61 protein-coding genes and 1 riboswitch (2 of these 62 only partly in view) are annotated in these 56,662 nt (G+C 47.6%); of the genes, 24 read left to right on the top strand and 37 right to left on the bottom strand.

What is annotated here, in order from left to right; all coding sequences use genetic code 11:
• Window positions 1-199, bottom strand: partial view of an MBL fold metallo-hydrolase gene (locus tag AMJAP_RS04260; protein WP_019622542.1) — the beginning only. Its footprint begins 443 nt before the window's first position; the window shows 199 of its 642 coding nt (coding positions 1-199); the start codon lies at window positions 197-199; the stop codon falls past the left edge of the window.
• A gap of 131 nt (window positions 200-330) precedes the next feature.
• Between AMJAP_RS04260 and AMJAP_RS04255 the strand changes: the two genes are divergently transcribed.
• The 3 genes from AMJAP_RS04255 (at window position 331) to AMJAP_RS04245 (ending at window position 1,741) form a co-directional block, all read left to right on the top strand.
• The gene (locus AMJAP_RS04255) at window positions 331-795 is read left to right on the top strand and encodes an aminoacyl-tRNA deacylase (RefSeq protein ID WP_019622541.1); all 465 of its coding nucleotides are present in this window, start codon (window positions 331-333) and stop codon (window positions 793-795) included.
• 150 nt (window positions 796-945) lie between these two features.
• Window positions 946-1,209 (top strand): DUF5062 family protein, encoded by a 264-nt coding sequence (locus AMJAP_RS04250; RefSeq protein ID WP_019622540.1) that lies wholly within the window; start codon window positions 946-948, stop codon window positions 1,207-1,209.
• A gap of 1 nt (window position 1,210) precedes the next feature.
• The gene (locus tag AMJAP_RS04245) at window positions 1,211-1,741 is read left to right on the top strand and encodes a nucleoside 2-deoxyribosyltransferase (protein WP_019622539.1); all 531 of its coding nucleotides are present in this window, start codon (window positions 1,211-1,213) and stop codon (window positions 1,739-1,741) included.
• Window positions 1,742-1,810: 69 nt separating this feature from the next.
• On the opposite strand, the gene thiC is transcribed toward AMJAP_RS04245, so the two are convergent.
• The 10 genes from thiC to radC all read right to left on the bottom strand — a co-directional run bounded on the left by thiC (window position 1,811) and on the right by radC (window position 12,455).
• The gene (thiC, locus tag AMJAP_RS04240; protein WP_019622538.1) at window positions 1,811-3,691 is read right to left on the bottom strand and encodes a phosphomethylpyrimidine synthase ThiC; all 1,881 of its coding nucleotides are present in this window, start codon (window positions 3,689-3,691) and stop codon (window positions 1,811-1,813) included.
• 54 nt (window positions 3,692-3,745) lie between these two features.
• Complete coding sequence (gene thiD, locus AMJAP_RS04235; protein WP_019622537.1) at window positions 3,746-4,558, bottom strand: bifunctional hydroxymethylpyrimidine kinase/phosphomethylpyrimidine kinase; 813 nt, start codon at window positions 4,556-4,558, stop codon at window positions 3,746-3,748.
• A 49-nt stretch (window positions 4,559-4,607) separates the two neighbouring features.
• Window positions 4,608-4,714, bottom strand: a riboswitch (TPP riboswitch).
• A 603-nt stretch (window positions 4,715-5,317) separates the two neighbouring features.
• The gene (locus tag AMJAP_RS04230) at window positions 5,318-6,361 is read right to left on the bottom strand and encodes an MJ1255/VC2487 family glycosyltransferase (protein ID WP_019622536.1); all 1,044 of its coding nucleotides are present in this window, start codon (window positions 6,359-6,361) and stop codon (window positions 5,318-5,320) included.
• A 36-nt stretch (window positions 6,362-6,397) separates the two neighbouring features.
• On the bottom strand, window positions 6,398-6,931 hold the full coding sequence (locus AMJAP_RS04225) for a phosphatase PAP2 family protein (RefSeq protein ID WP_019622535.1): 534 nt from the start codon (window positions 6,929-6,931) through the stop codon (window positions 6,398-6,400).
• 72 nt (window positions 6,932-7,003) lie between these two features.
• Window positions 7,004-9,217, bottom strand: a complete 2,214-nt coding sequence (locus tag AMJAP_RS04220) for an EAL domain-containing protein (RefSeq protein ID WP_201356408.1) — start codon at window positions 9,215-9,217, stop codon at window positions 7,004-7,006.
• A gap of 94 nt (window positions 9,218-9,311) precedes the next feature.
• Window positions 9,312-10,220: an alpha/beta hydrolase gene (locus AMJAP_RS04215; RefSeq protein WP_019622533.1), complete on the bottom strand. Its 909-nt coding sequence runs from the start codon at window positions 10,218-10,220 to the stop codon at window positions 9,312-9,314.
• A complete protein-coding gene (gene mutM / locus AMJAP_RS04210; RefSeq protein ID WP_019622532.1) occupies window positions 10,220-11,032 on the bottom strand; it encodes a bifunctional DNA-formamidopyrimidine glycosylase/DNA-(apurinic or apyrimidinic site) lyase in 813 nt (270 codons plus the stop codon). The genes AMJAP_RS04215 and mutM overlap by 1 nt, the downstream gene beginning before the upstream one ends.
• An 89-nt stretch (window positions 11,033-11,121) precedes the next feature.
• On the bottom strand, window positions 11,122-11,277 hold the full coding sequence (rpmG, locus tag AMJAP_RS04205; protein ID WP_019622531.1) for a 50S ribosomal protein L33: 156 nt from the start codon (window positions 11,275-11,277) through the stop codon (window positions 11,122-11,124).
• A gap of 11 nt (window positions 11,278-11,288) precedes the next feature.
• Window positions 11,289-11,525 (bottom strand): 50S ribosomal protein L28, encoded by a 237-nt coding sequence (rpmB, locus tag AMJAP_RS04200; protein ID WP_019622530.1) that lies wholly within the window; start codon window positions 11,523-11,525, stop codon window positions 11,289-11,291.
• 255 nt (window positions 11,526-11,780) lie between these two features.
• Window positions 11,781-12,455: a RadC family protein gene (gene radC / locus AMJAP_RS04195; protein ID WP_019622529.1), complete on the bottom strand. Its 675-nt coding sequence runs from the start codon at window positions 12,453-12,455 to the stop codon at window positions 11,781-11,783.
• 153 nt (window positions 12,456-12,608) lie between these two features.
• Here radC and coaBC point away from each other — a divergent pair, with 153 nt between their 5' ends.
• From coaBC to AMJAP_RS04165, 6 genes are read left to right on the top strand one after another with little or no spacing between them, the layout of a single operon-like run.
• Complete coding sequence (coaBC, locus tag AMJAP_RS04190; RefSeq protein WP_019622528.1) at window positions 12,609-13,817, top strand: bifunctional phosphopantothenoylcysteine decarboxylase/phosphopantothenate--cysteine ligase CoaBC; 1,209 nt, start codon at window positions 12,609-12,611, stop codon at window positions 13,815-13,817.
• 1 nt (window position 13,818) lies between these two features.
• Entirely contained in the window at window positions 13,819-14,274 is a 456-nt protein-coding gene (gene dut / locus AMJAP_RS04185) for a dUTP diphosphatase (RefSeq protein ID WP_019622527.1), read from the top strand.
• 54 nt (window positions 14,275-14,328) lie between these two features.
• Entirely contained in the window at window positions 14,329-15,759 is a 1,431-nt protein-coding gene (locus tag AMJAP_RS04180; protein ID WP_019622526.1) for a phosphomannomutase/phosphoglucomutase, read from the top strand.
• On the top strand, window positions 15,743-16,657 hold the full coding sequence (argB, locus tag AMJAP_RS04175; RefSeq protein ID WP_019622525.1) for an acetylglutamate kinase: 915 nt from the start codon (window positions 15,743-15,745) through the stop codon (window positions 16,655-16,657). Before AMJAP_RS04180 ends, argB begins: the two co-directional genes overlap by 17 nt.
• Entirely contained in the window at window positions 16,657-17,247 is a 591-nt protein-coding gene (slmA, locus tag AMJAP_RS04170; protein WP_019622524.1) for a nucleoid occlusion factor SlmA, read from the top strand. Before argB ends, slmA begins: the two co-directional genes overlap by 1 nt.
• Window positions 17,248-18,015, top strand: coding sequence for a sulfite exporter TauE/SafE family protein (locus AMJAP_RS04165; protein WP_019622523.1), 768 nt, complete (start codon window positions 17,248-17,250; stop codon window positions 18,013-18,015). It abuts the gene before it with no gap.
• Window positions 18,016-18,049: 34 nt separating this feature from the next.
• On the opposite strand, the gene AMJAP_RS04160 is transcribed toward AMJAP_RS04165, so the two are convergent.
• From AMJAP_RS04160 to gpmI, 4 genes are read right to left on the bottom strand one after another with little or no spacing between them, the layout of a single operon-like run.
• Window positions 18,050-18,901: a divergent polysaccharide deacetylase family protein gene (locus AMJAP_RS04160; RefSeq protein WP_040404772.1), complete on the bottom strand. Its 852-nt coding sequence runs from the start codon at window positions 18,899-18,901 to the stop codon at window positions 18,050-18,052.
• A gap of 29 nt (window positions 18,902-18,930) precedes the next feature.
• Window positions 18,931-20,268, bottom strand: coding sequence for a S41 family peptidase (locus tag AMJAP_RS04155; RefSeq protein ID WP_019622521.1), 1,338 nt, complete (start codon window positions 20,266-20,268; stop codon window positions 18,931-18,933).
• 53 nt (window positions 20,269-20,321) lie between these two features.
• Window positions 20,322-21,464 carry a murein hydrolase activator EnvC family protein gene (locus AMJAP_RS04150; RefSeq protein WP_019622520.1) on the bottom strand — a complete coding sequence of 381 codons (1,143 nt, stop codon included), beginning with the start codon at window positions 21,462-21,464 and terminating at the stop codon, window positions 20,322-20,324.
• 35 nt (window positions 21,465-21,499) lie between these two features.
• The gene (gene gpmI, locus AMJAP_RS04145) at window positions 21,500-23,050 is read right to left on the bottom strand and encodes a 2,3-bisphosphoglycerate-independent phosphoglycerate mutase (RefSeq protein ID WP_019622519.1); all 1,551 of its coding nucleotides are present in this window, start codon (window positions 23,048-23,050) and stop codon (window positions 21,500-21,502) included.
• A gap of 265 nt (window positions 23,051-23,315) precedes the next feature.
• On the opposite strand from gpmI, the gene AMJAP_RS04140 reads away from it, so the two are divergent.
• The 3 genes from AMJAP_RS04140 to secB are packed head-to-tail and all read left to right on the top strand — an operon-like array spanning window position 23,316 to window position 24,497.
• A complete protein-coding gene (locus AMJAP_RS04140) occupies window positions 23,316-23,729 on the top strand; it encodes a rhodanese-like domain-containing protein (protein ID WP_019622518.1) in 414 nt (137 codons plus the stop codon).
• Between the two features lies 1 nt (window position 23,730).
• On the top strand, window positions 23,731-23,985 hold the full coding sequence (gene grxC / locus AMJAP_RS04135) for a glutaredoxin 3 (protein ID WP_026340201.1): 255 nt from the start codon (window positions 23,731-23,733) through the stop codon (window positions 23,983-23,985).
• A gap of 26 nt (window positions 23,986-24,011) precedes the next feature.
• The gene (gene secB / locus AMJAP_RS04130) at window positions 24,012-24,497 is read left to right on the top strand and encodes a protein-export chaperone SecB (protein WP_019622516.1); all 486 of its coding nucleotides are present in this window, start codon (window positions 24,012-24,014) and stop codon (window positions 24,495-24,497) included.
• A gap of 122 nt (window positions 24,498-24,619) precedes the next feature.
• Here secB and trmL read toward each other — a convergent pair whose 3' ends face one another.
• From trmL to glnA, 5 genes are all read right to left on the bottom strand, one after another.
• Window positions 24,620-25,084, bottom strand: coding sequence for a tRNA (uridine(34)/cytosine(34)/5-carboxymethylaminomethyluridine(34)-2'-O)-methyltransferase TrmL (gene trmL / locus AMJAP_RS04125; protein ID WP_019622515.1), 465 nt, complete (start codon window positions 25,082-25,084; stop codon window positions 24,620-24,622).
• Between the two features lie 62 nt (window positions 25,085-25,146).
• Complete coding sequence (glnG, locus tag AMJAP_RS04120; protein WP_026340200.1) at window positions 25,147-26,571, bottom strand: nitrogen regulation protein NR(I); 1,425 nt, start codon at window positions 26,569-26,571, stop codon at window positions 25,147-25,149.
• Window positions 26,572-26,573: 2 nt separating this feature from the next.
• The gene (glnL, locus tag AMJAP_RS04115; protein WP_019622513.1) at window positions 26,574-27,635 is read right to left on the bottom strand and encodes a nitrogen regulation protein NR(II); all 1,062 of its coding nucleotides are present in this window, start codon (window positions 27,633-27,635) and stop codon (window positions 26,574-26,576) included.
• Complete coding sequence (locus AMJAP_RS04110; protein WP_019622512.1) at window positions 27,632-27,814, bottom strand: hypothetical protein; 183 nt, start codon at window positions 27,812-27,814, stop codon at window positions 27,632-27,634. Before AMJAP_RS04110 ends, glnL begins: the two co-directional genes overlap by 4 nt.
• 85 nt (window positions 27,815-27,899) lie before the next feature.
• Complete coding sequence (gene glnA, locus AMJAP_RS04105) at window positions 27,900-29,303, bottom strand: glutamate--ammonia ligase (protein ID WP_019622511.1); 1,404 nt, start codon at window positions 29,301-29,303, stop codon at window positions 27,900-27,902.
• Between the two features lie 434 nt (window positions 29,304-29,737).
• On the opposite strand from glnA, the gene typA reads away from it, so the two are divergent.
• The 4 genes from typA to AMJAP_RS04085 all read left to right on the top strand — a co-directional run bounded on the left by typA (window position 29,738) and on the right by AMJAP_RS04085 (window position 33,963).
• Window positions 29,738-31,558, top strand: coding sequence for a translational GTPase TypA (typA, locus tag AMJAP_RS04100; protein WP_019622510.1), 1,821 nt, complete (start codon window positions 29,738-29,740; stop codon window positions 31,556-31,558).
• Window positions 31,559-31,644: 86 nt separating this feature from the next.
• Window positions 31,645-32,595, top strand: coding sequence for a prolyl aminopeptidase (gene pip / locus AMJAP_RS04095; protein ID WP_019622509.1), 951 nt, complete (start codon window positions 31,645-31,647; stop codon window positions 32,593-32,595).
• Between the two features lie 21 nt (window positions 32,596-32,616).
• Window positions 32,617-33,054, top strand: coding sequence for a D-aminoacyl-tRNA deacylase (gene dtd / locus AMJAP_RS04090; protein ID WP_019622508.1), 438 nt, complete (start codon window positions 32,617-32,619; stop codon window positions 33,052-33,054).
• Between the two features lie 15 nt (window positions 33,055-33,069).
• Window positions 33,070-33,963, top strand: a complete 894-nt coding sequence (locus AMJAP_RS04085; protein WP_019622507.1) for an AEC family transporter — start codon at window positions 33,070-33,072, stop codon at window positions 33,961-33,963.
• Between the two features lie 77 nt (window positions 33,964-34,040).
• Here AMJAP_RS04085 and AMJAP_RS04080 read toward each other — a convergent pair whose 3' ends face one another.
• The 12 genes from AMJAP_RS04080 to gyrA all read right to left on the bottom strand — a co-directional run bounded on the left by AMJAP_RS04080 (window position 34,041) and on the right by gyrA (window position 47,691).
• The gene (locus AMJAP_RS04080; protein WP_019622506.1) at window positions 34,041-34,322 is read right to left on the bottom strand and encodes a ComEA family DNA-binding protein; all 282 of its coding nucleotides are present in this window, start codon (window positions 34,320-34,322) and stop codon (window positions 34,041-34,043) included.
• An 83-nt stretch (window positions 34,323-34,405) separates the two neighbouring features.
• Window positions 34,406-35,113 (bottom strand): orotidine-5'-phosphate decarboxylase, encoded by a 708-nt coding sequence (pyrF, locus tag AMJAP_RS04075; RefSeq protein ID WP_019622505.1) that lies wholly within the window; start codon window positions 35,111-35,113, stop codon window positions 34,406-34,408.
• Window positions 35,114-35,145: 32 nt separating this feature from the next.
• A complete protein-coding gene (lapB, locus tag AMJAP_RS04070) occupies window positions 35,146-36,321 on the bottom strand; it encodes a lipopolysaccharide assembly protein LapB (RefSeq protein ID WP_019622504.1) in 1,176 nt (391 codons plus the stop codon).
• A gap of 1 nt (window position 36,322) precedes the next feature.
• Window positions 36,323-36,631 (bottom strand): lipopolysaccharide assembly protein LapA domain-containing protein, encoded by a 309-nt coding sequence (locus AMJAP_RS04065; RefSeq protein WP_236588743.1) that lies wholly within the window; start codon window positions 36,629-36,631, stop codon window positions 36,323-36,325.
• Between the two features lie 26 nt (window positions 36,632-36,657).
• Complete coding sequence (gene ihfB, locus AMJAP_RS04060; RefSeq protein WP_019622502.1) at window positions 36,658-36,957, bottom strand: integration host factor subunit beta; 300 nt, start codon at window positions 36,955-36,957, stop codon at window positions 36,658-36,660.
• Window positions 36,958-37,025: 68 nt separating this feature from the next.
• Complete coding sequence (gene rpsA / locus AMJAP_RS04055) at window positions 37,026-38,699, bottom strand: 30S ribosomal protein S1 (RefSeq protein WP_026340199.1); 1,674 nt, start codon at window positions 38,697-38,699, stop codon at window positions 37,026-37,028.
• Between the two features lie 26 nt (window positions 38,700-38,725).
• Window positions 38,726-39,409: a (d)CMP kinase gene (gene cmk, locus AMJAP_RS04050; RefSeq protein ID WP_019622500.1), complete on the bottom strand. Its 684-nt coding sequence runs from the start codon at window positions 39,407-39,409 to the stop codon at window positions 38,726-38,728.
• A 1-nt stretch (window position 39,410) separates the two neighbouring features.
• The gene (locus AMJAP_RS04045; protein WP_019622499.1) at window positions 39,411-41,624 is read right to left on the bottom strand and encodes a bifunctional prephenate dehydrogenase/3-phosphoshikimate 1-carboxyvinyltransferase; all 2,214 of its coding nucleotides are present in this window, start codon (window positions 41,622-41,624) and stop codon (window positions 39,411-39,413) included.
• Entirely contained in the window at window positions 41,621-42,724 is a 1,104-nt protein-coding gene (hisC, locus tag AMJAP_RS04040; protein WP_019622498.1) for a histidinol-phosphate transaminase, read from the bottom strand. The genes AMJAP_RS04045 and hisC overlap by 4 nt, the downstream gene beginning before the upstream one ends.
• Window positions 42,725-42,740: 16 nt before the next feature.
• The gene (gene pheA / locus AMJAP_RS04035) at window positions 42,741-43,841 is read right to left on the bottom strand and encodes a prephenate dehydratase (protein WP_019622497.1); all 1,101 of its coding nucleotides are present in this window, start codon (window positions 43,839-43,841) and stop codon (window positions 42,741-42,743) included.
• 24 nt (window positions 43,842-43,865) lie between these two features.
• The gene (gene serC, locus AMJAP_RS04030) at window positions 43,866-44,948 is read right to left on the bottom strand and encodes a 3-phosphoserine/phosphohydroxythreonine transaminase (protein WP_019622496.1); all 1,083 of its coding nucleotides are present in this window, start codon (window positions 44,946-44,948) and stop codon (window positions 43,866-43,868) included.
• A 94-nt stretch (window positions 44,949-45,042) separates the two neighbouring features.
• Window positions 45,043-47,691, bottom strand: a complete 2,649-nt coding sequence (gene gyrA / locus AMJAP_RS04025) for a DNA gyrase subunit A (RefSeq protein WP_019622495.1) — start codon at window positions 47,689-47,691, stop codon at window positions 45,043-45,045.
• A 244-nt stretch (window positions 47,692-47,935) separates the two neighbouring features.
• Here gyrA and ubiG point away from each other — a divergent pair, with 244 nt between their 5' ends.
• From ubiG to AMJAP_RS04010, 3 genes are read left to right on the top strand one after another with little or no spacing between them, the layout of a single operon-like run.
• Window positions 47,936-48,661, top strand: a complete 726-nt coding sequence (gene ubiG / locus AMJAP_RS04020) for a bifunctional 2-polyprenyl-6-hydroxyphenol methylase/3-demethylubiquinol 3-O-methyltransferase UbiG (protein ID WP_019622494.1) — start codon at window positions 47,936-47,938, stop codon at window positions 48,659-48,661.
• A gap of 3 nt (window positions 48,662-48,664) precedes the next feature.
• Window positions 48,665-49,345: an HAD-IA family hydrolase gene (locus AMJAP_RS04015; protein ID WP_019622493.1), complete on the top strand. Its 681-nt coding sequence runs from the start codon at window positions 48,665-48,667 to the stop codon at window positions 49,343-49,345.
• Window positions 49,346-49,381: 36 nt separating this feature from the next.
• Entirely contained in the window at window positions 49,382-50,122 is a 741-nt protein-coding gene (locus AMJAP_RS04010) for a YciK family oxidoreductase (protein WP_019622492.1), read from the top strand.
• 67 nt (window positions 50,123-50,189) lie between these two features.
• On the opposite strand, the gene rluB is transcribed toward AMJAP_RS04010, so the two are convergent.
• The 4 genes from rluB to AMJAP_RS03990 form a co-directional block, all read right to left on the bottom strand.
• A complete protein-coding gene (rluB, locus tag AMJAP_RS04005; protein WP_019622491.1) occupies window positions 50,190-51,035 on the bottom strand; it encodes a 23S rRNA pseudouridine(2605) synthase RluB in 846 nt (281 codons plus the stop codon).
• A 110-nt stretch (window positions 51,036-51,145) separates the two neighbouring features.
• Window positions 51,146-51,532 (bottom strand): H-NS histone family protein, encoded by a 387-nt coding sequence (locus AMJAP_RS04000; protein ID WP_019622490.1) that lies wholly within the window; start codon window positions 51,530-51,532, stop codon window positions 51,146-51,148.
• 90 nt (window positions 51,533-51,622) lie between these two features.
• Window positions 51,623-52,240, bottom strand: a complete 618-nt coding sequence (locus AMJAP_RS03995) for an L-threonylcarbamoyladenylate synthase (protein WP_019622489.1) — start codon at window positions 52,238-52,240, stop codon at window positions 51,623-51,625.
• Between the two features lie 50 nt (window positions 52,241-52,290).
• Window positions 52,291-53,166, bottom strand: coding sequence for a PHP domain-containing protein (locus AMJAP_RS03990; RefSeq protein ID WP_019622488.1), 876 nt, complete (start codon window positions 53,164-53,166; stop codon window positions 52,291-52,293).
• 38 nt (window positions 53,167-53,204) lie between these two features.
• Here AMJAP_RS03990 and AMJAP_RS03985 point away from each other — a divergent pair, with 38 nt between their 5' ends.
• The 5 genes from AMJAP_RS03985 to AMJAP_RS03965 all read left to right on the top strand — a co-directional run bounded on the left by AMJAP_RS03985 (window position 53,205) and on the right by AMJAP_RS03965 (window position 55,718).
• The gene (locus tag AMJAP_RS03985; protein ID WP_019622487.1) at window positions 53,205-53,768 is read left to right on the top strand and encodes a septation protein A; all 564 of its coding nucleotides are present in this window, start codon (window positions 53,205-53,207) and stop codon (window positions 53,766-53,768) included.
• 10 nt (window positions 53,769-53,778) lie between these two features.
• Window positions 53,779-54,078 (top strand): YciI family protein, encoded by a 300-nt coding sequence (locus AMJAP_RS03980; RefSeq protein ID WP_019622486.1) that lies wholly within the window; start codon window positions 53,779-53,781, stop codon window positions 54,076-54,078.
• A 127-nt stretch (window positions 54,079-54,205) separates the two neighbouring features.
• Window positions 54,206-54,817: an OmpA family protein gene (locus AMJAP_RS03975; RefSeq protein ID WP_019622485.1), complete on the top strand. Its 612-nt coding sequence runs from the start codon at window positions 54,206-54,208 to the stop codon at window positions 54,815-54,817.
• Window positions 54,818-54,927: 110 nt separating this feature from the next.
• Window positions 54,928-55,359, top strand: a complete 432-nt coding sequence (locus AMJAP_RS03970) for a DsrE family protein (RefSeq protein ID WP_019622484.1) — start codon at window positions 54,928-54,930, stop codon at window positions 55,357-55,359.
• Window positions 55,356-55,718, top strand: coding sequence for a rhodanese-like domain-containing protein (locus tag AMJAP_RS03965; RefSeq protein ID WP_019622483.1), 363 nt, complete (start codon window positions 55,356-55,358; stop codon window positions 55,716-55,718). The genes AMJAP_RS03970 and AMJAP_RS03965 overlap by 4 nt, the downstream gene beginning before the upstream one ends.
• Before the next feature lie 240 nt (window positions 55,719-55,958).
• Here AMJAP_RS03965 and purL read toward each other — a convergent pair whose 3' ends face one another.
• Window positions 55,959-56,662, bottom strand: partial view of a phosphoribosylformylglycinamidine synthase gene (gene purL, locus AMJAP_RS03960; RefSeq protein WP_019622482.1) — the 3' portion only. The gene runs 3,199 nt beyond the window's last position; 704 of the gene's 3,903 nt are visible here — the last part of the coding sequence; its start codon lies beyond the right edge, outside the window; the stop codon is at window positions 55,959-55,961.

Raw genomic sequence — 56,662 nt, 5'->3', positions numbered from 1 at the left:
CTGCAGTCCCTCCCGCGTGGTCAATATGCGCATGAGTCAGAAGAATTTTTTCTAACGTCAGCCCCAGGTCTGCGATCTTCTCCAGGACTTTCTCAATATCACCGCCGGGATCAACCACCGCCACTTTTTTGCTCTGTTCACACCACAATAAAGTGCAGTTTTGCTGAAAAGGGGTAACCGGAATAATACTGTATTTCATAGTGACGCCGTGGTAGTTGAAAACTGATCCCGCAGTATACCTATTTCTGAACTATCCTTCGATATGCCAGCGTGCATCAATTAGCAACAGACTTCAGGACAGGCAGTACCTACTGTCAGGAGGTTATATAAATGTCTGTATCTCCTACTCTACAAAGCTATCTCAATCGGGGTGATATACCTTATCGCCTGATTCGACACCCCTATACAGAGACCTCTCTCAGCACAGCGATTTCTGCTCATGTACCCGCCCGAAGAATGGCCAAAGGAGTGGTTCTAAGGGACGATGAAGGTTTCATGATGGCTGTTGTTCCCTCGGATCGGAGGGTTGATCTGCAAGCGATCAATCGCCAAATGGGCCGGGTGTTTTCCCCTGCCGCTCAGAAAGATGTAAGAATTCTATTTCGCGACTGTAACAAAGGGGCAGTCCCCGCACTGGGACAGGCCTATAACCTAAAAGTTATCTGGGACGATCACTTGGCCAGTGAGCCTGACTGTTACATGGAAGCGGGTGATCACCAGGACCTCCTGTGCATCTCTCAATCTACCTTCAAAAAAGTAATGTCTGAAAATCCCCACGGCATGATCAGCCACTAAGCAAAGCTGTAGCATTAAGACTAAAAAATCGCTTCATTTTCCGGGACGGTCTATCCATCCCGGAAAAATCTCTCATATTGTATTTACCCCGGTCTGACAGCTATGCGATAGTGACAGCCAATACCCCTATTAATGCTGTTGGAGAGTGTAATGAAGAAGCTGAAGCATGAAGCTGAACTGGTGAAAGAAGCGATCCGTATTGGCGGTGTGTATATGACAACCCGAGGGGCAGGTAAATTTGAAGCCACCGACAGTGCCGGTGATAAAGTCAAAGCAATCTACCGCCTTCTTGTTCTGGATAAGCTGATTCAACCGTTGGCTAAGGGCGAAGATAACGAGCCCAATATGAAACATAAGCTAGCACTATGGATAAGTCGTCAGCTTCCCAAAGATCATCCACTACTGGAAGAATAAGATGGCGCAACAATCCATCTACCTTGCGGGTCCCGACGTATTCTGGCCTAACGCCACAGAACTAGGAAACGCCAAGAAAAAACTCTGTCAAAAATATGGATTTTCTGGCCACTTTCCACTGGACACCGAACTGGACTTGTCTGGATTATCACCCGTTGATGCTGGCCTTACTATCTATCGAGCCAACATTGCCCTGATGGACAACAGTGATCTAATCATTGCCAATATGACCCCCTTTCGGGGCCCTAGTATGGATGTAGGTACAGCCTTTGAGATGGGCTACATCACCGCCCAGAAAAAACCTGTCTGGGGTTACAGCCTGGATGGCCGGTTATACAACAATAGAGTCGAAGGCAGTGAAGTGGATAGCAACGGCTTTACCATTGAATCATTTGCTATGGCAGACAACCTGATGATGGTCGGTGCAACAGACCACCAGGGAGGCCTGCTAACGAAGACATTAACGGAGAATATGGAAAATCATTTGCACGTTTTTGAGCAGGTTCTGAAACAGATTAATCACAACATTTGAACGACAAGCACTCTACAAAAAAGCCGCTAATTAAAGCGGCTTTTTATTAACAAGAAATCCCCACCAGTTTTATACCTTATGGTAAATCTCTGCACCGGTTTCTTTGAATTCTTCCGACTTTTCCTGCATCCCTTTATCTGCTGCAGCTTGCATTGCAGCTACTTCCGTATCATCCAGGTTACGTACTTCCTGAGAGATCTTCATAGAGCAGAACTTCGGTCCACACATTGAACAGAAATGGGCCACTTTAGCGGATTCTTTCGGCAGGGTTTCATCGTGGTAAGCACGGGCCGTATCCGGGTCCAGACCAATATTGAACTGGTCTTCCCAACGGAACTCGAAACGTGCTTTTGACATCGCATTGTCACGAATCTGCGCGCCCGGATGACCTTTCGCAAGATCCGCAGCATGCGCAGCAATCTTGTAGGTAATGATACCGGTCTTCACGTCATCTTTGTTCGGCAAACCCAGATGCTCTTTTGGAGTCACGTAGCACAGCATGGCACAGCCGTACCAGCCGATCATTGCCGCACCGATTCCAGATGTGATGTGATCGTAGCCCGGTGCAATATCGGTCGTCAGAGGTCCAAGGGTATAGAACGGTGCTTCATGACACTCGGTCAGCTGCTTGTCCATGTTCTCTTTGATCATGTGCATTGGTACATGACCCGGACCTTCGATCATCACCTGAACATCGTGTTTCCAGGCGATCTTAGTCAGTTCTCCCAGGGTTTCCAGCTCAGCAAACTGTGCTTCATCGTTAGCATCATAAACAGAGCCTGGACGCAGACCATCACCCAGCGAAAAGGATACATCGTACGCCTTACAAATCTCACAGATCTCTTCAAAGTGGGTGTAGAGGAAGTTCTCTTCGTGGTGTGCCAGACACCATTTCGCCATGATCGAGCCACCACGTGAGACGATACCGGTCATCCGCTTAGCGGTCATCGGCACATAACGCAGCAATACACCGGCATGAATGGTGAAGTAATCCACCCCTTGTTCAGCCTGCTCGATCAGTGTGTCGCGGAACACTTCCCAGGTTAGATCTTCAGCAACACCGCTAACCTTTTCCAAAGCCTGATAGATCGGAACCGTACCGATCGGTACCGGCGAGTTACGCATGATCCATTCACGGGTTTCATGGATGTTCTTACCGGTAGACAGATCCATAATAGTGTCTGAACCCCAGCGGATACCCCAGGTCATCTTCTCAACTTCCTCTTCAATCGAGGAGCTCAGGGCAGAGTTACCGATGTTGCCGTTGATCTTCACCAGGAAATTACGGCCGATGATCATCGGCTCAACTTCCGGGTGATTAATGTTCGCAGGGATAATCGCACGACCTTCAGCGATTTCCTGACGAACGAATTCAGGGGTGATCTCATCCGGCAGTTTAGCGCCGAAGCTATGCCCCGGATGCTGTTCTGCGACAACATTACCTTCCGCTTTAGCTTTTGCCAGCTTCATGTTCTCGCGGATAGCGATATATTCCATCTCCGGCGTGATGATGCCTTTGCGGGCATAATGTAACTGGGTCACATTGGCGCCATCTTTCGCTTTCAACGGCTTACGGGTCAGTTCAAATCGCAGATGATCCAACCGCAGGTCCTGCTCGCGGCCACGGCCGTATTCTGAACTCAATCCATCCAGTTGCTGGGTATCCCCCCGCTCCTGAATCCAGCCAGCACGCAAAGGCGCCAGACCTTTACGAACATCAATTTTTACTTCTGGGTCGGTATACGGCCCGGACGTATCATAAACATAGAGAGGATCATTCTTCTCTCCGCCCATATCTGTCGGCGTATCATCAAGAGAGATTTCACGCATCGTCACCCGAACATCAGGGCGAGACCCCTCAACATAAACCTTACGAGAATTTGGAAATGGCTGCACGGAAGCTTCATCCACCTGTGCACTGCGACTTAGAACTGTAGGACTATCTGCCATTTTATTACCTGTTTCTTTAGTTTTTCTTATAGGGCACCCGCTACGTAAAGCCGGTTACCAATATTTATAAAAGTGATGGACAGGACCATGACCCTGCCCTACTTGTAAATCATCTGCAGCAGCAATAGCCGCATCAATATAGTCTTTCGCCTGTTTAATTGCCGCCAGTGTATTCAGGCCATCAGCAAGCCCCGCAGCAATCGCAGATGCCAAAGTACAACCGGTACCATGGGTGTTTTGCGTGGCGATACGTGGAGAGCTCAAAGAGACCATCTGTTGACCATCATAAAACAGGTCTGTTGCATTATCACTGCTCTCAAGGTGTCCCCCTTTTAGCAGAACAGCCCCGGCACCCAGCCCCATTAACTGCTGCGCCATCGTTTCCATCTGTTCAAGACTGGTAGGCTCACCACAACCCAGTAAAACAGAGGCTTCAGGCAGATTAGGGGTAATCAGTGACGCTAGCGGTATCAGGCGCGTTTTTAACATATCCACAGCACTTTGCAGCAGTAATGCATCACCACTTTTCGCCACCATGACCGGATCCAGTACGAACGGCACTGATTTATATCGACTCAGGCAATCAGCCACACAAGCCACCGTTTGCGCATCACCAAGCATACCGGTTTTAACAACATCAACCTTGAGATCATCAAACACTGCATTGATCTGTTGGTTGATAATTTCAACCGGTATAGGATGGATCGCCCGAACTTCAGAGGTATTTTGTGCAGTAACGGCAGTAATAACAGAGGCACCATACGCACCCAAGGCCGAAAACGTTTTCAAATCAGCTTGTATGCCCGCGCCACCACCGCTATCAGATCCAGCAATAGTCAGTGCAATAGGTATTTTTTTTTCAGACATCTGTTCAGGTCCAGCCGTATGAGCTAAACCGAATACAAAAAGGAGAGGTATTACGGCTTATCTCGATTTCCTACGCCGGCACTAACCGGATCAGGTTCGCGGGTTATTAGCTTTCACCAACTCTCAGCCCAATAGAGGGCACCCCGACAAGATCTGTGTATTTTATGTCCAAGTGCCGGACTTGTCTATCATCTGAACCGAATATAACCCCCATTACTAAAGCAGCTAAAGTTGCTGCACAGCAAAAAATAGGAATTTTTCCTATATAAATCCAAGTGTAATTCAAACATTATGTGCTTCAGGAAGAGTAATGTTCGGGACTGAACACAGGATGGCCATGACAAGCGGGATAGGAAGCAAGGATTGCTGGCAGGATGCCTTGGATTAACCGCAAGGAAAAGGGATGCCATATATAGAGAGTGCTAAAGGGGAACTTAGTACTCTCTTTTTTTTGCCTGCGAAAAACATTTCGCTCAGTTAACCCATGCTGCAACGCAAAATACGAATTTTTCCTATAGTCTAAGTCCACTTGAAATAGGATACTGTTTCTGACGGATCGAATGCCTTCACGGACGAGGGACAGCGACTTAAAGCATTACCCATCTAGATGAAAAAGGATACATGGACGTCGGCAGGATGCCAGATAGATTTCATCAAGGAAATGGATACAGGGAAAGTCAGAAGAGAGTACTCAAGGGGAACTGAGTACTCTCTTTTTTTTGCTCGCATTCTAACCAGCCATACTTTGTCGTTAACTTCCTATTCAACCCTTAATGACTCAGCTAGTGCTTCTGCCCAAAGCTCATGGGCAAGTTCAGCTACACTCTGTTTACAGCCTGCATGAACCCAACGGGCCAACGCTTCAGCAACACCCGGGTACGCTATCGGCTCAGGTGAAACTTGCTTCACCCAACGATAAAACTGCTTCGCTTGCAGCTGCTGAAACACTTCCGCTAAGCCCAAATACTCCAATACAGCAGCATTAGAAACCTGCTCTGGCTGGCCTGCCAACGGTTTTGTTAAAAGCTTCTTTCCAGATTGTAAAACTTCACTTGCCAAACCAAAACCACAATTAGCAATAACACCTTCACAACGGGCCTGAGCTTGTCTAAAACCCACACGAGACAATGGACGCCACAGGATATGCTCCTCATCCTCCTCAGCAGGAATATCACAGTAGACATGGAACTCGTAGTCACTCAGGGGGAGTAGCCATTGACGAATTTGCTCACGACTTTCAAAAGGCAGGTATACCAAAATCATACCCGCCTGTTCAGAAACAGGGTAAGGCTGAGCCTCTATCAAAGGAGGCAATATCGGCCCATCAAAATGATGCCAATGCAAACCAACTCCTTGCTGTACCGGAGCAAAAAAACGGATCATCGGTATCATCATCCGTCCTATACTGGGGCCAGGAAGTGGGTAGTTGAACGCATACTGATGTGCAATTCCGATACTGGGCTTTTTCTGCAGTTTTGCAGCCCAGGCCGTAACAGGTTCAAAATCACTGATCACCAGATCATATTCATCAAGGCTCAAGTCACGAACATCGCGAACTAGCTGAAACAAGTTATTCTGGGTAAGGCTACGCCAGCGATCGATTTTTCCATCGGTAACGCTGAATGTAAGCCCCCTGCGTATTTGATAATCCCCGAAAGGCTCCATATTGAAAAGCTTATCCGGATCACGTCCACTAAAAAGGAAATCAACCTCTATCCCCTCATTAGCTAAAGCCGGAGCCATCACCCGCGCGCGGGTAATATGGCCATTGCCTGTCGCCTGAACACCATAAAGAATTTTCATTACATCCTCGGAAAATAAAACAACTTATTTCAAAAACTAAACAAGTCCGAGCAAACTCAACCCAATGACAGAAGAGCTGAGACCCAGCGCAGCACCCGCGATAATATCGGTTGGATAGTGCACCCCGAGAAACACCCTGGACAGCGCAATCAAAGACGCCAGTGTATAAGCTGGCAACATCAGTGATGGGTAGTAGTAAGTCAGCGCGGTTGCAAATACGAATGCAGCAGCCGCATGCCCTGAGGGCAAACTGAATTTATCAGCAGGGGTAATTTGTGGCGTGACATCATCGAAACGATCGCAGGGCCGGTCCCGCTTAATTGCCTTTTTCAAAAAGATATAAACAGGCAATTCAATGGCAAACAGAACCAGCCCTGTCATTAAGAAATCAGCGCCATCTTCCAACTCAAACCAGGCAAGTAATAAGCCCGTCGCCAGATAAACCCCACCATTTCCAAGCTTAGAGATTAAGCGGCTGGCTATAGACATTACCGATAGTCGACAGGTACCAAAACAGAGGTAATAAAGCGATACATCAAATGCGACGAGTCGTTGCTGAAAGGCGTTCATTGTTCTGAGCCCAATGTTTGCTGTTTGGCAACATTGTCTTTCAGAAACGATGACAGATCAGTTAAAAGAAGTTTAAGCTTCTGTGACAAGCCTTACGTTTCGCTCGATCTGAGCTATTTTATCCGCTGTGATCAGCTGTGATTTCAGAGGACGGCTGAATAGATACCCCTGCGCCTGCTGGCAATGCAGATCGGTTAAAAGACCCTGTTCTTCTATAGTCTCTACACCTTCAGCGATAACATCCATACTCAGGGCATGGCCCATCTGTAGTGAAGCCTTAACGATCTGCAGACTGGAGTGATCTTTCGTGATCCCACGAATAAAACCCTGATCAAGTTTTAGCTTAGATACCGGCAGTTCTTTAAGATAAAGTAACGATGAAAAACCAGTACCAAAGTCATCGATAGCAAAGCAGATCCCCTGGCGGGTCAGCTTATCCATCGTTTCTTTCGCCAGATCCCGATCGCCCATAAAAACAGACTCGGTCAACTCTAGCTCAAGCTTAGAAGGCGGAAACCCGGTTTGCTCGAGGGTATTCAGCACTTTGCTGACGTAATCAGTTTCTATAAACTGCTTTACCGAAACATTGACCGCGATACGTTGAAATTCCAACCCCTGATCCAGCCATTCACGCCCCTGCTCGCAGGCTAAACGCAACACCCGATCACCCAGCGTAACAATCAACCCTTCCTGCTCAGCAAGTGCGATAAACTTATCCGGTCGGATATTGCCCTGATCAGGGTGCTGCCAACGCGCAAGGGCTTCAAAACCAACGACCTCACCAGTATCAAGTGCAACCTGAGGCTGAAAATCCAGATAGAACTGTTCCGTGCGCAGCGCTCTCGACAGTGCGTTTGCCAGCTGCTCCCTTTCCTGCAACTTATCGCTCATCTCGAGCGCATAAAACAGATAACCTCCTCTGTTTTTACGCTTTGCTTCGTGAAGCGCGAGATCAGCCTGTTCCAATAAGCGCAGAGGCTCACTCAACTCCTCAGTCTGTATGGATATTCCTGCTGTAGCTGTCAGGCTAAAACTCTGATCACCATAGGCAATCGGTGAGCTAATTTCAGCAATAAGAAGATCCGCCAGGTGACTTAGCACAACTTGATTATTAGCTTGTCTGAGTAACACAGTGAATTCATCACCACCGGTGCGAGACAAAACAGCATCACCACTTAATCGGGAGTTAAGTCGCTTACTCATCCGTCTCAGCACATAATCGCCAATTTTCTGACCATGAAACTCATTAATCAGGCTAAAGTTGTCCAACCCCAACAAAATCACGCAGGTGGACCGGTCATTGGAAAATGCCAGCCGGGTATATTCCGACAGCGTTTCAATTAAAAATTGACGATTGTAAGCCCCGGTCAACTCATCATGATAAGCGAGAAAACTAACTTCTTTTTGAATTTCCTGCCGGTACAACACTTCGCGTTTAAGGCTTCTATTCCAAAAAACCACGATAAGCAGGCCGGCGATAGCCAGAACAAAACCTAACAATATAATCGCGCTGACATAGGTTTCTTTGTCAATTCGTTGAGTATCTTCGGGTTGGACCCAACGCCTTTCTATCTCAGCTTTTTGTTCGATGCTCACCGCTGATAGCGCTTTCTCCAGCAGCACTCCTAACAAAGGCTGATCATTTCGAGAGGCAAAAGAGATGTGGTAGTCGTAACCAACACTTCCCACGATACTGATATTATCAATGCCTTCCAGAACAGAATAAAGATAACCAGCTGAGGCATAAGAGCCTACTCCCTCAATCTGCCCAGCGGATAAAAGATTAAAGGCTTCACCTAGATCATCAACCTGAACCAGCTCAATACCCGGATAGTTAGTTCTGATATAACCTACCAGCGCAGTTCCTCTTGGAACAGCAAACTGTTTGCCAGTAAAGTCGCTCATCTCAGCCTGTTGATACCGACCTTTCTGAGTAAATATCTTATTCGCCAAATGGGAATATACCTGCGTAAAATCCAGGTAATCTCGACGCTCTTCAGTATTACTTGCCGCAAAGACCACATCGATTGAGTGCTGTTTAGCTGCCTCCATCATGGCGCCATAGCTCTTGAACACCTGATACTGAAATTCAACCCCTAAGGAAACTTCAATCAACTTCAGGTAATCAAGTGACATTCCCTCAACAGTATCACCCCCACCCTTATTCGAAAGGTAAGGAGGGATAATAGCCACACCTACCTTTATAGGGTCGCCTTTAGCCAGCCAACGTTGTTCTTCAGTCGTCAGAGGGATCGCCGCATTGACAGAAACTGAGAGTATTAACACACTCAATATCTGCAACAGCGGAGTCAATTTAGCGAATATCTTAGTGGGCATAGACTCGGTTTAGTCTTATATCTATTTACACTAATACTAACGGTTATGTATTTAACCAGTCAGCTATAATGCCTGCCAGTTTGAGAGGTGCTGTAAGGGGCATCATGTGGCCTTCACCAGCCACGGAAATTAACTCAATCGGCTGCTCCGCCTCAAAAACAACACGACGACCATAACCAATCGATAAAACCTCATCCTGATCACCCTGAACTATCGCTATTTGGAAGGGATAACGTTGTTGCATGATGCCAGCCTTGTGACTAAACAGGCTAGATAGGCTTTTAAAAGGATAATCCAACACCAACATAGGGTCCTGGTTTATCAATCGGCCTGCCGGATGACCGGCGAGTAGCTGATCATAGTCCACCAGCCACGACAGCGGTAAGCGCACCCAGGGAAACAACATAGCGCTACCCCAGGTCCACTGCCAGCCCAGAAAATGAAACAAGTCCGGCGGCACTTCAGTTGTCAGAAGAGTGCCACAAACTACTTTACTGATACGCTCATCCTGCTCTGCAGCAGCCACCGCCAACAATGCACCAATGGAGTAACCAAAAATAAAGTAAGGCCCTTCATAACGCTGCTCCAGGGCATCAATTACCTCAGATACAGCTTCCTGAACCAACTCAACCGAAAAGACTCCGCGCTCACCGCCTGAGTAACCATGTCCGGGAGGATCGATAGCCACCACATTAAAACCTTTCTGAGACAAGTTCCACAGCATCTCAGCATAGAGTTCTCCGTAGGTACCTATGCCCGGCAGATAGAGTAATACCGGCGAATCCACATGATGCTCGTAAATCTCGCAGTGAATAGGAAGCTCACCCACATGAAACGTCTCCCGCTTAGCCAGGTACACTTCACTCCCAAGCGCTTTCTGCAGATCCTCCCGTGTTGGACAGGTTTCTCCGCCTGTAGGGGTAGGCTTCAATAGGGGCTCAAGAATTCCCATCAGTGTTGGCACTCCGGACAGTAAACAGTAGATCGCTGACCAAGACGAATCTCTTTCAGCGTTGATTTGCAGACATGGCATGACTCTCCGCCACGACCATATACGTTTAGTTGTTGCTTAAAATATCCTGGTTGTCCATCACCACCGACAAAATCTTTAAGGGTAGTCCCACCCTGCTCAATCGCTTTAGCTAATACAGTACGAATCTCATCGACCAACCGGCTCAGGCGTAATAGCGAAATATTTCCAGCGGCCCGTTTCGGGTGAATCCCCGCTTTGAACAACGCTTCATTGGCGTAAATATTCCCCACACCAACGACAACCTGACTATTCATAATAAATTGCTTTATTGCCTGTTTTCGCCCAGAGCAACACTGCCTCAGATAATCAACAGTAAAATCATCACTCAATGGCTCAGGCCCAAGCCTGCTCAATAGCTCATGAGCTTCACCCAAGGGCTGCCATAATACCGAGCCAAAGCGTCGCGGGTCGGTCAAGCGCAACGCCATACCTGAATTTAAAATCAGGTCAATATGGTCATGATAACCAGCAGGCTGGTCCGCAGGAACCAGATAGAGACTGCCAGACATACCCAGATGAACCATTACCGCACCATTTGGCAGGTTGAGCAAGAGATACTTTCCCCGCCGAGAGACTGATGAAATCCGATTACCCAAAACCAGCCCTTTTAATGCCTCTGGCACAGGCCAACGCAACTTGGGCTGACGAACAATCAAGTCCTTAATGAGCCGACCTTCCAGGTGAGGCTCAATACCGCGACGGGTTGTTTCAACTTCGGGTAATTCAGGCATAGTAGATGAGCTTCAAAGCTGTTGAGTGGGGCTATTCAGGCACAAAAAAGCCCGGACCAGCCGGGCTTTTCATAAGAAAGCGAAGACTATTACTTAATCTTAGCTTCTTTATACATTACGTGCTGACGTACAACTGGATCGAATTTCTTCATTTCCAGCTTGTCAGGAGTAGTACGTTTGTTCTTAGTAGTGGTATAGAAGTGACCAGTACCTGCAGAAGAAACCATCTTAATCTTATCGCGCATAATCCTGCTCCTTAAACCTTAGTGCCGTTCTTGCGAACGTCAGCCAGCACAACATCGATACCTTTCTTATCGATGATACGCATACCTTTTGAAGAAACACGCAGACGTACATACTTCTGCTCGCTTTCAACCCAGAAACGATGCCAATGCAGGTTTGGCAAAAAGCGACGACGTGTGCGGTTCAATGCGTGGGAAACGTTGTTCCCTGTTACAGGACGCTTACCTGTAACCATGCAAACTTTAGACATGTTAAATACCTTTTAACTTAGTTCATTTACCTTCTATCAGATACTTATTGGATACGAAGCGTGATTCCCAAAGATAAATAGGGCCACTTCAATATCCTCAGGCGGAGCGTCCAAACCAAAGACGAAATCCCGTACCGGTGGATAGAAGAGCGCGCATTGTACAGAAAACAAACGCCATTAGCTATAAAGTCTTTCTATTTTATTGCAATAGATGCGTACAACTATTAAGCAGCTCTGTAAGAACCTTAGATAACATCAAACCAGCCCTCTTTCCGCCAGAGAAACTGTCGCTCCCGCACCCACCACCATATGATCCAGCAAACGAATATCCACTAACTGCAACGCTTCTTTAATTCGCAGCGTTATCGACTTATCCGCCTCGCTTGGCTCAGCAACACCGGAAGGGTGATTATGCGCCAGAATCATTGCAGCAGCATTATGCATCAGCGCCAGCTTAACCACCTCGCGAGGGTGTACCGCAGCACTGTCTATAGTGCCTTTAAATAATTCTTCAAAACAGATCACCCGGTGCTGACTGTCCAGTAATAAGCAGGCAAAGACTTCCCGGCTATGATCACTGAGCTGGTGTTGAAGATATTCCCTGACTAAACCAGGGGAAGTCAACGCTGAGTCCCGCTGCAGCTTCTCAGCCTGACATCGTCGACTGATCTCCATCACCGCTTGCAACTGAACATATTTTGCCGGCCCTAACCCCCACTCCTGACAGAAACTCTGTTGATCAGCCCGAATAAGCGGCCGTAATCCGCCAAATTTCACGAGTAATTGGCGAGCCAGATCCACCGCACTATAACCCTTCACGCCTGTGCGTAAGAAAATAGCCAGCAATTCACCATCAGAGAGGCTTGCAGCACCCTGCAGTAAAAGCTTTTCACGGGGGCGTTCGGCCTCCGGCCAGTCAGTAATAGCCATATCCACATCCTTGTGTTGTTCAATATCTATTAACGATTACCTTAGCAATCGATCTTACGAAGTTAGTGTAGACCAACTTCAGGAATGTAACTCAACCATAGATAGTGGTATCTTATGCCTCCCGAATTACTGCAGATATAATAGTTACCTTGTATGCAGAGACTTACTAACAGACAGATCCTTTTAGGAATCACAGGCGGTATCGCTGCCTATAAAAGTGCAGAACTAACCCGACTCCTAAAAGGCGCAGGGGCTGATGTCCAGATCGTTATGACACCTGCCGCAACAGAATTTATAACACCGCTGACAATGCAAGCTTTGTCCGGAAATCCAGTCCATCTACATTTACTGGACCCGGAAGCAGAAGCAGGCATGGGCCATATTGAACTGGCAAAATGGGCCGACATGGTGCTAATCGCCCCGGCCAGTGCCGACTTCATGGCACGCATGGATAGCGGACAAGGCAATGATTTATTGACTACTCTGTGCCTGGCAACCGAAGCCCCAATCGTTCTGGCTCCGGCAATGAACCAGGCAATGTGGCGTGATCCGCAAACCCAAAACAATGCAAACAGCTTGCAGGGCAAAGGCGTTCGCCTTCTGGGCCCCGGTGTTGGCGAGCAGGCCTGTGGAGATACGGGCCCTGGACGAATGCTGGAACCTCTTGAGATAGCCGAGCAGACCGCTGCTCTGTTTGACCGGGGATTACTTAGCGGCAAGCAGGTATTTATCACCGCGGGCCCCACTCGCGAAGCGTTAGATCCGGTCCGATATATCAGTAACCACAGTTCAGGAAAAATGGGCTATGCCCTGGCTGAAGCTGCGGTCGATGCCGGGGCACTAGTGACCCTGATAAGTGGCCCGGTCAACTTACCCGCACCGCCACGCTGTAAACGCATCATGATACAGAGCGCCGAAGATATGCTTGAGGCCTCTCTGCAGAATATCGACCAGTGCGATATATTCATCGCTTCAGCCGCTGTGGCAGATTACCGACCAGTATCGGTAGCCGAGCACAAGATGAAGAAAGGCAATGAAGAGATCATGGAGCTGCACCTGATCAAAAATCCAGATATTGTAGCCAGCGTCGCAGCTCAACAAAACAAGCCCTATACCATCGGTTTTGCCGCAGAGACCCGTGATGTCATCAGCTATGCTCAGGGAAAACTTGAACGTAAAAATCTTGACCTGATTATTGCCAATGATGTCTCACGCAGCGATATCGGTTTTAATAGCGATGATAATGCCGTTACCGTTGTTAGCCATGAAGGGGCAACACAGCTGCCATTGAGCAGCAAACGCCAGTTAGCACACAAACTGATTGAAATCATCGCGGCCGCTGAGCAGAAAAAGGACCACTAGCATGCAGAAACTTCAGGTCAAGTTACTGGATCAGCGTATCGGCACTGAATACCCTCTTCCCCATTATGCAACGGTTGGCTCAGCCGGACTGGACCTCAGAGCCTGTCTTGATCAGCCAGTGACACTTGAACCAGGGCAGACAGAATTACTCCCCACCGGGATCGCTATTCACATTGAAGACCCGGGACTCTGCGCTATGATCCTGCCCCGTTCAGGGCTGGGTCATAAGCACGGTATCGTTCTGGGCAACCTTGTCGGCCTGATCGACTCCGACTATCAGGGCCAGTTAATGGTCTCTTGTTGGAACCGTGGCCATACTCCCTTTACAGTCACCCCCGGCGAACGTATTGCTCAGCTGGTTCTGGTACCGGTCATTCAGGCTGAGTTTGAAGTTGTGCAAGAGTTTCGTGATAGCGACCGGGGCGAAGGCGGTTTTGGCTCTTCAGGTCGCCACTGAAAAACAATCCTGGGTCATAAATCATTCGCATCAATTATAGGAAGAGCTTAACCGGTGAGTATCAATCCCGCTATTTTCCGCGCTTATGATATTCGGGGAACCTACCCTCTGAATCTCAATAACGAAACAGCTAAACTGATTGGACAGGCGATCGGCAGTGAAGCTCTTAACCGTCAACAGTCGACAATCTGTGTTGGCTATGACGGCAGGCTGTCGAGCCCTGTTCTAAGTGATGCACTAATTGCGGGGTTATTACAAAGTGGCGTGTCCGTCATCGATCTGGGCATGGTGCCGACACCGGTCCTCTATTTTGCAACACATGCCTTAGACACAGGGTCAGGTGTAATGATCACCGGCAGCCACAACCCCGCCGATTACAACGGTTGTAAAATCATGCTGGGAGGACATACATTATCCGGCGATGAGATCACCGGACTATATCATCGCATCACCTCCGGAGACCTCGCAGAAGGCACCGGAACCCTGACCCAGCAGGATATTAAAGTTCTATATCATGACAGAGTTCTTAAAAACCATATTTTACAGCGAAGCCTTAAAGTCGTTGTAGATTGCGGCAACGGCATTCCCGGCCCCTGGATTACCCCTCTTTTAAAAGCCTTTGGTTGTCAGGTAATCCCCCTTTATTGCGATGTAGATGGTCATTTCCCTAACCACCATCCTGACCCGGAAAAAGCAGAAAACCTGGTCGATCTGATCACCGAAGTACAACAATCAGGCGCTGATATCGGCCTGGCGCTGGACGGCGATGGTGACCGACTGGTCGTAGTCGACAACCAGGGCAAGGTTATCACCCCGGATCAGTTGATCTGCCTCTTTGCACAAGACCTGCTTCAACGCCATCCAGGATCTAAGATCGTCTACGATGTTAAGTGCTCTATCACGCTTCCCCGGTTAATTGATCAACTGGGCGGACAATCAGATATGTGGTGCTGCGGTCATTCAATGATCAAAAATCGAATGCAGCAAACCAAGGCTATGTTTGGGGGTGAATTCAGCGGCCATCTGTTTTTTGCTGAACAATGGTATGGCTTTGATGATGGCTTGTACGCCGCCGTACGATTACTTGAACTGTTAGGCCGTACCGATCTGACAGTCGCCGAGCTTTTTCATCCCTTTGCGCCACTGCCCTCGACACCTATGATCCATATTCCGGTCACTGATGAGAGTAAGTTTGAAATAATTGAGCAGTTTCGAGAGTTCGATTTTGCACCAGCAAACGTCTATTCTATCGACGGACTGAGAGTTGAATACCCCGACGGCTGGTTTGGCCTGAGGCCCTCAAATACGACGCCAATGCTGACACTGCGCGTCGAAGCACTGACCTCCTCAGCACTGGTTCGCATCAGCGCACTACTGGAAGAAAAACTAAAATCTATCATTCCTGACTTGCAAATTCCTGAGTTAGCGTTTACAAACTACACAACCTCCATATACAGAGAAGATACTAATGCCACTGACACGTAAAGCTGCGATCAATACCGCAAACGTGCTAAGCGAAGCACTGCCTTACATCCAACGTTTTTCCGGTAAAACCGTCGTTATCAAATACGGCGGTAACGCGATGATCGATGAAAAACTAAAAGACAGCTTCGCCCGCGATATTGTGATGATGAAATTGATCGGTATTAACCCGATTGTCGTCCACGGCGGTGGCCCTCAAATCGGTGACCTATTGGATAAGCTCGCGATAGAATCCCATTTTGTCAACGGCATGCGCGTCACGGATTCTAAAACCATGGACGTTGTCGAGATGGTACTTGGCGGCATGGTCAACAAGGATATTGTGGGTCTGATTAACCGTAACGGCGGTAAAGCGATCGGCCTGACAGGCAAAGACGGCATGCTATTAGGGGCCCGTAAGTTAAAGGTAAAGCATAAATCTCCAGAGATGGAAGCGCCTGAAATTATCGATATAGGCCATGTAGGTGAAGTTGATCACGTCAACACCAGCGTACTGGATATGCTAAGTAACTCAGACTTTATCCCGGTTATCGCTCCGATTGGCGTCGGCGCTGATGGTGCATCCTATAACATTAATGCCGATCTTGTAGCCGGCAAGGTTTCAGAGGTTCTGCAGGCTGAAAAGTTAATCCTGCTCACCAATATCAGCGGCCTGATGGATAAAGAGGGGCAAGTTCTCACCGGCTTATCTACAACACAGGTTGATGACCTGATTGAAGATGGCACAATCTATGGCGGCATGCTGCCAAAAATTGACTGCGCATTAAGTGCCGTAAAAAGCGGCGTTACCAGCGCCCATATTATCGATGGCCGGGTAGAGCATTCCTGCCTGCTGGAGCTATTCACTGATGAAGGTGTCGGTACTCTGATCTCCAACCACCCCCCTAAGGTGTCAAATTAATGAATGCTCAGGAAAAGCCCTCCCGCAGAGAGCAAATACTTCAATCCTTAGCTATGATGCTGGAAAGTGATCCGGGTGCCCGGATCACAACAGCCGCCCTTGCCAAGCATGTCGGCGTATCAGAAGCGGCGTTATATCGTCACTTCCCGAGCAAGGCGCGTATGTTTGAAGGCCTGATCGCTTTTATCGAAGATACTATGTTCAGCCGAATTACGATCATTACCGGCTCAGATGCCAATGCCATTAAACAGTGCGAACAGATCCTCACGCTGCTGCTGGCATTTGTTGAGAAGAATCCAGGGATGGGGCGGATTCTTACCGGTGACGCCCTATCCGGGGAAACCGATCGGTTACGACAACGGATCAATCAGTTTTTTGAGCGAATGGAAACTCAGCTGAAACAGATTCTGCGGACCGCCGAACAGACTGAAGGCTTCCGTACTGAACTCACCGGTGGAACCACTGCTAACCTGATGCTGGCGTGTGCTGAGGGACGGATACGGCAGTTTGTACGGAGCGAGTTCAAAGCCCGGCCAACCACTAACTGGGCCGACCAGTGGAGCGTGATTGCCACGGCTGCCAGCCGTTAAGTGATTATTGAACAACTCAGCCTGCTGCTGATTTCACTTCTGGCTAATGGCTTATCCGCCATGGCCGGTGGCGGCGCAGGCTTGCTCCAGCTTCCGGTCTTGCTGTTTCTTGGGCTCAGCTTCAGTAGTGCACTGGCTACCCATAAGATCGCCAGTGTAGCGCTGGGAATTGGCGCGACACTACGTCATCTCCGAGAGAAATCTCTGGATCTTCGCTTCTGTCTCTTTATCCTCGCCAGCGGTCTTCCCGGCGTAGTATTAGGCGGTATACTCATTCTGCGCCTGCCGGAAAGCCTGACTATTTTCTGCCTCGGCCTTCTCACTACTGGTTTGGGCGTTTATTCCATCTTCAAACCCCAACTGGGCTTGACCCATCAACCCCGTAACCGCGATCGCAGGGGCTTATATCTGGGAGGAGTAGTGCTTTGCCTGATTGGAATTTTAAACGGCTCACTCACCTCAGGCACCGGTCTTTTTGTTACCATCTGGCTAGTACGCTGGTTTGGCCTGGATTATAAAACCGCCGTTGCATACGTATTAATTTTAGTCGGACTTTTCTGGAACGGCTTTGGTGCTCTGACCGTTGCGCTACAACAGCCCCCTCATTGGGAGTGGCTACCGGCCCTGATTGCAGGCGCAATCATTGGTGCCTATACCGGCACTCACATTGCCTTAAAAAAGGGAAACTCGGTGATAAAAAGAGCCTTTGAAACACTGACAATACTCGTTGGTATCAAACTGATAGCAGACGGACTGTTGCTATTCTGAGAGTTCAAAACCAGTTTTATGTACTTACGAAGACCTACTCTGATTTAGAACGACGGCTACCATCTTGGTGCGCCAAAGTAGCCTCGCACAAGCCTTCACCCTGATTGCAAATATCTCGCTCCGCTTGCTGAGCTTCAACCAGCCTTCTGGCCTCGGCTTGTTGAAGCAGGAATCCGCCCGGTGACACTAACTGAATGCCCTGCTCTCCTATCCTAGGTAACGCATGCTTAAGATACTCAATAGTCACTGGGTATGGATGACAAATCAGCACGGCAAAGCCCTGCTCACGGGCCAGACGAAGACCATAGCGAAACTGCTTATCCACAAACTCGGTAGTCTGTTCATGGTCCAGAAAAACATCACGCACCAGCCAGGGGATTCCCTGAGAGTATGCCGATTTCCAGGCCATGCTCTTAGTGGTCGTTTTGCTATCCAGAAAATACAGGCCCTGCTCTGCCAAGACATCCATTACCCAGTCCATCTTCTGACGTTTCTGAGTCAGCAGACTTCCCATATGGTTATTAACACCCGAGACATAAGGAACAGCAGCGATACTGCTACGTAAGACACTTTGTAATTGCTGCCGGGTCATATCCTCTGTCAAACCTCCCGGTCCAAGCTTCAGACGTGCCGTATTCGCCATAGGGGCATGAAGCATAACTTCCTTGCCCTGACCATAAGCCATCTCAGCCAACGCGACACTGTGAGGCGTATGCGGCAATACGGAATAAGCCACAGGGCCTGGTAAATTAATCGCAGCGACTCCCTGTTTTAGGTTATTACCCATATCATCAACAATAACGACCAATCGGGGTAGCACCGTTTCAGCAGCCACTGGCCGAACAATCATAGCCAGCAGAGCCAAGCCCACAAGAATATACGACATAATTTCTCGAAGCTCCCGGATAAATCTGATCACTGAGCCTCGGCTTCCTGCTCAGATGGGTCCACTACTGCGACCGGAGTAATAATCGCCAGGGCTTTAAGCAGATTGAAGGCTTCGTAAAGCTGGAAATCATTTTCTACTAGTGACGAGCTAAGCCCGGCAGCTTTGTCAGCCGCTTCGGGACCGTTCTCAAGGTGTCCGCTCAGATCGCGTTCTTTAATAAAGTTACCTGAATCTTTCAGGCTGACACTCGCTTCAGCAACATAGATATCCGGAACAATGCCCTGCGCCTGTATAGAGCGACCATTCGGGGTGTAATAACGGGCGGTGGTTAACTTTAATGCCCGCTGCTTAGTCAGGGGTAAAATCGTCTGCACCGACCCTTTACCGAAACTATCAACACCCATAATAACAGCCCGTGCATGGTCCTGAAGCGCCCCTGCGACAATTTCAGAAGCAGACGCTGAACCCTGATTAATCAGGACAACAAGCGGTAAACGGTTATCCACCAATGTTTTGGGGGTAGCATTGTAGCGCAGCTCTGAATTCGCAACCCGGCCCTGCGTATAAACAAGCAGTCCCTGATCAATAAAGCTATCACTTACCTCAACTGCTGCCCGCAATACACCGCCCGGATTGTTTCTCAGGTCAAGCACTAACCCTCTGAGCTCCGTTTCTTCCTGAAGGCGTTCGATAGCTTTTAACAGATCTTTGCCCGTATTCACCTGAAACTGAGTAATACGCAGATAACCAATGCTGTCTTCCAGCATCCGCTGTTTAACGGATGTCACACGAATAACATCGCGCTTCACGATAATTTCCAGAGGTTTATCTTCACCTTCACGGACAATAGTTAACAACAACTCTGAACCCGGCTTACCTCTCATAAGCTTCACCGCGTCACTAAGATCCATGCCCTGAACGGACTGATCACCTAACTTTATAATCAGGTCTCCCGCCTTGACTCCCGCCCGATATGCCGGGGTATCATCAATAGGGGCAATAACACGTACAAAACCATCTTCCATGCCGACTTCAATACCCAGTCCACCAAACTCACCACTGGTATGACTTTGCAAATCCGAAAAGGCATCCGCCTCAAGATAAGCAGAATGCGGATCAAGCCCTGCTAACATTCCCCGCACAGCATTTTCCAATAACTCGGCATCATCAACCGGCTCAACATACGAGTGCTTAATGCGTTCAAAAACTTCAGTAAACAGACGGATCTCTTCCAGCGGAATGCTTTTAACCGGCGCAGCCTCAGGTACCGCATCTGCTGCAGATAGCGTACTCACTGATCCGTTTAGCAGACAGGCTAGCAACAGAGGTTTGGTAAAGCTGGAAAGCTGTTGCTTCAGCGTCATGATTCATCCTTTAATTGCATCTGTTAAATATTAAAACAGCATAACCGCTCGAGCTACCTTCTCGCCAGCCATTTAAGCGGATCTGTTGAATTTCCTTTATACCTCAAAGCAAAATATAAACCCGGTTTAGTACTGCCACCGCTGCTACCTACAGTTGCTAGCTGATCACCACTGGAAACCCACTCTCCAACTTCCCGGAGTAATGATTCATTATGACCATACAAGCTCATATAACCTCCGCCATGATCCACAATGGTTAACAATCCGTAGCCCCGCAACCAGTCAGAGAAAACGATTCTGCCATGATGAATCGCTTTAACTGGGTACCCCGACCGCTGTGAAAACAGCACACCTTCATAACGAACACCACTGTTTCGACTACCAAAGCGACGGCTGACACTGCCCTTTGCAGGCCAGGGCAGACGCCCTTTTAACTCCCGAAATGAACGTTCATTCCCACCCAGGGAAATTTTTTCAATTGATGAGCGAATTTTACTCAGAAGCTGTTCTAATCGTTCCTGATCGACCTGCATCGCCTGCAATTGCTGACTACCACTACTGAGCTTATTTTCGAGCTTACTCAGTACAACCCGTCGCTCCTTACGCACTGACTCCAGATCGCCTGACCGTGCCTTCAAAAGATCTCGACGATCAAAAATATCCTGCTGTGCTGAGCGAATATCACTTTCCGCTTGATCTAATTTAACCAACCCTGCACGGAAATTCTGCAGTCGTTGACTCAGGGTCTGATTGATACGATCGTAATAGTGAAGCATCCGGGAAACCTGTTCCGGATCACGCTGTGTCAGTAGGAGCTGTAGCCGAGGTTGCGTGCCAGCTTTGTGCTGCTGTCGTAACTGCTGTTCCAGATTCACAGCTTCCTGCTTCAACGACTTAAATAAAGGGGCTTTCTTTCGCTCTAGTTTTCTTAAACGATCTTCCGCCCCCTTCAATTGGTTATTCAGCCGTAAAATTTCCCGGGCAAGCTCACCAATTGATTTATCACTACGACGCAACGCCTGCTGGACCGATTTACGCTCACCTTTTAACGTTCCCAACGTCTCAACCAGTTCAGCAATACTCTTTTTGAGCGAGTTTATCTGTGTCTCAGTTGCCTTTTCCTGAGCGGCTGAAATGGGCAAACATAAGCTCAACAGTAACGTTGCCACACAAAGGGTAAACAGTTTTTTCTGCATATATAAAAAGGCCGTTCAATGAACGGCCTAAATCCTTATCCTAATTGTGCCAATGACTGACCTGTCATTTCCGCTGGTTGATCCAACGACATTAGATCAAGCAAGGTCGGCGCCAAATCGCAAAGTGAACCATCTTTAAGCGTTAACTCCGCGTTACGCGGCCCGTCATACACCAGCGCTACCGGCCAGATAGTGTGCGCCGTATGCGCCTGACCTGTTTTAGGATTAATCATCAATTCAACATTACCATGATCCGCTGTAATCAGAGTTTCTCCGGCCACGGTTTGCATCGCGGCCAAAACCTCAGACAAGCAGTTATCAATCACTTCAACAGCTTTTACTGCCGCTTCAAAATTACCGGTATGACCCACCATATCCGGGTTCGCAAAGTTACAAACTATGAGGTCGTACTTACCACTTTTAATAGCTTCAACCAGTTTTTGCGTTACTTCGGGAGCACTCATTTCTGGCTTCAGATCATAGGTTGCCACATCCGGTGAAGGCACCAAAATCCGATCCTCCCCGCTATACGGCTGCTCTTCACCTCCATTAAAAAAGAAGGTCACATGAGCATATTTCTCAGTCTCAGCAATCCGTAGCTGTGTCTTACCCTGCTGCGCAAGAAAATCCCCGAGGCTATTGAACAACTTCACGGGCGGATAAGCACAACTAGCCTCTATATTTGAGGCATACTCTGTCAGCATGACAAAATCAGACAATTGAGGCACGGTGCTGCGTGTAAAGCCATCAAAACCGGTCTCAACAAAAGCACGGGTAATCTCCCGGGCACGATCCGGACGGAAATTGGCACAGATCACTGTATCACCATCGCGGACCAGACCAATCGGTTGACCATCTTCACCTATAATACTGGTCGCCTGAACAAACTCATCATTCTCACCACGCTCATAAGCGTTACCTAAAGCATCCTGTGCAGATGTTTCGTAGCAAGGCGCCAATCCTTTTGTCATCGCATCGTATGCCAGTTGAACCCGATCCCACCGATTATCACGATCCATCGCGAAATACCGTCCGACAACGGTTGCGATAGCTCCCTTACCTAACTCAGAGAATTTTGCTTCTGCCGCTTTAATAGAAGGCTCAGCACTACGCGGTGGCATATCCCGACCATCAAGAATAGCGTGAAGATACAGTTTCTGAGCCCCTCGCTTTACAGCCATTTCCAATAATGCAAATATCTGTTCTTCATGGCTGTGCACACCACCCGGTGATAACAAGCCCGTCACATGTACAGCCCCACCAGCTGCAACAGCTTTATCTATCGCATCAATGAGCACTTTATTCTCGAACAAAGCACCTTCTTCTACAGCTTTATTGATACGCGTGAAATTCTGGTAGACCACCCGACCTGCACCAATATTCATATGCCCAACTTCGGAATTACCCATCTGCCCTTCAGGCAGACCGACAGCAAGGCCTGAAGTAGCTATTCGACTATGTGGGGATTCAGCCATTAACCGGTCCCAGGTGGGAGTATTTGCAGTCGCTAGGGCACTGGATTCAGTCGATTCTACACCGAGTCCATCAAGAATAATTAACGCTTTTGGGGCACGCTGGTTAGTCATAGAGGTCTTTTCATTTTCAGTTATTGCAGAGACTGAACATTTTACTGAGAAACAACACCAATGGCGAATTCTGACCGGCAAATCCCGGCGCCAACTAAAGAATTTTCAGTTTGCTCCTCAGATCGTTATGAATCACACATTTTCATCAGGAATTCACCTCTGAGCTGTTACCAGTTTCGTTCCGGCAAGGTATACTTACCGGCTTTAAAAACTCTCACCGCGAACCACTTAATATTAAGGGTCCGCAACTGGCCGGATATTGATAATGGAACAAGTGCTCGAATTCATCGACAACAATTTTATGATTGTGGCAGCCTGGGCTCTGACTTTGGCAATGTTGCTATGGACAGAACAGAGAAAGGCCGGCAAATCTGTAGGCACTCACGAAGCCACCCGACTGATCAATAAAGAGAACGCTGTTGTTCTCGACATCCGCCCTAAGAAAGAATTTTCGACAGGCTATATCACCAACGCGATCCACATCCCTGCAAGCGATCTGGACAACCACCTGACGGAGTTGGAAAAGTATAAGGCGAAGCCCATTATTGTCGTCTGTAATATTGGTCAGACTGCGGGCGCTACAAGTAAGAAACTAAAAGAACTGGGCTTTGAAAACGTTGTTCGCCTGTCCGGCGGAATGACTGAGTGGAAAGCCCAGAGTCTGCCGGTTATTAAATAGCATGTCGACAATAACACTCTACAGTAATAGCTGGTGCCCTTTCTGCCGGCGCGCAAAGATGTTACTTGATCATAAAAGCGCAGAATACAATGAGATCAACATTGATGCGGTACCCAGTGCACGTCAAGAGATGATCGACCGAAGCGGGCGCACTTCAGTACCGCAAATCTTCATCGACGAACTTCATGTTGGCGGATGCGATGATCTGTTTGCTCTTGAACAACAAGACAAACTAGATTCGCTATTAGCCAACTAGTCAATACTTATAAGGACAATACAACCATGGCTGAGAACGAACAGAACACCCAGGAACAGCAAGCTCCACAGTTTGCAATTCAACGCGTTTACTTGAAAGATGCTTCTTTTGAAGCCCCAAACTCACCACAGGTTTTCACTAAGCAATGGCAGCCAGAGATTAATCTGGATATGAATACCGCCACTTCCAGCTTAGACGAGAATGTGTTTGAAGTTGTACTAACTCTGACCGTTACTGCTAAAAACGATGGCGACACAGCATTCCTGGCAGAATTACAGCAAGCGGGTATCTTCACCGTTTCCGGGCTGGCTGAAGCCGAGCTTCATCACACCCTGGGCGCATTCTGCCCAAGCATCCTGTTCCCATATGCACGTGAAGCGATCGACAACCTGGTCAACAAAGGTAGCTTCCCTGCCCTGATGTTATCGCCAGTTAACTTCGACGCACTCTATGCTCAACAGATGCAAAAGCAAGCTGAGCAAGCACCTGCAGCAGATGCTCCACAGCATTAAATTAATGCTCGTAAAAAATCCGATGACAGCAATGTCATCGGATTTTTTATTTTTTGTAGATCAGAATCATTACTAAAACAGCTAGTGCATATCGATACGCACTCTAAATAACAGACAACCCTTTATACATTCCCACCAAAATCCAACTGACGCCAGGCTTCATAAACCATTACTGCCACGGTATTGGAAAGATTCAAACTTCGACTATCCGCATTCATCGGCAACCTTAGTCGCTGATCTACAGGTAAGCTATCGAGCACTTCGACCGGCAACCCCCGGGTTTCAGGGCCAAACAACAACACATCTCCCGCAGTAAACGCCACACTTGAATAGTTCTGGCTACCTTTGGTCGTCAACGCCCAAACCTTCCCCTGCCCTAGCGCTGACAAACAGCTACTCAGGTCAGCATAGCGTTTCACCTGGGCAAACTCATGGTAATCTAACCCGGCACGACGCAGTTTTTTATCATCGAAATCAAAACCTAACGGCTCAACCAGATGTAACTGGAAACCTGTGTTAGCACAAAGGCGAATAATATTGCCTGTATTCGGTGGTATTTCGGGCTGGTAAAGCACTACATGCAGCATAAAAAAAATCCCTGGCTCGTACATCTCACAAGAGAGGGATTATAGCGGAAACCGGATGAAGATTACGCCTCTGTCGTTTCAGAAACCTCATCCATTCCTAATTCTTTAATCTTACGGGTCAAGGTGTTCCGCCCCCACCCTAGCAACAGAGAGGCATCTCTACGACGACCCGCGGTATGCTTCAAAGCAGCTTCGATCATAATTTTCTCAAAAGCCGGTACCGCAGTATCCAGTATTCCGGAGCCCCCTCGCTGAAGCTGTTGCTCTGCCCAGTTACGCAACGCTTTTTCCCAATTAGATGTAACAACCTGCTCAATCCCCGTTTGCTCCAGCAGCTCCGGCGGCAAATCGCTCACCAGAACTTCTCGACCCGACGCCATTACCGTCAACCAGCGGCAGGTATTCTCTAACTGCCGCACATTACCCTGCCAGGGTAAACCACAGATAAACTCTTCAGTATCCGGGTGCAGCAGTTTCGATTCTACGCTCAACTCTTCTGCTGAAGTTTGCAGAAAATGGCGTGTTAAACGGGGAATATCTTCCCGCCGCTCCGCCAGCTTAGGGATATGTATTCTGATAACATTGAGACGATGAAAAAGGTCTTCACGGAAGCGCCCGTCCTGCACTAGCTTTTCCAGATCCTGGTGAGTTGCCGCAATAATCCTTACATCCACTTTAACCGATGTATGTCCACCTACCCGATAGAACTCGCCCTCAGCCAACACACGTAACAAACGCGTCTGAGTATCCGCCGGCATATCACCAATCTCATCGAGAAAGAGCGTACCACCATCTGCCTGCTCAAAACGTCCCGGACGAGCCGCAGCAGCCCCGGTAAAAGCCCCTTTTTCATGCCCAAACAACTCAGACTCGATTAGGTCTTTCGGGATAGCCGCCATATTCAGGGGTATAAAAGGCGCTGTTGAGCGAGGGCTATGCTGGTGCAATGCATTCGCAACCAACTCTTTACCGGTACCCGAATCACCATTAATCAGCACCGTGATATTTGATTGAGATAAGCGCCCAATAGCCCGAAACACCTCTTGCATCGCCGGTGCCTCACCAATAATTTCAGTTTGAGCGTCAGGCTCTTCACCTCGCTGTTGCTGCTGTTCACGGGAGTGCTCAACCGCCCGGAGCACCAGCGCTGAGGCTTCATCAATATCAAAAGGCTTTGGCAGATATTCAAATGCCCCCCCTTTATACGAAGCCACCGCACTATCCAAATCGGAGTGGGCCGTCATAATAATAATTGGCAGCTCCGGATGCTGATCAGTTACCCGCTCTAGTAATTCGAGCCCATCAATGCCCGGCATACGAATATCACTAACCACCACATCAGGTACTTCACGCTGAAGCTGTTGCAGCATACTATCGCCACTTTCAAACAACGTTACATTGACATCCTCGCCGGAGAGGGCTTTATCCATCACCCAGCGAATAGAACGATCATCATCTACAATCCAGACAGATGCAGCCTTAGTCATCATTAATTCTCCAGGGGTATTAGTAATTGAAAACAGGTTTTTCCGGGGACGCTATCGCATTCAATCAACCCCCGGTGTTGCGCCAGAACAGATTGAGCAATCGATAAACCGAGACCCGTTCCCGTCGCACGGCCACTGACCATGGGATAGAAAATTTTCTGTAGAATATCTTCCGGTATACCCGGACCATTATCCGAAACCTCTACACAACAGACCAAACGATGCATCTCAGAACCCAGTGTCAAATTACGCACTACCCGGGTTCGTAACTGTATCTGAGGCTGAGCAGTCCCGGCCTCCTGCATCGCTTGCATACTGTTACGGATAATATTCAGCACCGCCTGAATTAACTGCTCCCGATCCCCCATAAACTCAGGTAAGCTCGGGTCATAATCTCGTTGCATGTTAATTTGACCACCGGCTTCTGCACTCACCAGACTACTGACATGTTCCAGAATTGAGTGGATATTTACCTCTTCAAGGCGTGGCATCTTATGCGGTCCAAGCAACCTGTCGACCAGATTTCGCAGCCGATCAGCCTCTTCAATAATGACCCGGGTATAATCATGCAAGGCAATATCGGGCAGCTCTCTCTCGAGTAACTGAGCCGCTCCCCGCAAACCTCCCAACGGATTCTTAATCTCGTGAGCAAGGCCTCGCACCAAAGAAGTCACCGTTTGATGATTACTCATTAACTCCTCTTCGCGAGATATACGAATAAGTCGATCCCGGGGAGTCAATTCGATTAACACTAACCGGCCATATTTCTGGGGCATCGGGTTAACACTGTAATCTATCGTTATCTCCCTTCCTGCCAGCGTCACCAACTTAGCTTCTCGTTTGGTAAAAGGATGACCATTTTCCAATGCACCCGTTAAAGCATTCTGATCATCATCCACCATGAACCAGTCATGAAATGGCAATTGCTGCAACCGTCGGGCACTGGCTTCAAGCAACATTTCTGCAGATGGGTTCATATACACCAACTCCAGCTGACCATTGACTAAAACAGTTGCTGTGGTCAAATTATCCAGTATGTGTTTATGCAGTTCAGGTGTAATCATTTATAACCCTGGGTTACGAGAAAGCTGGCATAGCATTTTTTCTGTCGGGAAAATGCCAATGAGTAAGTACAAAGCAAGAAATAAACCAATTCAGCATAACCATGGGAAAAAGCGGGAATACGGGGCTCTGCACCCATAAAACCCACACTCTGATCACTGCCTGCTCCACTTTTAATCATAGCATGCGCACCAAAATAGTGCACAAATCCTGGGACAAAAAAAACCTCCAATAAGGAGGCTTTTTTAACGGTTAACCCTTAAGGATTAAACAGAGTAATACAGATCAAATTCAACTGGGTGAGTCGTCTGACTTACCTTTTCACACTCTTCTGTTTTCAGAGTAATGTAAGCATCGATCATGTCGTTGGTGAATACACCACCAGCTGTCAGGAACTCACGATCATTATCCAAAGCAGCCAGAGCTTCTTCGAAAGAAGCCGCTACTGTTGGAATCGCCAGCGCTTCTTCAGCAGGCAGATCATATAGATCCTTATCCGCTGCATCGCCAGGGTGAATTTTGTTCTGAATACCATCAAGACCAGCCATCATCAGAGCAGCAAAGCACAAATAAGGGTTAGCAGATGGATCAGGGAAACGTGTTTCAATACGGAACGCTTTAGGGTTTGTCACGTATGGAATACGGATAGAAGCAGAACGATTACGGGCAGAGTATGCCAACATAACGGGGGCTTCAAAGCCTGGAACCAGACGCTTGTATGCGTTGGTAGATGCGTTCGTCAGAGCATTTAGCGCTTTAGCGTGCTTGATGATACCACCAATATAGAACAGCGCTGTTTCACTCAGACCAGCATAAGCATCACCATGGAAGATATTCACACCATCTTTAGAAAGAGACTGGTGGACGTGCATACCAGAACCGTTATCACCTACCAGCGGCTTAGGCATGAAAGTAGCAGTCTTACCGTATGCATGAGCAACATTGTGTACGCAATACTTCAGAACTTGTACTTCATCAGCTTTAGCAGTCAGTGTGTTAGGACCGACACCGATCTCACACTGGCCAGCCGTCGCTACTTCGTGGTGATGAACTTCGATAGTCAGGCCCATAGCCGACATAGCATCACACATCGCAGCCCGCAGATCGTGTAGAGAATCTACTGGCGGTACAGGGAAGTAACCACCCTTAACACGTGGACGGTGACCCGTGTTACCACCTTCGAAGTTATGATTAGTAGACCACGACGCTTCTTCAGAACCGATAGTGTAGCCACAACCACTAATATCAGCATGCCATTTAACTTCGTCAAATACGAAGAACTCTGGCTCAGGACCAAACATAGCGCTATCCGCGATCCCGGTAGACTTCAGATATGCCTCAGCACGCTTAGCAACAGAACGTGGATCACGCTCATAACCCTGACCAGTGGTAGGTTCTACAATGTCACAACGAACAATAACTGTAGAATCTTCAGCAAATGGATCCATTACAGAAGCAGAATCGTCTGGCAGCAGAATCATGTCTGATTCGTTAATACCCTTCCAGCCGCCGATGGATGAACCATCGAACATCTTGCCTTCTTCGAAAAAATCTTCGTTAATTTCAGTTACGGGGATAGTAACGTGCTGCTCTTTACCGTGGGTATCGGTGAAACGCATATCAACCCACTTAACATCATGCTCTTTAATCAGATTAAGAGTCTCTGACATTTGACTTTCTCCACTAGGTTATATTGCCAGACACCTGTCTGTTGCGTTTGAAAGCTTTCACAAGCCTGACAACAAACAAGCATTATTCCGTTTTAAAAGGCAAAGGGCATGCCAGCTTATCTCTACCCACTACCCTGCGCTCTATAGCAACCAGGCTAGGGCTTATCGCTTAAACAACGCAACCAAATTAGCGCACCAATGAGAGGCAATGCCCCAAAATAGCGCAGCGTATCTCTTGTTGCTAAATTTCAATGCATGCCGCCTTAAAAAGGTGCCAACATAATACTCCATCAAAATGGACTTATCCTCTAAAACAGATCAACAAACCAGAAAAAAAACTATTTTCATCTTTCTCTACACAAGAAAGCCACCGCTGGGACTGAACTCATGTATAATGCCCGCCTTATTAAATTTGTCTGCACAGGTTCCCAGACGTGATTGAAAAACTCAGAAACATTGCCATCATTGCCCACGTTGACCACGGTAAAACTACTCTGGTTGATAAACTTCTTGCACAGTCCGGAACCCTGGGCCGTCGTGACGAAGGCACCGAACGAATCATGGATTCGAACGACCAGGAAAAAGAGCGTGGTATCACCATTCTGGCAAAGAACACTGCCATTGAATGGAATGACTACCACATCAACATCGTAGATACTCCCGGACACGCCGACTTTGGTGGCGAAGTTGAACGAGTTCTATCTATGGTTGACTGTGTATGCCTTCTGGTTGATGCCGTTGACGGCCCAATGCCTCAAACGCGCTTCGTAACTCAGAAAGCCTTCGATCAGGGTCTTCGCCCAATCGTAGTCGTTAACAAAGTCGACCGCCCTGGCGCTCGTCCTGATTATGTTATCGACCAGGTATTCGAACTGTTTGATAGCCTGGGAGCAACCGACGAGCAACTGGACTTCCCAGTGATCTACGCGTCAGCATTGAACGGTATTGCGGGCCCTGAAGCAGACGAGTTGGCTGACGATATGACGCCACTTTTCGAGGCGATTGTTAAACACGTTGAGCCACCTAAAGTTGATACCGAAGGTCCTTTCCAGATGCAGATCTCCGCACTGGATTACAACAGCTACGTTGGTGTAATCGGTGTAGGCCGTATTACCCGGGGTACCGCTAAGGTAAACCAACAGGTTAAAGTTATCGATGCCGAAGGCAAGATACGTAGTGGTAAGCTGCAGAAAGTAATGGGATACCTTGGCCTTGAACGTGTTGAAGTTGAATCAGCCCGCGCCGGTGATATCGTGTGCGTAACAGGTATCGATGTCCTTAACATCTCCGATACTCTTTGTGATCCAGCTCAGGTTGAAGCACTGCCACCACTGTCTGTTGACGAACCTACAGTATCCATGACCTTCCAGGTTAACGACTCTCCTTTTGCTGGTAAAGAAGGTAAGTTTGTAACCAGTCGTAACATTAAGGATCGCCTAGAACGTGAACTTATCCACAACGTAGCACTGCGCGTTGAACAGGGTGACTCTCCTGAGAAATTCCAGGTTTCCGGTCGTGGCGAATTACACTTGTCGGTTCTGATCGAATCTATGCGTCGTGAAGGTTACGAGCTGGGTGTATCTCGTCCTGAAGTAATTCAGAAAGAGGTTGACGGTGAAGTTCATGAGCCTTATGAAGTGGTACTGATCGACGTTGAAGATCAGCATCAGGGCAGCATTATTGAAGAACTTGGTAACCGTAAAGCCGACATGACTAACATGGAAGTAGACGGAAAAGGACGTGTTCGTCTGACCTTCCTGATGCCTTCACGTGGCCTTATCGGCTTCCGCTCTATGTTCATGACCATGACTTCCGGTAGCGGCATCATGACTTCTGTATTCGACCACTACGGTCCTGTAAAGCAGGGTGAAGTTGTCAGCCGTACTAATGGTGTTCTGGTTTCCATGGTATCCGGTAAAGCACTGGCCTACTCTTTGTGGAACCTGCAAAGCCGCGGTCGTTTGTGTGTTGTACCAAACATCGATGTTTATGAAGGTATGCTACTGGGTATTCACAGCCGTAATAACGACCTGGCCGTTAACCCAATCAAGGGTAAGCAGCTGACCAACGTTCGAGCTTCCGGTACTGATGAAAACATTCAGCTGACTCCGCCAATCAATTTCACACTTGAGCAGGCACTGGACTTTATCGAAGATGACGAACTGGTAGAAGTAACGCCTGAGAGCATCCGTCTGCGTAAAAAACTCCTGACTGAAAACGAACGTAAGCGTCAGTCACGCGCAGCTAAAGCTTAATAAGTTAGCTCGCAAATAGCCCGGACAGCGACCACTGTTCCGGGCTATACTCCCGGTGTCTGGATCGACTCTTTAGGACACCACAGATGAATACTCTTTATCCTGATATCAATCCCTATAAACAGCATCAGCTTGCTGTTGATGGACTCCATACTCTCTATATAGAAGAGAGCGGTAACGCTCAGGGCATTCCTGTTCTGTTTATCCACGGCGGTCCTGGTGGCGGCACCAATAGTTTTAATCGTTGCTTCTTTGATCCTGAAAAATACCGCATCATTCTCTTCGACCAACGCGGTTGCGGCCAGTCAACACCCCATGCCAACCTGGCTGGTAATACTACTAAAAACCTGATTGCTGATATTGAAAAGATCCGCGAACACCTCGACATTGACCAATGGTTATTGTTCGGCGGCTCCTGGGGTTCAACACTGAGCCTGCTTTATGCAGAGTCCTATCCGGAACGGGTTCTGGGCATGATTCTAAGAGGCATATTCCTTTGCCGCGAACAGGATATACGCTGGTTTTATCAACAGGGCGCCAGTGCTATTTTCCCCGACTACTGGCAAGACTATCTTAATGAGATCCCAGTAGAAGAGCAGGATAATATGCTCAGCGCATACTACCAGCGCCTCACATCAGATAACGAAATTGCCCGCATGTCGGCAGCGAAAGCCTGGTCAGTATGGGAAGGACGCTGCTCTACTCTCGACCCTAATCACGACGTGGTCGAGCATTTTGGCGATCCACATGTCGCCTTGGCTATGGCTCGCATTGAAGCGCATTATTTTATCAATCACGCATTTATCGAGCCGAATCAGATCATTCGCGACGCTGATAAGATCAAAAACATTCCAACCGTCATCGTACACGGTAGATACGACGTAGTTTGCCCCATCGAACAAGCCTTCGCACTTTATGCAGCCCTGCCTCAGGCAGAACTCCATATAGTCAGAGACGCGGGCCACAGCGCGCTGGAACGAGGCATAACCGATAACCTGATCAAAGCAACCAAACAGTTTGCTTTATCAAGAGCATAAACAAAATAACAGGATGCACTATTGAAAGCTCTGATACAGCGGGTTCGATCGGCTTCAGTTGACATTGAAGATCAGCGCCAGGGAGAGATAGGCCCAGGGATACTACTTCTACTGGGAGTGGAAAAAAGCGACACCGAAGCTAGCGCGGACAAATTGTTACAGAAGGTCTTGAATTACCGTATTTTCGCCGACACCGAAGGTAAGATGAACCTCAACCTTCAGCAACGCGAAGGCGGGTTGTTGATCGTGTCTCAATTCACCCTGGTTGCTGATACAGCAAAAGGACTTCGACCCGGTTTTTCAAAAGGAGCCCCCCCCGCTCAAGGCGAAGCACTTTACGACTACTTTGTCAGGCAGGCGCGGACACTCCACCCAGATATCGCTACGGGTCAGTTTGGCGCTAATATGCAGGTAAGTCTGGTCAACGACGGTCCTGTCACCTTTATTCTCGAAAGCTGATTAGATGGATAATTAATGGATAGCACTGCCCTGGCGCTGGCCGAACGAATATTTCTGACCGTATTTCCCCTCTTCGCAATCGTCCTGTGCGGATACCTCTATGGCCGCTATAAAAAGCCAGATATGGCGCTGGCAAATCAGTTAAATATGGATATTTTTGTCCCAGCGCTGATATTCTTTGTACTGTCCGATAAGTCTTTCGACCTGGTGAGATATCAATCCCTGGCTATTGGGGCCGCACTGGTAATACTAGGCTCTGGATTACTGCTCTGGCCTTTTTGCCGCTTACTCAAAGTACAGGCAAAAACTTTTTTGCCACCGATGATGTTTAGTAACAGCGGCAACCTGGGCTTACCGCTGATCATCTTAGCCTTTGGCGAGCATGCACTTCCCGCAGCGATCATGCTGTTCATCGTCGAAATGACGCTACATTTCACTTTGGGCATCTATATGATGGATCACAAAACCAATCCCTGGCGACTACTGAGGATGCCAATCATCATCGCGACTATCGCAGGCTTAAGCTGGAGTAGTATCGGTCTTACAGTACCCGCCTCCATCGCCTCTGCCCTGGATATGCTGGGACAGATCTCAATTCCTTTATTACTATTCACACTGGGAGTCCGACTCATTACCGTCGACTTCAGCGCCTGGAAAATTGGTGTAACAGGCGCTTTACTCTGCCCAATTGCAGGCATTCTGGTCGCTTATGCCGCACAGCAGCTTCTGCAACTATCGTCCGAGCAGTTTGCTTATCTCATTATCTTTGGCGCATTACCTCCTGCCGTACTCAACTACATAGTGGCAGAACAATATAATCAGGAGCCAAAGCAGGTGGCATCGATTGTCTTGCTTGGCAATATGGGAGCCCTGTTCTTTATCCCCGCTACGCTGGTCTTTGTACTCTAGAATTCACACTACAAAAAAAGGCTGCCAATGGCAGCCTTAACAACTTAAAGGTTTACAACTGCAACGTTGCCTTTTCGCTACTGCGAGTCATCGACTGCTATGACTTCAAGATTCTTTGTAACGGTAGAGCTACCTATCCCTTTCACCTTAGCCAGATCATCAACCGTTTTGAACGGCCCATTAGCTTCACGGTAATCAACGATCGCCTGCGCCTTAGCAGGACCTATACCCTGAAGCATCTCGACCAGCATATCAGCAGGCGCCGTATTGATATTCACCATCGCTCCAGCTGAAACATTAAAAGGCAATGTCAGGCAGAGTGTCAGTAAAAACGTCTTAATAAATGAATTCCATTTCATCGTTGTTTCCTTAATTTAGCTAAAAAAAGAGCCGGTTTTAAAAACCAGCCCTTAATAAATAGCACAATTTTCAGAAGTGACAACTAGCGTGCTGCAAGGATCTCATTTTCAATGCGTTGCAAAGCTTCAACCGGTAGCGCAGCCCGTGTAATAGGACGACCTATAACCAAGTGAGTACTTCCTGCACCAATCGCTTCACCCGGGGTCATAATTCGCTTCTGGTCACCAACTTCTGCATCAGCCGGACGGATACCCGGAGTAACCAGTTGAAACTCTGGAGCTACAATCTGTCGCAAGGGAGCCACTTCCTGAGCAGAACAAACAACCCCATCCAATCCGCTATTCTGAGTCAGCAGCGCCAGCCGTTTAACATGCTCTAATGGTTCAATATCCATGCCAATATCTGCCAAATCCTGACGTTCCATACTCGTCAAAACCGTAACCGCAATTAAAAATGTACGGGCTCCATTCACCTGATCCAGTTCGTTACGCGCAGCCTCCATCATTCTTCGGCCACCTGACGCATGAACATTTACCATCCATACGCCCATCTCTGCCGCCGCCCGAACAGCCTTAGCAGTTGTATTGGGTATATCATGGAATTTCAGATCTAGAAAAACATCAAAACCTTTCTTGTGCAGCGCTTCTACCACCTCAGGTCCAGCCCGGGTAAAGAGCTCTTTGCCTACTTTAACTCGGCATTTTTCAGGATCCAGCTGATCTGCCATACTCAGGGCAGATAGCTGATCCGGATAATCAAGTGCAACGATAACCCGTTTAGCATCATTCATTCAGTTATATCTCATACAAATTATGGTCCTGTTTACTCACCTTCAAGACCCAGGACTGGTTTTGTTGTCCCCCAATTCTGGCAGGAAGGACATTGCCAGTGTAGCGACTTTCCAGAAAAACCACACCGCTGACAATTGTATACAGGTTTACTCAGTTCCAGCTGACCGGTCAGCCCGCGTAATACCATCAGGCTCTCATTCGCGCCCTTGGATGCATGAGCAATATACAGATCTATCAGCTGATTAAAACCTTTAATCGAAGGTCTTTGTTTTAACTGATCGGTAATAAACGCCCCAGCTGGATAGGCTCCATCTCGCTCAAGTATACAATCAGCTACCGCCAGCATAACCGTTGTTGAAGGGCTTTTATTTAGCCAGTGCTGCATCAGCCGCTCGAACTCAGTTAACTGATTCAGCTCTGTATAGCACTGCTTCAGACGCTTAATAGTAACTGACAGATACACTGTATCCTGGTCTGCTACTCGCTTAAGTTCTTTAATCGCCGTTTTCCAGTCCTGCTGCTTTATGGCAATATCAGCAAGTAATAAACTTGCGCGCACCGCTGATTTATCATAAGTCAAAGCCACTCTAAGCTTCTCAGCGGCATGCCTGTAACGCTGTTGCTGAATCAAGTCTTCTGCTAGCTCACAGCAATAATGACTGAGCTCAACCTCAAGTCCCTGCAACTCTGATTTCATCAACTGATTAGCCAGATCCAGCGCTTGCTGCCACTCCTGCTCTTTTTCATACAGCCGAATCAGCAATGACATTACTTTTTGGTGTATATCAGCTCCCGGCCGTTGAGCTTTTATCTCTAAAAGTAAATTTTCAGCTCGATCTAGCAGCCCAACCGCAAAGTAGTCTCGCGCCAACGCCATCTGGATACGCAGAAAGTCATGCCGGGAAAGGTCTGATCTGGCTAACAAGCTTTGATGAATCTGAATAGCCCGATCAACATCACCTTTCTTACGAAACAGTTTTGCCAGAGCGATATGTGCTGGAATAGTTGAGGAATTAATCTCTAAAGCCCGAATAAAACTTTCGATCGCTTTATCCGTATTTTCACTTAACAGATAATCGAGTCCCTGAAAGTACTCTTGCTGCAGAGACTGTTTTACTGACTTTTTACCTCTGCTCTGCCACCGTCCCAAGAACCAACCAGCAGCAATCGCAATAAACAGCGGGATGATAAACAGATATTCAGACATCTCAGGCAGGACGGTTAAGAGAAGCTGTTCGCAGCTTATCCAGTTCCTTATCGGCGGCCTGTATCTTTCGACGAGCAGACTGCAGCTTGAGCTTTAACAGCATGACAAACAGGCTGCTCACTACAACACCGGCAACACCGCCGAGAACGAAACTCGCCATTAACCATAAAGAGAGGCTCGCTTCAGGCAAGGTAACAAAAAACAGATTTATTGATACTAAGTCAGTATTCAATGTAGCAAACGTCCAGCCACAGAAAAGAAATGCAATACAGAGAATCAGTACCAGTAGCGTTTTCAACCAACGCATCATTAACCCCTTATTAATTGTTTAGCTATTCAAGAACGACCGCTATTCAGGCTATCATTTACCTGCTCACGAAGTTCCTTACCTGGCTTAAAATGCGGTACATATTTAGCATCCAAAGAAACTGAATCACCGGTCTTTGGATTACGTCCGACCCTTGGTGCGCGAAAGTGCAGACTAAAGCTTCCAAACCCCCGGATCTCAATACGATCTCCCTCCGAAAGAGACTCAGTCATATGGTCCAGCATAGTTTTAACAGCTAACTCTACATCTTTAATAGAAAGCTGTTCATTCTGGTCTATCAAACGCTCGATCAGTTCAGATTTAGTCATGGTCACCCCCTGACATTATCGGCCTGGAGAAAATCCACACCTTATCAGACTCAATATGTTTCATAATTCTATTTTTTTTCCAGCTGAGCTTTAATCAGATCACCTATAGTCATGGGTCCCGACGACTCAACCTGCTGCTTCATTGCATCCAGAGCTTGTTTTTCCTGCTGTTTTTCTAACTGCTTTATTGAAAGAGCTATGTTTCGATTGCGCTTATCAATATTCGTAATCAGCACATCAATAACGCTATCTGTACTGAAAGTTTTGCTCAAATCATCCAGTCGTTCAAAAGAGGCTTCCTGCAATTTAACAGTACCTTCAATACCTTCAGCTAACTCTAAGGTCAAATATTTCGATGCGACCTGAGTAATTTTACCGCTAACGACTGCACCCTTCTCATGGGCAGAGGTAAATTCCGAGAAAGGATCGCTCCCTAACTGCTTTATTCCGAGCGAAACACGCTCTCGCTCAGAGTCCACCGCCAGAACAACCGCTTTAACGGTATCACCTTTCTTATAGGCCTTTACGGCCTCCTCACCATCCATATCCCACGATAGATCAGAAATATGAACCAAACCATCAATACCGCTTTCAAAGCCAATAAAAACGCCGAAGTCAGTAATCGACTTAATCATTCCAGAAACCTTGGTACCTTTAGTATAGGTCTCTGCAAAAGCGTCCCATGGGTTGGCTTTACACTGTTTCATTCCCAGAGAGATGCGTCGACGCTGATCATCTATAGTCAGAATCATAACCTCAATCTGATCACCAACCTGTACGACCTTGGACGGATGAACATTTTTATTGGTCCAATCCATCTCAGAAACATGTACTAAGCCTTCGATACCGGCCTGAATTTCAGCAAAACAACCATATTCAGCAAGGTTACTAACCTTAGCAGAAACTTTACTACCCACCGGATTATTACTCTTAAACTCATCCCATGGATCAGCTGTCAGTTGCTTCATACCCAGCGACACACGACCTTTTTCACGGTCATAGCGCAACACTTTCAGATCAATCTCATCACCAACACTTAACAGCTCGCCGGGATGCTTGACCCGCTTCCAGGCGATATCCGTAATATGCAACAAGCCATCTACACCACCCAGATCGATAAAAGCACCATAGTCCGTCAAATTCTTAACCAGACCTTTAACCTTTATACCCTCATCCAGGGTAGCGAGTAGCTTGTCCCGCTCTTCATTGTAGGCGGTTTCCAGTACAGCTCTACGGGATACGACAATGTTATTGCTTTTAGCATCCAACTTAACCAGCTTGAATTCTAATTCTTGATTTTCTAAATGAGAGGTATCGCGAAGCGGACGAATATCAACTAAGGAGCCCGGCAAAAAGGCATTAATAGCGTTTATATCTACCGTAAAACCGCCCCTGACTTTACCCGTAATATGCCCAGTAACAATTTCATCATTCTCAAGCGCTTTTTCGAGCACTTGCCAGGCTTCAGCGCGCTTTGCTTTATCCCGGGACAGTTGCGTCTCGCCGGAACCGTCTTCCAGAGAAACCAGAGCAACCTGCACCTGATCTCCTACGGCAATACTTAATTCACCGTTAATATCTAAAAACTGACTACGAGGGATAACACCTTCAGACTTTAGACCCGCATGGACAACAACAAAGTCACCGTCAATCGCAACCACAAGACCGGTAATGATAGAGCCAGGCTGCATATCCAGCTCTTTTAAGCTCTCTTCGAACAGTTCCGCAAAACTATCACTCATACCGGCCAAACCTCGATTCTTTGCCGTTAACGCAGACCCTTATGTCTTGCCTGATCAAGCACAGCCGCCAATACTGCCTCGATACTTAATTTAGTCGTATCAAGGGAGATCGCGTCCGTTGCCGGCTTGAGAGGCGCTACTTCACGGTTCATGTCACGCGCATCCCGAGCTTGAATATCCACCAATATTGCCTGAAGACTAGCACCCAGTCCCTTATTTATCAACTGGTTATAACGGCGGTTCGCACGCTCCTCGGCACTGGCTGTAAGATATACTTTCAACTGAGCCTGTGGAAATACCACTGTTCCCATATCCCGCCCATCCGCTATCAGACCGGGGGCGGAGACAAATGCTCGCTGACGTTCCAACAACGCATCACGAACAGGCCCTAACGCAGCAACAACAGAGGCATCTGAGCCACACTCTTCCGTGCGAAGGCTATTAGTTACTTCTTCACCCTCGAGAATGATTGAAACCTCGTTCTGATTAGCAGGCATTTCAAACTGCACATCAAGGTGCGCAGCCAGAACCACTAACGCGCTTTCATCATCAAGCGCCACACCATGGTGGCGTGCTGCCAGTGCAACTAACCGATACAGCGCACCGCTGTCCAGCAAATTCCAGCCAAGCTCTCTTGCCAGCAGACTACAAATAGTTCCCTTTCCAGACCCACTAGGACCGTCTACCGTAATAACCGGGAAATTTCCCATGTTATTTCTCCTCTTTCCGTACCTGGATACCTACCTGCTGAGCCAACTCAACAAAATTAGGGAATGATGTTGCAACATTTGCACACTCACGAATTTCTATAGCCCCTTTAGCTCTGAGCGCAGCGATAGTAAATGACATCGCGATTCTGTGATCATCATGGCTTTCAATAATACCGCCACCCATTTCGCTACCACGGATAATCGCACCGTCGGGTGTTCCTTCGATATCGGCACCCAGAACTTTCAGTCCATCAACCATCGCCTGAATACGGTCACTCTCTTTGACTCGTAACTCTTCAGCACCGGTCAAAACCGTTTCACCTTCAGCGCAAACAGCGGCAATAAACAGCGCAGGAAACTCATCAATAGCGAGAGGAACCTGGTCTTCCGGAATGTTAATCCCTTTCAACGGAGCATAACGAATGCGGATATCAGCCACCGGCTCACCGCCCACTTCCCGCTCATTCAACAGTTCCAGGTTACTGCCCATCGCCCGAAGGATATTGATAACCCCAATTCGGGTTGGATTAATGCCCACATGTTCCAGAGTAATATCTGAATCAGGACAGATAGCCGCTGCCACCATGAAGAAAGTTGATGAGGAAATATCCGCAGGCACATCAATTTTAGCCGCAGATAGTGAACCACCACCTGACAGAGAAACCTTATTTTTATCGACACCAACCTGATAGCCAAAGCCACGCAGCATACGCTCAGTGTGATCCCGCGTTGGTGCCGGCTCGATTACCGATGTCTCACCTTCCGCGTAAAGACCCGCAAGCATGACACAGGATTTCACCTGGGCACTGGCCATTGGCATCTCATAATTGATCGCTTTCAACTGTTGACCACCTTTTATCCGCACAGGAGGGCAACCATTTTCTCCGGTTTCAACTACCGCCCCCATCAGCCTCAACGGTTTAGCAACGCGCTCCATAGGGCGCTTGCTAAGCGAATCATCGCCACTCAACTCTGAATCAAAGGACTGACCCGCCAGTAGCCCAGACATCAATCGAATAGTTGTTCCGGAATTACCGACATAGATAGGCCGGGGTGGTTTCTGCAAACCGTTAATACCCACTCCGTAGATTTTCACTTCGCCCTGGTGCGGCCCTTCTATGACAACCCCCATATCACGAAATGCCTGAAGCGTTGCCAGACTATCTTCCCCTTCAAGAAAACCTGTCACCTCAGTAACACCATCCGCTAATGATCCCAGCATGATTGAGCGATGAGAGATAGATTTATCACCAGGCGCTCTGATGCTGCCCTGTACCTTACCGCCCGGCTGGGCAAAAAATGTAGTTTCTGTAGTTGTCATATTCTGAGTGTAGGCTGAGCCTGATAAAATTTTTGTGAAATGCTCGCGAGATGCTTTTGCTCGGGTAAAAATCCCCAGCATCTCCCGACTGTCTTCGGACTCAATAGCTGATCTGAGCCGACTTAATCCATTCGAGAATTCGTCAATCTTTTGCAGTATGGCCTGCTTATTTGCCAGACCAACATCGTGCCACATGGTAGGATCACTAGCAGCAATCCGGGTAAAGTCCCTGAATCCCCCCGCCGCATAACGGAAGATATCAGTACAATCCTGCTCCTGAGCCAGCGTATCAACCAGAGAAAACGCCAGCAAATGAGGCAGATGACTGGTAGCTGCCAGAACTTCGTCGTGGCGCTCAACATCCATTCGTAATACTTGAGCACCCACTCCCTGCCACATCCTTGAAACCAGCGTAACAGCCTCCGGATCACTGTGCGGCAGTGGTGTAATAATCACTTTATGATGTTCAAATAATGTTTCATCTGCGGCGGCCACACCGCTTTTTTCTAGTCCTGCAATAGGGTGCCCAGGAATAAAGCGTTCCGGTACCTCACCAAACAAGCTTTCAGCCGCTCTGACGACATTCCCTTTAACGCTACCCACATCAGTAATGATCGTATCTGGTCGTAAAGCGGGCTTAATATCGGCCAGTACAAACTCCATTACCTTAACCGGTACCGCCAAAACAATCAGATCGGCCTGCTCTACTGCAGCTAAAAGATCGAACGCTATTTCATCAACGACCCCCAAGCGAAGTCCCGTCTCCAGCTCATCCACGTCCCGATCGTAACCGACAACTGTTTTGCAGGTCCCTCGCAGTCGCAGTGCCCGAGCCAACGAACCACCAATTAAACCCAGCCCAATAACTAAGACCCGTCCCGTCAGAAAGCTCACTTTTTAAGCACCTTAGCAAAAGCCTCCAGACAACGCCTATTCTCTTCAGGCAAACCAATTGTCACCCGTAGGTGGTTTGGCATCTTATAGTTCGCAACAGGCCTGACAATGACCCCTTCGAGTAATAATGCTTCGAACAATGAAGCTGCATCCTCACCACAATCGACCGTGATAAAGTTACCAACAGAGGGAATCCAGCTTAGCCCCAGTTCAATAAAGCCCTGCTCTAACTGGCTCATCCCCGCGCTATTGTTACTGACGCTACGCTGAAGAAAGTCATCATCGGTTAACACCGCTGCGGCAGCGTCCAAAGCAGGGATATTGACATTAAACGGTTGACGAACACGATTCAAAAGGTCGGTAATCTGCGGATTAGCTACCGCATAACCTACTCTTAAAGCCGCTAATCCATAGGCTTTTGAAAAGGTTCGGGTGACGATCAGATTAGGAAAATCGGCCAGCAAGGAAAAGCCTTTCGCATAGTCCGTTTCGGATACATACTCGGCATAAGCCTCGTCCAGTACAACTATAACCGCCTCAGGCACCTTCTTCATAAAAGAATGCAATGCCTCTTGCGTGAAATAAGTACCCGTAGGATTATTTGGGTTCGCCAGATAAATTACCCGCGTTTTATCCGTGACCGCTGCTGCCATCGCCTCCAGGTCATGACCCCAGCTTACAGCAGGTACGACAACAGCTTTAGCTCCTATCGATTGCGTAACTAACATATAAACAACAAAAGAATACTCAGAATAGATGATCTCATCGTCCGGTAACGCAAAAGTCCGGCCAATCAGATCAAGCACATCGTTCGAGCCATTTCCCAGGGTGATTGTCTCTGGTGAAATACCATATTGATCTGACAATGCCTGTTTCAATCGAAAACCGCTGGCATCCGGATAACGGCAAGCATCTTTTAGACTTGCAGCAGCTGCTTCCATCGCCAGCTGACTTGGCCCAAGAGGGTTTTCATTACTTGCTAGCTTAATACTGTTGCTAATACCCAGCTCTCGTTCCACTTCCTCAACCGGTTTTCCCGGCTGATATGGATGAAGCCCCTGAATACCGGGAGTCGCCAGTGCATAAAAGTCAGATGCCATAATTTTCTATTCCTGGTCAGAGTACGGCTACCGGATAAGAACCCAAAATTTTAAGCTCCACCGAATCAGATTCCAATTCCTGCAATACTTTCTGTATATGCGAATTAGCTGAATGCCCCTGAAAATCAATATAAAAAACGGAATGAGAGCTTTCTGTGCTGGCAGGACGTGTTTCTATACCAGTAAGGCTGATCTCATGTTTATGAAAGTGCTCGAGAAGCTCATAAAGCGCGCCCGCCTTATCCCTGACAGTCACTAAAATAGACGTTTTATCCTGGCCACTTTCACCTACAATCTGGTCCCCGATAATCAGATAACGGGTACTATTATCAGACTGATCATCAATATTTTTTGAAACAATATTTAACTGATAAAGATCTGCAGCCAGCTCACTGGCAATTGCTGCAGCACCGGGACCTTGCTGTAACGCCATTCGCGCCGCTTCAGAATTACTACTGACAGGTACCCGCTCAGCAGAGAGAAAATGGTTATCCAGCCAGCTACGACACTGTGACAATGTCTGTTGAGGCGAATATATATGAGTAATGCCATCCAGCCCTTCAACACCCGCTCGCAGTAAGTGATGATGAATATTCAACTTCACTTCCCCGCAAATTGTTAGCTGAAAGCGCTTAAACAGATCCAGAGTATGCCCGACCATTCCTTCAGAAGAGTTTTCAATCGGCACCACACCATAATGCGCACCACCGGCTTCCACTTCGCGGAAGACTTCATCACTGTTGCTAAATGGAATACAGTGAGCCGAATGACCAAAATGTTTACTGGCAGCCTGCTGAGTAAAGTTCCCTTCTGGCCCCAAAAAAGCAACATGCATTGGCTGTTCCAGCGCAAGACAGACCGACATTACTTCACGAAATAACCGAGCAACTTCTTTATCTGCCAGAGGACCCTCGTTTCGCGCCATCACACGGCGCAAAACCTGAGCTTCACGTTCAGGACGATAAAACACAGCATCCTGAGGCCCTTGATGCTTTTCCTTGACCTCTGCAACCTGCTGCGCGCAACGGGCACGGTCGTTCAACAGTTGGTGAATCTGTTTATCGATTGAATCGATCTGATCTCGCAGAACCTTAAGTTCTTTTTCCTGATCACTCATTCTAACGACCTCTGCTATGTCGGCTCAGCCGTGACGTTGTGAAAAATCCTGCATAAATGCGATCAAGGCATCTACACCCGCTTCAGGAACAGCATTATAGATACTCGCCCTCATACCACCAACAGACCGATGGCCAGGTAGATTCAACAAACCCAGCGCTTCCGCCTCAACGAGAAACTGTTTATCCAAATCCGCGTTATCCAGAATAAAAGGAACATTCATCCAAGACCGCACATTATGCGCTACAGGATTTGAGTAAAATGGATTCTCATCAATTGCCGCGTAAAGCTTTTCCGCCTTACGACGGTTAATTTCACTAATTGCCTCAACGCCGCCCTGAGCTTTCAACCATTTAAACACCAGACCAGCCAGATACCAGCCGTAGGTTGGCGGGGTATTAACCATAGAGCCTGCATCGGCGGTCATCTTATAGTCATACAATGAAGGTGTACCTGGCAATGTATCACCAAGCAGATCTTCCCTAACAATAACCACTGTCAGACCAGCCGGGCCAATGTTTTTCTGTGCGCCAGCATAGATCATTCCAAAACGACTCACGTCGATCGGGCGTGACAATATGTTAGAAGACAGATCAGCTACCAAGGGTACATCACCGGTTTCTGGAATATAATCAAACTCAACACCCCGAATCGTTTCATTCGGTGTGTAATGTAGATAAGCGGCATCAGGGCTAAGTTTTAACTCTTCCTGTCGCGGAGCGCTGGTAAAGTTATTTTCTTCTGAAGTAGCAATTACATTGACATCACAGTAACGCGACGCTTCTTTAATTGCTTTCTTAGACCAGTCACCCGTATTGATATAATCTGCCGTTTTTTTACCGCGCAGCAGATTCATCGGGATCATGCTGAACTGGCTGCTAGCACCACCCTGCATAAACAGGACTTTGTAGTTGTCAGGTATCTGCATCAAATCACGAAGATCCTGTTCAGCTTCTTCAGCCACACTGACAAATTCTCGGCTACGGTGGCTCATTTCCATAATGGAAAGCCCCAAACCGTGCCAGTCAAGAAGCTCTTCCTGAGCCTGCTTTAATACATCAACCGGTAGCGCAGAAGGACCGGCGCTGAAATTATAATTACGTGTCATTTGGAATATTCTGTAAAAATCTGTAAAAATCTGTAAAACGATCAGAGAGAACCAGTGCAGACCGGCTGCACAGGCTCCCAACACTTATGAATGATTACTCTTCGACATCATCTGATGACTCTGACGTCTGATCTGCTTCAGATTCTGGTGCTGAAGCAACCTCACCCTCTTCGCCGTCGACCACTTCACCTTCGATCAGATCATCTTCAGCCTCTTCAGGCTCTTCGATTCGCGCAACACCGACCAGATTTTCATCTTCAGCCACCCGAATTACTCGAACGCCCTGGGTATTACGGCCCAGCACTGAGATCTCTTCACCGCGGGTACGAACCAATGTGCCCTGATCACTGATCAGCATCACATCGTCGCCTTCAAACATCTGCACTGCACCAATAAGCTCACCATTGCGGTCAGTACACTGCATCGCAATCACACCCTGACCGCCGCGACCATAGGTCGGGAAATCAGCAATCGCCGTTTGCTTGCCAAAACCATTAATACTGGTAGTCAGAATTCGACCATCTTCCTGCGGAATAATCAGTGAGATAACCTTGGCGTCGTTCTGCAGTTTAATACCACGAACACCACGCGCCGTCCGGCCCATAGGTCTCACATCATCCTCAGGGAAACGGATCGATTTGCCCTGACTGGAAACCAGCATCACTTCAGCAGTACCATCAGTAATCGCCGCACCGATCAGGGTATCACCCTCATCCAGCGCCAAGGCAATAAGTCCGGTTGAGCGAGGACGTGAGAAATTCGTCAGTGGAGTTTTCTTTACCGTACCATCAGCAGTCGCCATAAACACATAGTGTTCATCTGCGTATTCATTCACAGGCAATATAGTGGTGATACGCTCACCTTCCTGTAACGGCAGGATATTAACGATAGGCCTGCCTCGGGCTGCACGACTCGCTTGTGGAATCTCGTACACTTTCAACCAGAACACTTTACCCATATTGGTAAAACAGAGAATAGTGTCATGAGTACTGGCAATCAGCAGTTTCTCGATAAAGTCTTCATCTTTAACCGCAGTAGCAGATTTACCTTTACCGCCACGACGTTGCGCCTGATACATCGTAAGAGGCTGTGTCTTGGCATAACCACCGTGGGAGATGGTAACTACCATGTCTTCTTCGGCAATCAGGTCAGCTACTGTAAAGTCCTGCTGAGACGCAATAACATCAGTACGACGCTCATCACCATACTCTTCGACGATCAACTCAAGCTCTTCACGGATCACTTCCATCAAACGCTCAGCGCTGTTCAGGATAGCCAACAGTTCCGCAATACGCTCCAGCAACTCACGATACTCAGCAATCAGCTTGTCGTGTTCAAGGCCGGTCAGACGATGCAGTCGCAGCTCAAGAATAGCCTGCGCCTGAGCAGGAGACAGATGATAGATACCATCATGCATTCCGTACTGCGCTTCAAGATCTTCTGGACGACACGCATGCTCCCCTGCACGAGACAGCATTTCAGTTACATCACCTGGCTGCCAGGGGGTGGCAATCAACCGTTCTTTAGCTTCAGCTGGCGTAGGTGAGGCTTTAATCATCTCGATGACAGCATCGATGTTCGCCAAAGCGATTGCCAGACCTTCAAGTATATGGCCTCGCTCACGTGCTTTGCGTAGCAAATAAACGGTACGACGGGTAACAACTTCGCGGCGATGGCGGACAAAGCATTCAAGAATGGTTTTAAGATCCAGGGTACGGGGCTGGCCATCAACCAACGCAACCATGTTGATACCAAAAACATTCTGCAGCTGAGTCTGAATAAAGAGGTTATTAACCACCACCTCAGAGACTTCACCCTTTCGCAACTCGACAACAATCCGCATACCATCTTTATCGGATTCGTCACGCAGTTCGGTAATCCCTTCCAGCTTTTTCTCTTTAACCAGCTCGGCTATTTTTTCAATCAAGCGAGCTTTGTTAACCTGATAAGGAATCTCAGTAAAGATGATCGATTCTTTACCGTTTTTATCGTTAGTTTCTATATGGTATTTAGCACGAATATAGATCCGGCCCCGACCCGTCTGATATGCCTGCAGGATACCAGCACGACCATTGATAATGGCTCCCGTAGGAAAGTCCGGCGCAGGAATATAGTGCATCAACTCATCGATAGTAAGATCAGGATTATCGATCAACGCGATACAGCCACGTACCACTTCCCCCAAATTATGCGGAGGGATATTGGTTGCCATACCTACCGCAATACCGGCAGAACCGTTTACCAACAAGGTAGGCACTTTAGTCGGCAGCACTTCAGGTATATGCTCGGTTCCATCATAGTTAGGAACGAAGTCTACCGTCTCTTTTTCAAGATCGGCTAATAGTTCATGGGAGATCTTCGCCATGCGTATTTCGGTATAACGCATCGCTGCAGCGGAGTCACCGTCAACCGAACCGAAGTTACCCTGACCGTCGACAAGCATGTAGCGCATCGAGAATGGCTGAGCCATTCGTACGATCGTATCATAAACAGCGCTATCACCATGGGGGTGATACTTACCGATTACGTCACCTACCACACGGGCAGATTTTTTATACGCTTTATTCCAGTCGTTACCCAATTCGCTCATCGCGAATAACACCCGACGGTGTACTGGTTTAAGACCATCCCGTACGTCTGGCAACGCACGCCCTACGATCACGCTCATCGCGTAATCCAGATATGACTGCTTCAGTTCATCTTCGATGTTTACTGGCAGAATCTCTCTGGCTAAATCACCCATAATAGCTCTGGCTATCCTTGAATCTGACTGCTGAGAATTTAGTGGCCTAACTCGCCATAAAAGCGGTAAACCTTAAGCGCCCGAGTATACCATAAAGAAGCGGTAATACTCTCGTAAAATTAAGGCGTTGCAGCCCTACACCCAAGTTCTTTGCGGAACCACAGCAGACGGCCTGTATTCGCCCCGTTAGCGGTGCTAGAATGTCGCACAATTTCTACCAAACTACAGCCTTTGGCAGCAGAATATGACTGATTCCCAGAATACTACCGGCGCAAACATTGACCCCCATGAGATTGCTAAGTTTGAAGAACTGGCCAGCAGATGGTGGGACCGGGAGAGTGAATTTAAGCCACTTCACGACATCAACCCTCTGAGGGTTGATTTTATCGACCAGTTCGCTTCGTTAAATGGAAAAAGAATACTTGATGTTGGTTGCGGCGGCGGCATTCTTTCAGAAGCGATGGCCCACCGCGGGGCCGAAGTAACCGGCATCGACATGGGCGAGGCTCCACTTAAAGTGGCTAAACTTCACGGACTGGAAAGCGGCGTCAGCGTTACTTATCGCCAAATAACGGTAGAAGAACTAGCATTAGAACAACCCGGTAGTTACGACATTGTCACCTGCATGGAGATGATGGAACACGTACCCGACCCCTCTTCTATTGTTGACGCCTGCAGCCAACTGGCAAAGCCCGGCGGGCATGTGTTTTTCTCTACGCTCAACCGAAACCCCAAGAGCTATATGATGGCAATTGTTGGTGCTGAGCATTTGCTGAACCTGGTCCCCAAGGGCACTCACGACTTTAAGAAATTCATCCGCCCTTCAGAACTGGCAAACTGGATCCGTAAAAGCGGATTACAAAGCAAAAAAATCACCGGATTAACATACAACCCACTAAGCAAAAGCTACAAACTTAACGATAAAGATGTTGATGTAAATTATATGATTGCTACCCGGAAGCCAGACTAAAACATGAGCCAGGCGCTACCAGCAGCAGTTCTATTCGATCTGGACGGCACCCTGATCGATACTGCGGCTGATTTCCACTATGTCATCAATCTGTTATTAGCAGAACACCAACGCCCACCTATTAGCTATAACTACCTGCGCACATATGTTTCCAACGGGGCCAGAGCAATGGTCGGCGCGGCGTTTAATAAAACAGAACAGGATCCAGAGTTTTCGGGACTTCTCGAGCGCATGTTGGAACTTTATCTCGAGCACTTAACAACCAATACCAAACCTTTTCCCGGTATCACCGAGCTACTTCACTGGCTAGGAGATAAACAGATCCCCTGGGGCATCGTTACCAATAAACCTGAAATTTACACCACCCCTATTATGCAAGGGTTAGACTTTCATCCCGCCGCCGGCACCATTATTTGCCCAGACCACGTCAAGGAAAAGAAACCTCACCCTGAAGCACTATTTCTGGCTTGCACAGAACTGGAAGTTTCCCCTGATAAAACAGTTTATATCGGCGACCATCGTCGCGATATAGAAGCCGGCCTCAGAGCTGGCATGCAAACGATTGCCGTCAGCTATGGTTATCTGGATCAAGGGGAAGACATAAACAGCTGGAACAGCCATTTCCAGACAGATCATGCGAAGAATATTCGTCCGATTCTGAAAACAATCTACAGCCACGACTAAGCCATCAATACTGAGCCACACTACAAAGGAGCACCCATGTTCGACTATCAGGCACCGGAAAACCTTTTACAAAACAAAAACATCCTGGTGACCGGCGCCGGTGAAGGTATCGGCCGAGCTGCCGCACTCAGCTACGCGTCACATGGAGCCACTGTCATATTACTAGGGCGGACAGAAGAAAAACTAGACGCTGTTTACGATCAGATAGAAGCTGAGGGTTATCCACAACCTGCAACCATAACCCTCAACCTAGAAACAGCGAACGAAACTGATTTCGACAATCTGGCCGCCACCTTAGAACAAGAATTCGGCCAGCTCGATGGCATCCTACACAACGCCAGCATTATCGGATTACGCACGCCATTAGAGAGCTATGACCCGACAGTATGGAAAAAAGTCATGCAGGTAAACGTCAATAGCGCCTTCATGCTAACCCAGGCACTTTTATCTCTTACGGAAACCTCGAAAGACGCATCTGTGATCTTCACCTCATCCAGTGTTGGACGAGTGGGCAAGGCATTCTGGGGCGCCTACGCTGTGTCTAAATTTGCTACTGAAGGGATGATGCAAGTCTTAGCAGACGAACTTGAACACAACCCTGACATCCGCATCAACTGCATCAATCCCGGCGCAACCCGCACTAATATGCGCGCCAGCGCTTACCCGGCTGAAAACCCAATGGACAATCCAGCTCCTGAAGAGATTATGCCACTCTACCTATACCTCATGGGCCACGACAGCCGTGCAATAAACGGCAAATCCCTTAACGCCCAGTAAGTACATCGCCTAACACAAAAAAACGCAGCTATAGCTGCGTTTTTTTATTAACGATAGTTAAACCATTTTAACGCTCAGAGCGCTTAGGCCCCACTTCACGACGCGTCCGCTGACGACGAACACGACGCTCCGCCTGCTCAGCCTCTTTCACCGTTGGCGCTTTATTCTTTTTCTGCTTCATATCCAACATACTCGACAGCATGTTGATCTCTTTTTGTGACAATTCTTTCCAGTGCCCCGCCTTCACCTCACTCGGCAAAAAGAACGGTCCATACCGAACTCGCTTCAGTCGACTGACCTGCACCCCCTGAGACTCCCACAAGCGCCGAACCTCTCGATTCCGTCCTTCCATGATACAGACGTGATACCATTTGTTAGCGCCCTCTCCATCAAAGAACTGCACATCTGAAAAACGCGCCATCCCATCATCCAGCAAGACACCTTCCTTAAGCCGGGCAATCATCGCCTCATCAACATCACCCAGAACTCTTACTGCGTATTCCCGATCGATATTTGCGGAAGGGTGCATAAGATTATTTGCCAGCTCACCATCCGTAGTAAACAACAATAAACCTGAAGTATTTATATCCAGTCGGCCGACAGCAATCCAACGACCCTGCTTCAACGGAGGCAGATGATCAAATACCGTCGCCCGCCCTTCTGGGTCATGGCGAGTTGCAATCTCACCCAGAGGCTTGTTGTAAACCAGGACTTTACGGTCACTATCCCGATCAAACACCATCTTTTGTGGTCGCCCGTCGACCTCCACTACATCCCGAATCGAGATTCTGTCGCCGAGCGTTGCCACCTGATCATTTACTAAAATACGACCAGCCTCAATCCAACGTTCCATCTCACGACGTGAACCCAATCCGGAACGCGCCAAAACTTTTTGCAGTTTTTCGTCTATCATCGACGCATCCTCGTATGAATTTTCTATCTACTACTTGGTATAAGGTAAAAACAAAAAAGCCCTTCGACATAGCATCGAAGAGCTTTAATTATTCTACCGGAAAATGCTTATTAAATTAAGCAGTCTTCCTTAGTTTTGCCTGCAGTGAATGCCGCCTGAAAAGCTGCTGGCGTACGACCACGACCCGACCACTGATGCAACTCACCATTTGCATCTGTCACCTGATATTTAGGCGCAACCTTTTTCTTAACCGGCGTATCAACCAGAGTCATAAGATCATTCAGATCCACACCCGCTTCCAGCATACTCTGCTTAATAGCCTCAATCTTTTCCAGACGCTCTCGCTCTTCTACTAACAGCGCATTTTCCTGCTCGAGCTTTTCTTCAAGAATCTCTGTCAGATCAGCGATCGCCTTTTCAATATCAGAACCAGCCAATGCCTGACACTGCTTACGAAGAGAATTCTTTCGAGTTAAAAGTTTTACAAAATCGGTCATTATTAATCACCAACAAAAAGGTTTTGGGGAACAGATGTGAATTATTGTTTAATAATTATTATTTTTCAATAAAAATAACATGTTTAATTATTAAAAGGATGATACATCACCGGCACCTTCTCGAATAACAACGGGAACGTCATCAACTAAATTAATAACGGATGTCGCCTCCATTCCGCAATAACCACCATCAATCACAAGATCAACTTCATGCTGCAATAGATCTCGAATCTCATAAGGGTCCATCAAAGGAAGTTCTTCACCAGGCATTATTAATGACGTACTCATAATCGGCTCGCCTAATACTTCCATTAGATGCAGCGCTATATTATTTTCCGGAATCCTTAAACCAATAGTACGCCTTTTCGGGTGCAGCAAACGACGCGGCACTTCTGTCGTCGCATTCAGTATAAAAGTATAAGCCCCCGGCGTATGCGCCTTCAATAAACGATAAACAGCGTTATCAACTTTTGCGTAGGTGCCAATTTCTGACAGATCCCGACAAACCAGCGTAAAGTTATGTTTATCATCCAATTTACGGATACGCTTTATTTTCTCTAACGCTGACTTATCACCCAGGTGACACCCAAGCGCGTAAGCACAATCGGTAGGGTAAACAACCACTCCACCTTTCTTGATTATATCAACAGCCTGATTAATCAGGCGCTGTTGTGGATTATCCGGATGAATCTGAAAAAACTGGCTCACAAGAAAACCTTCTACTCAAATATATGTAATCAATTCTACTTAATTACCGATTAATGCTGAAGCAGTTTAGAGAGTACATGAGCATTATTACTGCAATAACCGGGATATTTTCCAATACCCGTCCAGTGAAACTGCCTTTTATGGAAATCGCTACCAGCAGAAACCATTAATTTATGTTTTGCCGCGAGCTTATCCAATTGAGGAGTATGGCCTGATTCAACACCCGGATAACTTATTTCAATCGCCTCACCACCCTGACCACTAAAACTTTCGACCATAAGCCGAACTTTAGTAAATGTCATTTTGTATTTTGTTGGATGCGCTAAAACAGACACGCCACCCGACTGGCGTATAATATCAATTCCCTGTTCCATCGATGGCCATTCCACTTTTACGTCACCCACTTTCCCAGCCCCCAGATAACGGTTAAAAGCCTGCACTTCATTCTTTACCACGCCCGCTTCAACCATCGCCTGAGCAAAATGCGGCCGCCCAATCTGACCCGCCCCGGCCAGCTCTAGAGCGCGGGACAAAAGATCAGGGATATTTCGCTTGATCAATCGCTGAGCAATTAACTCTGCTCTTTCCAGTCTAAGCCGATCCAGCCCTCGCAAATATTCACCGAGTAACGAATCAGTCTCATCAAAGCCAAGCCCTATAATATGAACCATATTACGACCCCAGCTGCAGGTTAGTTCAGTTCCAGACAACACCCTGACAGAGCTATCAATAGCGGCTGCCCGAAGCTCTTGTACCCCAGCAACAGTATCATGGTCAGTTAAAGCAAATACCTCAACACCTTGTTCAGATGCACCCTGAAGCAACTCAGCCGGCGTAAGTTCACCGTCGGAATAGCAGGAATGACAATGAAGATCGCTATATGGTAATTCCCCACTACCGTCGGGTTTATAACTTAACTCGCTCACTCTATAATCAACTCACTTTTAACTACTAAAATGTTGCCATGAAACTACTTTTAGATTTTCTGCCCGTTATTATCTTCTTTATTGTTTACAAAAGCACCGATGATATTATTTTGGCAACCGCAATTCTCATTCCAGCCACTCTGTTACAGATGCTATACACCTGGATTAAGACCCATAAAATCGAAATGATTCAGCTGGTCACATTGGGACTCGTTGTGGTCCTGGGCGGGGCGACCATTATCTTTCAGGATAAAACGTTTATACAGTGGAAACCTACGGTTGTTACGTGGTTATTTGCTACAGCATTCCTGGGCAGTCAGTTCATTGGTGACAAAACAATTATACAGCGACTGATGGCGGGAACCATTGAGATGCCTGCGCACGCATGGAAGCAACTTAACCTGGCCTGGGTTATTTTCTACCTTATATTAGGAGCAATTAACCTCTACGTAGCCTACACTATGAGCGAAGAGACTTGGGTTAACTTCAAATTATTTGGCATGTTAGGGCTCACCGTTATTTTTATCCTGTTACAAGGCTTCTATATATCAAAACATATTGAGCCTGAAACAACTGAAACAAAGCACGAAAACGATAATTAAGGATCAAATAATGTTCTACGCCATTATTAGCGAAGATAAACCCAACACTTTAGAGCAACGCCTGGCTGCCCGACCCGATCACCTGGCAAGGCTTGAATCACTTCGTGATGAAGGGCGTCTTTTAGTTGCAGGCCCGCACCCGGCAATCGATAGTGAAGACCCCGGCCCCGCTGGCTTTACCGGCAGCCTGGTTATTGCTGAATTTGCTTCACTGAACGAAGCCCAAAGCTGGGCTGACGAGGATCCGTATATAAATGCGGGCGTTTATCAACAAGTGGTGGTAAAACCATACAAAAAAGTTTTACCATAGTGTCGCTTTTTAGGCTTTAATTTCCATAATAGGAATACTCAGATTCATTCTGTTTAACTTAGGTTCAGGTTGAACTGGTATAAATAGCCAAGATTAGAACACGAATAAACTAATAAGGATGTATACGATGAAGAAACTTGTACTGACAACAGCTCTGGCTCTGACTATGGGAATTTCTGCAGCAGCACAGGCTCACCCTGATCACGCAGGTTATGCTACCAGCTCTAACGACACTGTCTGGAAAACCAGCAACGGCGAATGCTGGCAGCATAGCTATTGGGAAACGGACGATAAAACTGTAGAGTGTGGCGCCGAAGCTGCTGCGCCAGCTCCAGCCCCTGCTCCAGCGCCGAAAATGACCATGAAAATGGTTGACGCTGAAGAAAACCACATTGTTTACTTTGACTTCAATAGCAGCAACGTTACAGATGTAAGCGCTATCGTAAACTACGTTGGTTCACTGGCTAAGCTTAACACTATCGAACTGAAAGGCTACACTGACTCTATCGGTAGCAATGCATACAATGATGCGCTTTCTCAGCGTCGTGTAGAAGCTGTTGATGCTGCTCTGGCTGCTGCAGGTATCGATACAGGTAAAGTAGTATCTCACGCATACGGTGAAGCAAACCCAGTTAAAGATTGTACTGATGCTGGCGCTTCTCGTAAAAGCTGCCTGGCCGATAACCGTCGTGTAGAAGTATCTATCAACGGTCAGAAGCAGATCAAAGTACAACAGTAATTATCGCTGTTAGCTTGCTGTTAATACAACAGTAAAGTCTAATATAAACCGGTATCTGCAGTATCTTATACTGGAGGTATCGGTTTTTTTGTATCTGCGAAGTAAATACTATGAAAATTAAAACTCTTTTGATGGCAACTGTATTATTAGCTACAGCCCTCAATTGTTCTGCTGAACAGTACCCGTTCCAAAAAGTCGTCTACCACGTTAACTACCACGATGAGAGCAGGATCAACGAAACCCTGGTCAATGTCTCTAATCACCTTGAAGCGCTCAGCGATGATAATGCTGACATTAAAGTGATGATTCATGGTAAAGCGATCGAATTCCTTATGGAGGCTGTAGAAAATGATGGAAAACAGATTCAATTAGATGCCCTACGCTTACGCGGAGTTCAGTTTCTAGTCTGCGGTAATACTCTGAATGGATATGATATTACCCATGAAGACCTCTATGAAGTGGAAGCAGAAGATGTCGTACAAGCCGGCCTTCCCGCTATCGTAGATCTGCAACAGAAAGGCTATATCTACGTCCGCCCATGATTTTCGATAAGGCTCTACCCAACTGGTTAAGCTGGCTACCTCTGGGCAAAGTGCCTGCCATTACACCTGAGCAGGCAGCCCAATCAATGGAACAATACCTGTTTGTCGATGTTCGCACTCAGCTTGAATACAAAAAAAACCACATTCCAGGCGCAATATCCCTACCTCTTCAACAACTAACCACTCCCCGTATCAGACAACTACCCACAGACAAACCTATTGTCTGCATCTGCCTATCAGCCCACCGCAGCAAACCTGCTACTCGCAAGCTTATAAAAGCAGGCTTAGATACCCGGGAACTTGAGGGCGGAATGCTCGCCTGGTGGAAATTCAAACTCCCTACGGAAGCTTCACAGTAGTTAGACGTTACTTCGTAACTTGCTAGTGACTAGCAAAAAATGATGTATTTCTCTCGGAATTACCAGTCCTACCAACCCAACAGCTATCTTACAAAGCGACTTACTCTCTTCCAAATCTAACTCTAAATAAAGAAAGCTTTTATCGAGCAAAGAGCAAGCCACACTTTATTGTGACAACGAAGTAACGGTTCTTAAAAAGCAAAAAAAGCGCCCGAAGGCGCTTTTTTATTGCTTGGATTATTATCCCACCCAAACACGGGCATTACGGAACATCCGCATCCAGGCACCATCCTCATCCCAGTGATCAGGCGCCCAACTATTGGTTACCGCACGGAAAACCCGCTCAGGATGAGGCATCATCAGCGTTACCCGACCATCGGCTGATGCGATACCCGTAATCCCATCTGGTGAGCCATTCGGGTTAGCTGGATAGGTTTCTGTAACTTTGCCATAGTTATCTACATAGCGTAGAGCAACAGCCCCGGACTCTTCCAAATGACTTAGCTGAGACGGAGTAGAAAACTCAGCTCGACCCTCACCATGCGCGACAGCGATTGGCATACGAGAACCGGCCATGCCCTGAAGGAATACAGAGTTACTTTCCTGAACTTCAACCATCGCAACACGCGCTTCAAACTGCTCAGACATGTTACGCACAAAGTGCGGCCAATGCTCAGCACCAGGAATCAACTCATGCAAATTAGATAGCATCTGACAGCCGTTACAGATGCCCAGTGCAAAGGTATCTTCACGCTTAAAGAAAGCCTCAAACTGATTACGGGCTCTGGCGTTAAACAGAATTGATTTAGCCCAACCTTCTCCCGCACCCAGCACATCACCGTATGAGAAACCGCCACAGGCAACTAACCCTTTGAAACGATCCAGCTCAACCCGGCCTTCCAGAATATCACTCATGTGAACATCAACCGCAGCAAAACCAGCGC

Origin of the sequence: Amphritea japonica ATCC BAA-1530 (assembly GCF_016592435.1) — a bacterium.
GTDB lineage: Bacteria > Pseudomonadota > Gammaproteobacteria > Pseudomonadales > Balneatricaceae > Amphritea > Amphritea japonica.
This window is presented reverse-complemented; position numbering and strand designations above follow the sequence as displayed.

Excerpts from the sequence above, each read along its gene's own strand:
- AMJAP_RS04255 (WP_019622541.1), top strand. The coding sequence starts at position 331 with ATGTCTGTATCTCCTACTCTACAAAGCTATCTCAATCGGGGTGATATA.
- AMJAP_RS04250 (WP_019622540.1), top strand. The coding sequence starts at position 946 with ATGAAGAAGCTGAAGCATGAAGCTGAACTGGTGAAAGAAGCGATCCGT.
- AMJAP_RS04245 (WP_019622539.1), top strand. The coding sequence starts at position 1,211 with ATGGCGCAACAATCCATCTACCTTGCGGGTCCCGACGTATTCTGGCCT.
- thiC (WP_019622538.1), bottom strand. The coding sequence starts at position 3,691 with ATGGCAGATAGTCCTACAGTTCTAAGTCGCAGTGCACAGGTGGATGAA.
- thiD (WP_019622537.1), bottom strand. The coding sequence starts at position 4,558 with ATGTCTGAAAAAAAAATACCTATTGCACTGACTATTGCTGGATCTGAT.
- AMJAP_RS04230 (WP_019622536.1), bottom strand. The coding sequence starts at position 6,361 with ATGAAAATTCTTTATGGTGTTCAGGCGACAGGCAATGGCCATATTACC.
- AMJAP_RS04225 (WP_019622535.1), bottom strand. The coding sequence starts at position 6,931 with ATGAACGCCTTTCAGCAACGACTCGTCGCATTTGATGTATCGCTTTAT.
- AMJAP_RS04215 (WP_019622533.1), bottom strand. The coding sequence starts at position 10,220 with ATGGGAATTCTTGAGCCCCTATTGAAGCCTACCCCTACAGGCGGAGAA.
- mutM (WP_019622532.1), bottom strand. The coding sequence starts at position 11,032 with ATGCCTGAATTACCCGAAGTTGAAACAACCCGTCGCGGTATTGAGCCT.
- rpmG (WP_019622531.1), bottom strand. The coding sequence starts at position 11,277 with ATGCGCGATAAGATTAAGATGGTTTCTTCTGCAGGTACTGGTCACTTC.
- rpmB (WP_019622530.1), bottom strand. The coding sequence starts at position 11,525 with ATGTCTAAAGTTTGCATGGTTACAGGTAAGCGTCCTGTAACAGGGAAC.
- radC (WP_019622529.1), bottom strand. The coding sequence starts at position 12,455 with ATGGCTATTACTGACTGGCCGGAGGCCGAACGCCCCCGTGAAAAGCTT.
- coaBC (WP_019622528.1), top strand. The coding sequence starts at position 12,609 with ATGCAGAGACTTACTAACAGACAGATCCTTTTAGGAATCACAGGCGGT.
- dut (WP_019622527.1), top strand. The coding sequence starts at position 13,819 with ATGCAGAAACTTCAGGTCAAGTTACTGGATCAGCGTATCGGCACTGAA.
- argB (WP_019622525.1), top strand. The coding sequence starts at position 15,743 with ATGCCACTGACACGTAAAGCTGCGATCAATACCGCAAACGTGCTAAGC.
- slmA (WP_019622524.1), top strand. The coding sequence starts at position 16,657 with ATGAATGCTCAGGAAAAGCCCTCCCGCAGAGAGCAAATACTTCAATCC.
- AMJAP_RS04160 (WP_040404772.1), bottom strand. The coding sequence starts at position 18,901 with ATGTCGTATATTCTTGTGGGCTTGGCTCTGCTGGCTATGATTGTTCGG.
- AMJAP_RS04155 (WP_019622521.1), bottom strand. The coding sequence starts at position 20,268 with ATGACGCTGAAGCAACAGCTTTCCAGCTTTACCAAACCTCTGTTGCTA.
- AMJAP_RS04150 (WP_019622520.1), bottom strand. The coding sequence starts at position 21,464 with ATGCAGAAAAAACTGTTTACCCTTTGTGTGGCAACGTTACTGTTGAGC.
- gpmI (WP_019622519.1), bottom strand. The coding sequence starts at position 23,050 with ATGACTAACCAGCGTGCCCCAAAAGCGTTAATTATTCTTGATGGACTC.
- AMJAP_RS04140 (WP_019622518.1), top strand. The coding sequence starts at position 23,316 with ATGGAACAAGTGCTCGAATTCATCGACAACAATTTTATGATTGTGGCA.
- grxC (WP_026340201.1), top strand. The coding sequence starts at position 23,731 with ATGTCGACAATAACACTCTACAGTAATAGCTGGTGCCCTTTCTGCCGG.
- secB (WP_019622516.1), top strand. The coding sequence starts at position 24,012 with ATGGCTGAGAACGAACAGAACACCCAGGAACAGCAAGCTCCACAGTTT.
- trmL (WP_019622515.1), bottom strand. The coding sequence starts at position 25,084 with ATGCTGCATGTAGTGCTTTACCAGCCCGAAATACCACCGAATACAGGC.
- glnG (WP_026340200.1), bottom strand. The coding sequence starts at position 26,571 with ATGACTAAGGCTGCATCTGTCTGGATTGTAGATGATGATCGTTCTATT.
- glnL (WP_019622513.1), bottom strand. The coding sequence starts at position 27,635 with ATGATTACACCTGAACTGCATAAACACATACTGGATAATTTGACCACA.
- AMJAP_RS04110 (WP_019622512.1), bottom strand. The coding sequence starts at position 27,814 with ATGATTAAAAGTGGAGCAGGCAGTGATCAGAGTGTGGGTTTTATGGGT.
- glnA (WP_019622511.1), bottom strand. The coding sequence starts at position 29,303 with ATGTCAGAGACTCTTAATCTGATTAAAGAGCATGATGTTAAGTGGGTT.
- pip (WP_019622509.1), top strand. The coding sequence starts at position 31,645 with ATGAATACTCTTTATCCTGATATCAATCCCTATAAACAGCATCAGCTT.
- AMJAP_RS04085 (WP_019622507.1), top strand. The coding sequence starts at position 33,070 with ATGGATAGCACTGCCCTGGCGCTGGCCGAACGAATATTTCTGACCGTA.
- AMJAP_RS04080 (WP_019622506.1), bottom strand. The coding sequence starts at position 34,322 with ATGAAATGGAATTCATTTATTAAGACGTTTTTACTGACACTCTGCCTG.
- pyrF (WP_019622505.1), bottom strand. The coding sequence starts at position 35,113 with ATGAATGATGCTAAACGGGTTATCGTTGCACTTGATTATCCGGATCAG.
- lapB (WP_019622504.1), bottom strand. The coding sequence starts at position 36,321 with ATGTCTGAATATCTGTTTATCATCCCGCTGTTTATTGCGATTGCTGCT.
- AMJAP_RS04065 (WP_236588743.1), bottom strand. The coding sequence starts at position 36,631 with ATGATGCGTTGGTTGAAAACGCTACTGGTACTGATTCTCTGTATTGCA.
- ihfB (WP_019622502.1), bottom strand. The coding sequence starts at position 36,957 with ATGACTAAATCTGAACTGATCGAGCGTTTGATAGACCAGAATGAACAG.
- rpsA (WP_026340199.1), bottom strand. The coding sequence starts at position 38,699 with ATGAGTGATAGTTTTGCGGAACTGTTCGAAGAGAGCTTAAAAGAGCTG.
- cmk (WP_019622500.1), bottom strand. The coding sequence starts at position 39,409 with ATGGGAAATTTCCCGGTTATTACGGTAGACGGTCCTAGTGGGTCTGGA.
- hisC (WP_019622498.1), bottom strand. The coding sequence starts at position 42,724 with ATGGCATCTGACTTTTATGCACTGGCGACTCCCGGTATTCAGGGGCTT.
- pheA (WP_019622497.1), bottom strand. The coding sequence starts at position 43,841 with ATGAGTGATCAGGAAAAAGAACTTAAGGTTCTGCGAGATCAGATCGAT.
- serC (WP_019622496.1), bottom strand. The coding sequence starts at position 44,948 with ATGACACGTAATTATAATTTCAGCGCCGGTCCTTCTGCGCTACCGGTT.
- gyrA (WP_019622495.1), bottom strand. The coding sequence starts at position 47,691 with ATGGGTGATTTAGCCAGAGAGATTCTGCCAGTAAACATCGAAGATGAA.
- ubiG (WP_019622494.1), top strand. The coding sequence starts at position 47,936 with ATGACTGATTCCCAGAATACTACCGGCGCAAACATTGACCCCCATGAG.
- AMJAP_RS04015 (WP_019622493.1), top strand. The coding sequence starts at position 48,665 with ATGAGCCAGGCGCTACCAGCAGCAGTTCTATTCGATCTGGACGGCACC.
- AMJAP_RS04010 (WP_019622492.1), top strand. The coding sequence starts at position 49,382 with ATGTTCGACTATCAGGCACCGGAAAACCTTTTACAAAACAAAAACATC.
- rluB (WP_019622491.1), bottom strand. The coding sequence starts at position 51,035 with ATGATAGACGAAAAACTGCAAAAAGTTTTGGCGCGTTCCGGATTGGGT.
- AMJAP_RS04000 (WP_019622490.1), bottom strand. The coding sequence starts at position 51,532 with ATGACCGATTTTGTAAAACTTTTAACTCGAAAGAATTCTCTTCGTAAG.
- AMJAP_RS03985 (WP_019622487.1), top strand. The coding sequence starts at position 53,205 with ATGAAACTACTTTTAGATTTTCTGCCCGTTATTATCTTCTTTATTGTT.
- AMJAP_RS03980 (WP_019622486.1), top strand. The coding sequence starts at position 53,779 with ATGTTCTACGCCATTATTAGCGAAGATAAACCCAACACTTTAGAGCAA.
- AMJAP_RS03975 (WP_019622485.1), top strand. The coding sequence starts at position 54,206 with ATGAAGAAACTTGTACTGACAACAGCTCTGGCTCTGACTATGGGAATT.
- AMJAP_RS03970 (WP_019622484.1), top strand. The coding sequence starts at position 54,928 with ATGAAAATTAAAACTCTTTTGATGGCAACTGTATTATTAGCTACAGCC.
- AMJAP_RS03965 (WP_019622483.1), top strand. The coding sequence starts at position 55,356 with ATGATTTTCGATAAGGCTCTACCCAACTGGTTAAGCTGGCTACCTCTG.